General features: G+C 73.6%; 32 protein-coding genes (2 of these 32 only partly in view). 11 read left to right on the forward strand and 21 right to left on the reverse strand.

All coding sequences use genetic code 11. The features are described from left to right. Window positions 1-624, forward strand: the 3' portion of a protein-coding gene (locus C6361_RS04140) for a bifunctional 2-polyprenyl-6-hydroxyphenol methylase/3-demethylubiquinol 3-O-methyltransferase UbiG (RefSeq protein WP_107266808.1). 198 nt of this gene lie to the left of the window's left edge; 624 of the gene's 822 nt are visible here — the last part of the coding sequence; its start codon lies beyond the left edge, outside the window; it ends in the stop codon at window positions 622-624. 153 nt (window positions 625-777) lie between these two features. Here the strand turns inward: C6361_RS04140 and C6361_RS04145 are convergent, their stop codons facing one another. Next, window positions 778-3105 carry a hypothetical protein gene (locus C6361_RS04145; protein WP_107266809.1) on the reverse strand — a complete coding sequence of 776 codons (2328 nt, stop codon included), beginning with the start codon at window positions 3103-3105 and terminating at the stop codon, window positions 778-780. 283 nt (window positions 3106-3388) lie between these two features. Further along, window positions 3389-4534: a class I SAM-dependent methyltransferase gene (locus tag C6361_RS04150; RefSeq protein ID WP_107266810.1), complete on the reverse strand. Its 1146-nt coding sequence runs from the start codon at window positions 4532-4534 to the stop codon at window positions 3389-3391. Between the two features lie 103 nt (window positions 4535-4637). Here C6361_RS04150 and C6361_RS04155 point away from each other — a divergent pair, with 103 nt between their 5' ends. Genes C6361_RS04155 through C6361_RS04170 form a run of 4 tightly spaced genes read left to right on the forward strand, consistent with a single transcriptional unit; the run spans window position 4638 to window position 7836 of the window. Next, on the forward strand, window positions 4638-5066 hold the full coding sequence (locus C6361_RS04155) for a molybdopterin-binding protein (RefSeq protein ID WP_107255872.1): 429 nt from the start codon (window positions 4638-4640) through the stop codon (window positions 5064-5066). Then, window positions 5063-5863, forward strand: a complete 801-nt coding sequence (gene modA / locus C6361_RS04160) for a molybdate ABC transporter substrate-binding protein (RefSeq protein ID WP_107266811.1) — start codon at window positions 5063-5065, stop codon at window positions 5861-5863. The genes C6361_RS04155 and modA overlap by 4 nt, the downstream gene beginning before the upstream one ends. Window positions 5864-5902: 39 nt before the next feature. Then, window positions 5903-6715, forward strand: a complete 813-nt coding sequence (locus tag C6361_RS04165; RefSeq protein WP_369931404.1) for an ABC transporter permease — start codon at window positions 5903-5905, stop codon at window positions 6713-6715. Then, entirely contained in the window at window positions 6712-7836 is a 1125-nt protein-coding gene (locus tag C6361_RS04170) for an ABC transporter ATP-binding protein (protein WP_107266813.1), read from the forward strand. The genes C6361_RS04165 and C6361_RS04170 overlap by 4 nt, the downstream gene beginning before the upstream one ends. A gap of 87 nt (window positions 7837-7923) precedes the next feature. Here C6361_RS04170 and C6361_RS04175 read toward each other — a convergent pair whose 3' ends face one another. The 4 genes from C6361_RS04175 to C6361_RS04190 all read right to left on the reverse strand — a co-directional run bounded on the left by C6361_RS04175 (window position 7924) and on the right by C6361_RS04190 (window position 12177). Next, a complete protein-coding gene (locus C6361_RS04175) occupies window positions 7924-9282 on the reverse strand; it encodes a cellulase family glycosylhydrolase (protein ID WP_107266814.1) in 1359 nt (452 codons plus the stop codon). 220 nt (window positions 9283-9502) lie between these two features. Continuing rightward, window positions 9503-10075 carry a hypothetical protein gene (locus C6361_RS04180; protein ID WP_107255877.1) on the reverse strand — a complete coding sequence of 191 codons (573 nt, stop codon included), beginning with the start codon at window positions 10073-10075 and terminating at the stop codon, window positions 9503-9505. An 18-nt stretch (window positions 10076-10093) separates the two neighbouring features. After that, window positions 10094-11242 (reverse strand): zinc-dependent alcohol dehydrogenase, encoded by a 1149-nt coding sequence (locus tag C6361_RS04185; protein ID WP_107266815.1) that lies wholly within the window; start codon window positions 11240-11242, stop codon window positions 10094-10096. 170 nt (window positions 11243-11412) lie between these two features. Then, complete coding sequence (locus C6361_RS04190; protein WP_107266816.1) at window positions 11413-12177, reverse strand: NAD(P)-dependent oxidoreductase; 765 nt, start codon at window positions 12175-12177, stop codon at window positions 11413-11415. A gap of 386 nt (window positions 12178-12563) precedes the next feature. Between C6361_RS04190 and C6361_RS04195 the strand changes: the two genes are divergently transcribed. Further along, a complete protein-coding gene (locus tag C6361_RS04195) occupies window positions 12564-13457 on the forward strand; it encodes a sulfotransferase domain-containing protein (RefSeq protein ID WP_107266817.1) in 894 nt (297 codons plus the stop codon). Window positions 13458-13529: 72 nt separating this feature from the next. On the opposite strand, the gene C6361_RS04200 is transcribed toward C6361_RS04195, so the two are convergent. After that, window positions 13530-13826 carry a helix-turn-helix domain-containing protein gene (locus tag C6361_RS04200; RefSeq protein ID WP_107266818.1) on the reverse strand — a complete coding sequence of 99 codons (297 nt, stop codon included), beginning with the start codon at window positions 13824-13826 and terminating at the stop codon, window positions 13530-13532. Window positions 13827-13901: 75 nt separating this feature from the next. Between C6361_RS04200 and map the strand changes: the two genes are divergently transcribed. Then, entirely contained in the window at window positions 13902-14720 is an 819-nt protein-coding gene (map, locus tag C6361_RS04205) for a type I methionyl aminopeptidase (protein WP_107263535.1), read from the forward strand. A 75-nt stretch (window positions 14721-14795) separates the two neighbouring features. Continuing rightward, on the forward strand, window positions 14796-15347 hold the full coding sequence (locus C6361_RS04210; protein WP_107266819.1) for a hypothetical protein: 552 nt from the start codon (window positions 14796-14798) through the stop codon (window positions 15345-15347). On the opposite strand, the gene C6361_RS04215 is transcribed toward C6361_RS04210, so the two are convergent. From C6361_RS04215 to C6361_RS04245, 7 genes are all read right to left on the reverse strand, one after another. After that, the gene (locus C6361_RS04215; protein WP_107266820.1) at window positions 15267-16334 is read right to left on the reverse strand and encodes an ornithine carbamoyltransferase; all 1068 of its coding nucleotides are present in this window, start codon (window positions 16332-16334) and stop codon (window positions 15267-15269) included. The genes C6361_RS04210 and C6361_RS04215 overlap by 81 nt on opposite strands. A 33-nt stretch (window positions 16335-16367) precedes the next feature. Continuing rightward, entirely contained in the window at window positions 16368-17411 is a 1044-nt protein-coding gene (locus C6361_RS04220) for a hypothetical protein (RefSeq protein WP_234359556.1), read from the reverse strand. A gap of 2 nt (window positions 17412-17413) precedes the next feature. Next, the gene (locus C6361_RS04225; protein WP_107255884.1) at window positions 17414-18568 is read right to left on the reverse strand and encodes a hypothetical protein; all 1155 of its coding nucleotides are present in this window, start codon (window positions 18566-18568) and stop codon (window positions 17414-17416) included. 42 nt (window positions 18569-18610) lie between these two features. Beyond that, the gene (locus tag C6361_RS04230; RefSeq protein WP_107266822.1) at window positions 18611-20005 is read right to left on the reverse strand and encodes a condensation domain-containing protein; all 1395 of its coding nucleotides are present in this window, start codon (window positions 20003-20005) and stop codon (window positions 18611-18613) included. Next, window positions 20002-21120, reverse strand: a complete 1119-nt coding sequence (locus C6361_RS04235; RefSeq protein ID WP_159079164.1) for a glycosyltransferase family 2 protein — start codon at window positions 21118-21120, stop codon at window positions 20002-20004. The genes C6361_RS04230 and C6361_RS04235 overlap by 4 nt, the downstream gene beginning before the upstream one ends. Before the next feature lie 574 nt (window positions 21121-21694). After that, complete coding sequence (locus C6361_RS38950; protein ID WP_199853233.1) at window positions 21695-22726, reverse strand: ParB/RepB/Spo0J family partition protein; 1032 nt, start codon at window positions 22724-22726, stop codon at window positions 21695-21697. Window positions 22727-22928: 202 nt separating this feature from the next. After that, window positions 22929-29246 (reverse strand): non-ribosomal peptide synthetase, encoded by a 6318-nt coding sequence (locus C6361_RS04245; protein ID WP_107266824.1) that lies wholly within the window; start codon window positions 29244-29246, stop codon window positions 22929-22931. Window positions 29247-29458: 212 nt separating this feature from the next. Between C6361_RS04245 and C6361_RS04250 the strand changes: the two genes are divergently transcribed. Both C6361_RS04250 and C6361_RS04255 read left to right on the forward strand, forming a co-directional pair. Beyond that, window positions 29459-31180, forward strand: a complete 1722-nt coding sequence (locus C6361_RS04250) for an ABC transporter ATP-binding protein (protein ID WP_159079165.1) — start codon at window positions 29459-29461, stop codon at window positions 31178-31180. Next, the gene (locus C6361_RS04255) at window positions 31177-32934 is read left to right on the forward strand and encodes an ABC transporter ATP-binding protein (RefSeq protein WP_107266826.1); all 1758 of its coding nucleotides are present in this window, start codon (window positions 31177-31179) and stop codon (window positions 32932-32934) included. The genes C6361_RS04250 and C6361_RS04255 overlap by 4 nt, the downstream gene beginning before the upstream one ends. Here C6361_RS04255 and C6361_RS04260 read toward each other — a convergent pair. Beyond that, window positions 32925-33848 (reverse strand): TauD/TfdA family dioxygenase, encoded by a 924-nt coding sequence (locus tag C6361_RS04260; protein WP_199853234.1) that lies wholly within the window; start codon window positions 33846-33848, stop codon window positions 32925-32927. The two genes, C6361_RS04255 and C6361_RS04260, sit on opposite strands and share 10 nt — an antisense overlap. 342 nt (window positions 33849-34190) lie before the next feature. Here C6361_RS04260 and C6361_RS04265 point away from each other — a divergent pair, with 342 nt between their 5' ends. Continuing rightward, entirely contained in the window at window positions 34191-34406 is a 216-nt protein-coding gene (locus tag C6361_RS04265; protein ID WP_107255891.1) for an MbtH family protein, read from the forward strand. Window positions 34407-34540: 134 nt separating this feature from the next. Here C6361_RS04265 and C6361_RS04270 read toward each other — a convergent pair whose 3' ends face one another. From C6361_RS04270 to C6361_RS04295, 6 genes are all read right to left on the reverse strand, one after another. Beyond that, a complete protein-coding gene (locus tag C6361_RS04270; RefSeq protein WP_159079166.1) occupies window positions 34541-35587 on the reverse strand; it encodes a pyridoxal-phosphate dependent enzyme in 1047 nt (348 codons plus the stop codon). A gap of 53 nt (window positions 35588-35640) precedes the next feature. Continuing rightward, entirely contained in the window at window positions 35641-36009 is a 369-nt protein-coding gene (gene panD / locus C6361_RS04275; RefSeq protein WP_107255893.1) for an aspartate 1-decarboxylase, read from the reverse strand. Window positions 36010-36398: 389 nt separating this feature from the next. After that, complete coding sequence (locus C6361_RS04280; RefSeq protein WP_107266828.1) at window positions 36399-44354, reverse strand: amino acid adenylation domain-containing protein; 7956 nt, start codon at window positions 44352-44354, stop codon at window positions 36399-36401. After that, a complete protein-coding gene (locus C6361_RS04285; protein WP_107266829.1) occupies window positions 44351-48988 on the reverse strand; it encodes a non-ribosomal peptide synthetase in 4638 nt (1545 codons plus the stop codon). The genes C6361_RS04280 and C6361_RS04285 overlap by 4 nt, the downstream gene beginning before the upstream one ends. Window positions 48989-48991: 3 nt before the next feature. Continuing rightward, complete coding sequence (locus C6361_RS04290) at window positions 48992-56995, reverse strand: non-ribosomal peptide synthetase/type I polyketide synthase (RefSeq protein WP_159079167.1); 8004 nt, start codon at window positions 56993-56995, stop codon at window positions 48992-48994. A 19-nt stretch (window positions 56996-57014) separates the two neighbouring features. Next, window positions 57015-57671: the 3' end of a non-ribosomal peptide synthetase gene (locus tag C6361_RS04295; RefSeq protein ID WP_159079168.1), read on the reverse strand. 4677 nt of this gene lie beyond the right edge of the window; the window shows 657 of its 5334 coding nt (coding positions 4678-5334); the start codon falls outside the window, past its right edge; it ends in the stop codon at window positions 57015-57017.

Here is a 57671-nt window from a genome sequence, read left to right on the forward strand (position 1 = left end):
CGGCAACTCCAGGCCGCCGGCTGCACGGTGCTCGGAGTCGAGCCCGACGCCCGGATGGCCGAGTTCGCCCGGCGTACCGGGGTCGAGGTCGAGGTGGCCACCTTCGAGACCTGGGAGCCCGCCGGGCGGCGGTTCGACGCGGTCGTCGCCGGCACGGCCTGGCACTGGGTGGACCCGGTCGCGGGCGCGACCCGGGCGCGACAGGTGCTGCGTCCCGGCGGCCTGCTGGCGCCGTTCTGGCACACCTTCCAGCTCCCACCCGAGATGGCGACCGCCTTCGCCGAGATCTACCGCCGGGTGGTGCCCGACACACCGTCCCGGGTCCCGGCGCCGGAGTCGACCCTGGACGCCTATCAGCCGCTGTTCGCCACCGCCGCCGACAGGATCCGCCAGGTGGGCGGCTTCGGCGAACCCGAGCAGTGGCGATTCGACTGGACCAGGACCTACACCCGCGACGAGTGGCTGGACCAGTTGCCCACCTCCGGCCTCGCGACCCGGCTGGCGCCGGACAAGCTCGCGGCGCTGCTCGACGGCGCCGGAGCCACGGTCGACGCGCTGGGCGGCAGCTTCACGATGCAGTACCGCACGGTGGTCGTGGCCGCCCGCACCGACGCCCCCGAGTGACGGTACGGGCCGGAAGCAGCGCCCGCGCAATCCTCGGTCGAGGTCGGAAATCACCGCGTCGGGCGGTCGTAGCCGCCGGACCCGCCGGGACGGTGCCGGGGGCGCCCCTGGTCAGCAGGGACGCCCCCGGCGGCTTGCCGTCGACGGGTCAGGTCACGCGTCGTCGTCCTGGACGGTCAGCATGCCGTAGGCGTCGCCCACGGAGACCCCCTGGACCGCCTTCACCGCGACCACGTAACGCCGGCCGTCCCCGGGCTGGGTGTTGCCGGTCACCGCGATCGGGATGGAGATGGTGGTACTGCCGGGCGTCACCGTCACGACGCTGGCCGTGGCGAGCCCGGTCACCGGGTTCACCACGAAGACCCGCACCTGTCCGGTACCGCTGCCGGAGACCTGCGCCGGCACCTGGTAGGTGACCGTCCCCGAGTTGCCCTCCTGGACCGTCCGCTCCCCCAGGTCGACCCGGGGCAGCGAGACCGGCTGCGGTGCGGGGGTGCCGGGTCGCCAGCCCCAGGCGTCGATGAACCAGATCCTGGCCCAGGTCTCACCGGCGCGCGGCACCAGCACCAGGGTGGTGATCTGGCCGAGGTTCAGCCCGGCCGTCCTGGCGTTGGTCAGCGGCATCCGCACCTCCTGCGCCCAGTCGTCGGCGGTCTGGGTGGGCGCCGGCAGCGGGTCCAGCGTGGTGGTGCCGAGGGTGGCCTGCCGGCCCGCCGAGTCGGTGATGGCGACGTCGAACTGGGTACCCGGGGAGCCCGACGGAACCGCCACCCGCAACGCCACCTGCTCGGCGGTGGAGAGCGAGACCGCCGCCGGAGGCCGGAGGCTGACCGGGGTACCCGGCGCCCGCCAGTCCACCTCGATCGCGTACCGGCCCGCCTCGGGGACGATCGGGTCGAAGGTCGCGAAGTGCGGGGAGTTGGAGTTGCCGCACCCGTTGGACGTACCCGCCGGGGTGATCTGCTCGCAGAGCCGGGCGGCGGCACCGCTGACCACGGTGGCCGCCTCGGGCACCAGCAGACGGGTCCGGTTGCCGCCCACGGCGTGACTCAGCACGGTCGCCGGGTCCGTCGAGGGTGCCCGGAAGCCGGAGCCGTCCAGCAGCGGGCGTACCTGGTCGTTACCGGCCACGAAGGTGGCCGCGGCGGCGGCGACGTAGGTGGCGCCGACGTTCTGCTGCTGTTGCGGCGTCAGTCGCATCGGCGAGGCGGTGCGACAGACCGGGTCGTGCGGGCTGGGGTAGTCGTCCCAGGACTTCGCGACGGAGAGTCCGGGCGTCCACTCGGTGTTGAAGTAGTTGTGGTTGGCACCGAGGGCCAGGACGACGCTGTGCAGGGCGAAGCCGCGGCCCACCCCACGGGTGGCGTCCGCGTAGAGCTGTCCCTCCAGGTCGGTCAGGTCACCGTCGCAGCTCGGCAGGATCGTCATCGACGGTACGTCCGGAGCCGGGTTGTGGCTGTAGATCGACGGGCCGATCAGCGCCAGCCCGCGGATCTGCCAGCGGACCGTCCCGGTGTAGCCGTCCTGGCCGGCGGGGGGCCGGGTGAGGCTGTCGACGGCGGCCCGACTGACCCCCTCGCCACCTCGGGAGTGGCCGACCAGCAGCACGTTGGACATGTTCGGCACCGGGGCCGACCGCACCACCTCCGGTGCGGTGGGGCGACCCGTGCCGGCCCAGTCCGCCCAGCGGCCCAGGTGCAGCCGGACCAGCGAGGAGCGGGCCTGCGCACCCGCGTCCTGCGGCGGCAGGCCGGCACCGTCCTGCGCGTTGATGGAGTTCGCCGAGATGGAGACGGTGACGTACCCCTGCGAGGCCAGCACCTGCTGGATCCGCTCGTACCCCCGGTGGCTGGGCAGCGGGTTCCACCCGGTCGGGCAGGGCCAGACCGTGGTCGGCTCGGCGGTGCCCTGGTAGCAGGTGGGGTGCCGGCCGTGCAGGATCAGCACCAGCGGGCGCTGGCCGGACGTGCCCTGCGGGGCCACGACGTAGCCGCGCATCTCCACCGGTACGGCGAAGCCCGGCAACTGCACGTCCGGCAGCGCGTACTCGCCGCTGATCGTGGAGTAGGGGCCGGGTACGCCGGGGTCGACCGGGTTCGGCGGCAGTTGGGCTGCCGCGAGCTCCGGTACCGCGCCGCTGCCGCGCGCGTCACCCGGGTCGACCGCCACGTCGAGGCGCCGCCCGCCGGCCCGTACCTGTAGATCCGTGAGGTTGCGGGCGGTGACGTCGTCGATGGAGAGGTGGAAACCGCGCTGGTCGGTGGCGGCCGCCGGGCGGCCGAGCAGCCGGTCACCGGCGTAGAACCCGACCGCCGCGTCGCCGGTCCGGACCGGCTGGGCCGGATACCAGCTGAGTTCGAATCCGGACGCGGTCGGTCTCAACTTCCAGGCGTCCGGCAGTGGCGTCCGGGCGACGACCGCCGCCCGGCCGGACGGGTCTGCCGGACCCGCCCATGCGGCGCTGCCGCCGCCGAGAGTCACCGTAAGCGATATGGCGACAGCCGCCACCGCTCTGCCGACGTGCATAGACGTCCTCCCCCGTGTGTATTCCGTTGTGGACGTGGGCGCAGCGCCACTCGGGAGCGCTCCCACGTCGGTGCGCAGCCCATCCTAGAGCGCCCGAGCCATCGCGATCAATGCGTCCCGTACGTCTGACTACTGTGGACGACACAACGGGGCGGGATACCGACAAAGTGCGGTATGAGCTGGTGCGATCTACATAGGACGGATTGCCCCGGGCGCCTGGCGAGCGGTTGTCGCGGGGTCAGTCCGGCCGGCGGGTGGCGATGGCCAGGAACCGGTGCGCCGCGTCGTCGTAGCCGTCGAGGTGCCACCCCGCACGGAGCGCCGACCGCTGGAGCGGGACTTCGGCCAGCGGCTCCTCGGGGCCGAGAACGCGGCCGTGCCGGGCGGCCAGCGCGGCACGGCCGGACGGGTGGAAGATCACGAGGCGTCCGCCGGGGCGGGTGACCCGGGCCAGTTCGCGGAGCCCGGCCACCGGGTCGGGCAGGTGGGTCAGCAGGCCGGCGGCGAAGACGACGTCGGCGGTCGCGTCCCGGAGCGGGAGGTGTCGGGCGTCGCCGATGAGTAGGGCGGCGGCCGAGTCCCGGCCGTGCGCGACGGCGGCGGCCAACATCTGCGGGGTCAGGTCGAGGCCGATGACGATGCCGCCGGGCCCGACCGCCTGCCGCAGCGCCGGCAACGCACGGCCGGTACCGCAGCCGACGTCCACGGCCACTCCCCCGGCCGGCAGTCGCGCCTCCCGGACGGCGGCGGCGTAGGCGGGCAGGTCGTCGCCGAACCTGGCGTCCCAACTGGCGGCACGGACCCCGAAGAAGGCACGGGACTCGCCGACGTACCAGCGCTCCCTCGGCGCGAGCCGCTCGGCGAGCTGCCGGATCACCGGCCAGTCCGGATCGCGCAGGTCGACGACGATGTCTGCGGCCTGCGCCGCGTTGGCGCTGTCGGCGCCGTCCGCGGTGTTGGCGCTGTCGGCGGCATGGGCGGCATGGGCGCCGTCGGCGGCGTGGGCGGGTTCGTTTTGCCTGGTTGATCCGCCGGGTCGGGTGCGCAGTCGGATGACCACGTCCCAGCCGCCGTTGGGCGGGTGGGCCCGCCAGCCGGGCCCGTCGGCCAGCGCGACCGCCGGCCGGCCTCGGCCCGCCCGCCAGGTTTCCGCGTCGGCCGGCGGTGTGCTGTCGGTGAGCCGGAGGCAGGGGCGGCCGGCGGCGGCGAGGTGGTCGGAAAGGCGGTCGGCGACCACGCCCGCGAGCGGACCGCCGTCGACCAGCACGGTGACCGCACCGGCGGGGAGGGCGGCGGCGAGGTGGTCGAGGACCTCCGTCCACCGCCGGACCTGCTCGCCGGTCAGCCCTCGCGATCCCGGTACGTGCAGCACGTCGCCAGCCATCCCCACATCATGCGGATGCCGGACACATTCGGCTAGTCGCTGTGGCAGATGCGGCACGTTCGGACAGTTTTACCCGGCAGATGCCGGACAGTAGCCTGACCGGGTGACGAGGTTCCGGATCGGCGAGACGGCAGAACTGCTCGGAGTCAGCGTCGACACGGTGCGGCGCTGGATCGACGCCGGACGCCTGCCCGCGCTCCGCGACGAGTACGGGCACCGGCTGATCGACGGGGAGACGCTGGCCGGGTTCGTGCGGGCACAGGCGGCCGAACCGGAGGAGCGCACCGAGGAGTCGTCCGCGCGCAACCGGCTGCGCGGCATCGTCACCGCCGTGGTCAAGGACACGGTGATGGCCCAGGTGGACATCCAGGCGGGGCCGTTCCGGCTGGTGTCGCTGATGAGCCGCGAAGCCGTCGACGACCTCGGCCTGGAGGTCGGGTCGGTCGCGGTGGCGGTGATCAAGTCGACCACGGTGGTGGTGGAGAAGACGACGGCGACCGTCGGCGGACGCGGAAGGAGCGGTCAGCAGTGAGAGCAGCACGATCGCGTACCGGCCTGGCCACGCTCACCGCGCTGGCGGTGCTGGGACTCTCCGGCTGCGGCGACGGCGACGGCACCGCGGAAGCGCCGCCGTCGGGCAGCGGCACCCGGCTCAGCGGAACCCTCACCGTCTTCGCGGCGGCGTCGTTGACCGAGTCGTTCACCCGACTGGGCCGGGACTTCGAGGCGGCCCACCCGGGTCTGCGGGTGAGCTTCAGCTTCGCCGGCAGCTCCGCGCTCGCCAACCAGATCAACCAGGGGGCACCGGCGGACGTGTTCGCCTCCGCCGCACCGGCAAACATGAAGACCGTGACCGACGCCGGTAACGGTGCCGGCACCCCGACCACCTTCGCCCGGAACCAGCTCGTGATCGCCGTACCGAAGGGCAACCCCGGCGGGGTGACCGGGCTGGCCGACCTGACCCGGCCGGGTGTCAAGGTGGCGCTCTGCGCCGAGCAGGTGCCGTGCGGAGCGGCGGCGAAGAAGGCGCTGACCTCGGCCGGGGTGGGAGTCACGCCGGTGACCCTGGAGCAGGACGTGAAGGCGGCGCTGTCGAAGCTGCGGCTCGGCGAGGTCGACGCGGCGCTGGTCTACCGGACCGACGCCAGGGCCGCCGCCGAGCAGGTCGACGGGATCGAGTTCCCCGAGTCGGCCGAGGCGGTCAACGACTACCCGATCGTGGTGTGCAGGGAGGCACCGAACAAGGCGGCCGGGCAGGCGTTCGTCGACCACGTGCTCTCCGACGCCGGCCGGGGCGTACTCACCGCCGCCGGATTCCAGGCGCCGTAGCCGGTGTCCCTCCTCGGTGACGCTCCCTCGACGACCCCGGTGGGCGGGGGCGGGGTGGCACGGCGGCGGCGTACCGGTCGGGTACCGGCGGCACTCCTGCTCCCGGCCGCGCTCGGCCTGCTCTTCCTGGTACTGCCCCTGATCGGCCTGCTGGTACGCGCACCGTGGAGTACCCTCCCGCACCGGCTCACCGAGCCGGGGGTGGTCACCGCGCTCCGGCTGTCCTTGCAGACCGCCACCCTCGCCACCCTGCTCTGCCTGCTCCTCGGCGTACCGCTGGCCTGGCTGCTCGCCCGGGTCGAGTTCCCCGGCCGCCGGGTCGTACGCGCGCTGGTCACCGTCCCGCTGGTGCTGCCGCCGGTGGTCGGCGGCGTCGCCCTGCTGCTGGTCTTCGGTCGCCGGGGACTGCTCGGCGGCTGGCTCGACAGCAGCTTCGGGATCACCCTGCCGTTCAGCACCGCCGGAGTGGTCCTCGCCGAGGCGTTCGTCGCGATGCCGTTCCTGATCATCGCCGTCGAGGGGGCGCTGCGCGGTGCCGACACCCGCTACGAGGAGGCGGCGGCCACCCTCGGCGCCGGCCGGTGGACCACCTTCACCCACGTCACGCTGCCGCTGGTGGCCCCGGGCATCGCCGCCGGGGCGGTACTGTGCTGGGCGCGGGCGCTCGGCGAGTTCGGCGCCACCATCACCTTCGCCGGCAACTTCCCCGGCCGGACCCAGACCATGCCGCTCGCCGTCTACCTGGCGCTGGAGACCGATCTGGAGGCGGCGATCGTGTTGAGCCTGCTGCTGCTCGCCGTCTCGGTGGCCATCCTGGCCAGCCTCCGGGACCGCTGGATCACCAGCCCATGACCGCCGTCTCGGTCGCCCGGGCCGGTGTCGAGGCCGGCACGCCACTGCTCGACGCGCACCTGGTCGTCGACCGGGGCGCCTTCCGGCTCGACGTCGCGCTGCGGATCAGCCCCGGCGAGGTCGTCGCACTCCTGGGTCCGAACGGCGCCGGCAAGACCACCGCGCTGCGGGCGCTCGCCGGGCTGCTGCCGCTGACCGACGGGCACATCACCCTCGGCGGCCGGGACCTCGACCGGCCCAACCGGGACGGCTGGACGCCGCCCGAGCGGCGACCGATCGGCGTGGTCTTCCAGGACTACCTGCTCTTTCCGCACCTCACCGCCCTCGACAACGTCGCCTTCGGGCCGCGCCGGCACGGGGTCGACCGCCGGCAGGCCCGACGACGCGCCGCCGAGTGGCTGGACCGGATGGGCCTGGCCGGGCAGGCCCGGCGCAAACCACGGCAGCTCTCCGGCGGCCAGGCCCAGCGGGTCGCCCTGGCCCGTGCCCTCGCCGTCGACCCGGCACTCCTGCTCCTGGACGAGCCACTCGCCGCGCTCGACGCCCGGACCCGACTCGACACCCGTACCGAACTGCAACGCCACCTCGGCGAGCACCCCGGCGCCACGCTGCTGGTCACGCACGACCCGCTCGACGCCCTCGTCCTCGCCGACCGGCTGGTGATCGTGGAGGAGGGCCGGGTCGTCCAGGAGGGCGACGCCGCCACCATCACCGGACAGCCCCGCACCGACTACGTCGCCCGACTGGTCGGGCTCAACCTCTATCGCGGCGTCGCCGACGGGGAGGCCGTACGGATCAGCGACGGCTTCGCCCTGACCACCACCGACCACCCGCGCGGGGAGGTCTTCGTCGCGTTCCCGCCCTCCGCCGTCGCCCTCTATCCCGGCCGTCCCGAGGGCAGCCCCCGCAACATCTGGCCGGCCACCATCTCGGCGATCCAACGCCACGGCGACAACCTGCGGATCCAACTGGCCGGGCCGATCCAGGTCGCCGCCGACATCACCCCGGCGGCCGCCACGCAACTGCGGCTCACCCCGGGGCAGCCGCTCTGGGCCGCGGTCAAGGCCACCGAGACCCGGGTCTACCCGGCGGCGGGCGGGCGGCAGCAGCCGTACCGGTAGCCGGGGCGGCGGCGGGACGTTCGCGGCTTCCGACCTACGGGCCGGTACGGCGGGGCCGGGAGAGCCTCGCCGTACCGGCCGGGGGGTTCAGTTCGCGGCGCAGGACAGCGTGGGTGCGCTGTTGGTGCCGGTCCACGAGCCGAGGAAGCCGAAGGTGGTGCTCGCCCCGGCGGCGAGGTTGCCGTTGTAGCTCACGTTCCGGGCGGTCACGCTCGACCCGCTGCTGGTCACGGTCGCGTTCCACGCCTGCGAGACGCGCTGGCCGTTGCCGAAGGTCCAGGTCACCGTCCAGCCGGTGACCGCCCGGGAACCCGCGGTCACCCGTACCTCGGCCTGGAAGCCGCCGGACCACTGACCGGTCACGGCGTACGTGGCGGTGCAGGCGCCGCTCCCACCCGGTGGGGTGGTCGTGGGGGTCACCGGCGGAGTGGTGGTGGGCGTGACCGGCGGAGTGGTCGGACCCGGTGTCACGCTGTCGTAGACGGCGGCCTGCCGGGCGGTCGCCCGGATGCCGTTGGCGCCGTTGAAGATCCGCTGGCCCCAGGTGGTGAGCTGGGTCGGGTCGAAGTTGGTGGCCATGTCGAGGATCGGGTCGGTGTTGCCGCTCCACGACCAGCCGAGATAGCCCAGGCCGCGGGCGTTCGCCTCGGCGAGGATCGTCTCGTGGTCCACCTCGCCGGAGTTGAACCGCCAGCCGAACTCGCCGATCACCAGCGGCCAGCCGTTGGCCTGGAAGCGGTTGAGATAGTCGGTGATGCTCGCGGCGGTGTTGAACACCGCGTACATGTGGATCGAGAGTACGGTGTTGCGCTGGGTGTCGGCGTCCAGGATCGTCTGGGCGTTGTCCCGCATGACGTACTGCCAGTCCTGGCCCCAGTTCGGCCCGTCGACCATCAGCAGGTGCTGGAAGCCGTTGCTGCGCATCCTGGCGATGGCCGAGGCGGTGGCGGCGGTCCACTGCCCGGCGTTGGTGTTGCCGATCGGTTCGTTGCCGATGTTGATGACGACGTAGTTCTCCTGGCCGACCAGTGCGCTCTTCTGGCTGATCCAGTAGTCGACCGCCTCGTCGAGCGAGGCGGCCGCCGCCTCCTCGCCGTAGCCGGTGGTGTCGTGCACCTCCAGTACGCAGATCAGCCGGTTCTGCTTGCAGAGCGAGATCACCTCGGCGACGTCGGTGGACGGACCCCACCGCTTGCCACTGCCGAGTACGACGCGCACGGTGTTGGCACCGAGCGCCTTGATGTCGGCGAACGATCGGGTCTGGCCGGTGAACCAGACGTGCGGGTGGTTGACGCCGCGCATGACGAACGTCTGGCCGTTCGCCTCGACGATGTTCCGGCCGCTGACGTGCAGGCCGACGGCGGCATCCGCCGGCCCGACGGAGAGCAGGACTGATCCGGCTACCGCGAGCAGGACGGCGCCGAAGGCAGCGAGTCGTCTTCTCATGACCTACCTCGAACTGAGGCCCCGGGTACCGGGGCAGGGCGGGGTGGCCACGGGCCTGAGCCCCCGACGATCGCTGCCCTGCTCTCGGGGGTGGGTGGGCACAGTCCGCTGGCTCGTTACTGGATGATCCGGCTCGTGGACGCACGGTACGCCGCGCCGCCCCCCGGCGCAATCCATGGCTCTCGATGCAGGTCCGGTGCCGGCGCGCCCCGGCGCCCGGTCAGCGTCGACGCGTGGTGACCAGCCTGACGGCCCGGTAGCCGACGTATCCGACGACGAGCCACGGTGCGACGTTGATGATCACGTCGATCGGTTGGTGCGAGAGGTCCGCCCGCTTGCGGCCGAAGCGCGAGGCCACCCCGTGCCGCTTGAACTCGCTGAGCACCCCGCTCTCGGTGATCGGATTGTCCGGCCGTCCCCGCAGCAGCGCCTGCACCCTGTTCTCCGCCACGTCGACCCGGTCGGCGGCGAGCAGCAGCAGCCAGTGCGCCGCCCGCCCCTCGCTGTACCGCCGGTAGGCGTGCCGGCGGATCACCCCGGAGATCCCCTTCGGCGGGCAGGAGGTGCCGAAGACGGGCGTCAGGAACCGGTGCTCCACCGACCGCTCCCGGGGCCACCTCTCCGGCTGCCGCTCCGGGAACGTCCAGTGCGCGCCGCTGAGGTTCGGGTCGAACTTCTCCTTCGGTACCGAGGGCCGGTCGCGCGGATCGAGGTCGACGCCCCAGCCCGGGATCCGGCTACGGAGTTCGTCGCTGGACTCGGTCAGCTTCGGCTTCTCCGGCGTGTACGCCATTGCTCGTCTCCGGTCTGTCTAGGCGCCGTCGGGCACGATGATGGGCTTGATGCAGCCGTCGAGCTTCGCCGAGAACATGTGGTAGCCCTCGGCGATGTGCTCCAGCGGGACCCGGTGCGTCACGATGTCGCTCGGTTTCAGATAGCCGTTGCGCACGTGTTCGAACAGGCGGGGCCACTGCCGCTTGACGTGGCACTGGTTCATCCGCAGGGTCAGCCCCTTGTTCAGGGCGTCGCCGAACTTGACGGCGCTGAACATCGGGCCGTACGCGCCGAGCACCGAGACCGTGCCGCCCTTGCGTACCGAGTCGATCGCCCAGTTGAGCGCCACCGGTGATCCGCCCTGCAACTTCAGCTTGGTGGCGGTCACCTGCTGGACGAAGCTGCCGTCGGCCTCGGCACCGACCGCGTCGATCGCCACGTCGGCACCGAGGAACTCGGTGATCTTCTTGAGGTGCACGACGATGTCGCCGTACTCGGTGAAGTTGTAGGTCTCGGCGTGGGCGAACTCGGCCGCCTTGGCCAGCCGGTAGTCGAGGTGGTCGATCACGATCACCCTGCCGGCGCCCATCAGCCAGGCGGACTTCGCGGCGAACAGCCCCACCGGGCCGGCCCCGAACACCACCACCACGTCGCCCTCGGCGATCTCGCCGAGCTGGGCACCGAAGTAACCGGTCGCGAGCGCGTCGGTGAACATCACCGCGTCCTCGTCGTCCAGCCAGTCCGGGATGAGGCTCGGGCCGACGTCGGCGAAGGGCACCCGGACGTACTCCGCCTGCCCGCCGTCGTAGCCGCCGCAGGTGTGCGAGTAGCCGTAGATGCCGCCGACCGCGGTCGCGTTCGGGTTGACGTTGTGGCAGTTGGCGTAGAGGCCCCGGGCGCAGTAGAAGCAGGAGCCGCAGTAGATGTTGAAGGGGACCATGACCCGGTCGCCCGGCTTGAGGTTCCGCACCGACGGCCCGACCTCGTCGACGACGCCGATGAACTCGTGCCCGAACGTCATCCCGACCCGGGTGTCGGGCATCATCCCGTGGTAGAGGTGCAGGTCGGATCCGCAGATCGCCGCCCGGGTGACCCGGACGATCGCGTCGTTGGGGTGTTCGATCGAGGGCTGTTCCTTCTCTTCGACCCGGATCCGGTACGGGCCCCGATAGACCATCGCCTTCATACCACTCTCCTGGATCTCACCGCTGCCCAACGCCGTCGACGGCCGCGTCCACCCGAGGCCGTACGCCCGAACTACCCCCCGGCCCCCGCGACAAACTCGACAACCACACCCGGCACGCTGGTAACGCGAGCCGGGTCCGGGCTCGGCGGTACGGAGGTGGGGTCGTCCGGTCAGGCCGCGCCGAGCGGTCCGGTCGGCATCGTGCCGCCCACCAGGCGGTGCTCCGGCGCGGCAGGGTCGGGTTCGCCGACCTCCGCCGCCCACTCCTCGGCGTCGTCGCGCGGGACGTAGCCGATCGCCCGGCCCCCGGCGCTCGACCACCAGCGGCGGGTGTTCGCCGAGACGCCCCACACGAGCCGCCAGCCGGTGGCGGTGAGCGACGCCTCCACCAGCCGCGCCACGTCGTCCGGGGAGAGCCACACCGACAGGTCACGCGGGTCGGCGGGCCGCTCGGCGCAGGAGCCGATGCGCAGGCAGACGACGTGCAGGCCGTGCCGGTCGTGGTACAGCCTGCCCAGCGCCTCCATCGCCGCCTTGCTCCAGCCGTAGTAGGAGTCGGGGCGGGGCGGTACGTCGTCGGGCAGGCCGTCCGGGCCGGCGTCGGAACGCTCGTACAGCCCGACCGCGTGGTTGCTCGACGCCAGCACCACCCGGGGTACCCCGTTGTGGTGCGCGGCTTGCAGGATCCGCTCGGTTCCGCGCACGTTGACGGCGAGCACCTCCTCGAACGGGCCCTCCCCGGAGATCCCGCCGAGGTGTACGACCGCGTCGACGCCCCGGCATGCCCGGTCGACCGCGGCGGCGTCGGTGACGTCGAGCGCCTCGACACCCTCCCCGGCGCGTACGTCGGTGAGCCGCAGCTCGTGCTGGCCCAGCCGCTGCCGCAGCATCCGCCCGATCGATCCCGAGGCGCCGGTCATCAGTATCACCGCCATGCCGTCATGTGCCCGTCCGGCGGCCGCGCATGCCTGTGAACCGGGGACGATCCACAGCGGATGCTCCGGGTGGGCGGCCGAGGGACGCCGGTGGGCCGATGAACGTGCTGTGAACCCGATGTAATCTCTTGGGCGAAGATGCGGCATCCGACGGTGGCGGAGTGTGGCTCACCTGCTGCGCCTCGGGCGTACTGCCCGGCTCGACGGCCGGGGAGTCGCCCGCCGTGGCGTACCCCGGGCCAGCTGCCGGTCGGCCGGCGCGACCGCCGGAGGCGCATCTGCGGTGCCCAGCAGCTTGGATCGTGCCCCGACCCGGACCACCTGAATACACGCCCCGACAGTCCTGGCGGTCCCCCGGCCGCGCAGGTGTGGAGAGGATTTAGGCGATGATGAGTCGTGCCGTTACGTTCACCAAGCGTCACACACCCAATTCCGTACGCGTGGTGGCGCGACGGGTCATGTGTGACGCGCACAACGCCAGACTGCGAGTCGCGGTCCCGGTGGAGTCCCGCAGTGAGTACGAAAACCTGTACCACTGCACCATTCGCAAATCAGCCAGCCAGTGGGTCAAGGCGGTGTTCAACGACCCCGCCGTGTATCGATATTCTGGCCTGCTCCCCTACGATCCGCGCCCCTACAAGTGGCGCTATCCGCAGGCGTTCCCACCCGGCCGCGTGATCTCCTCCCTGTTCGTGTCCCACAAGGGCTTCATGAACATTCCGAAGCCGGATCGATACCGCGCCTTCTTCGTGATGCGGGATCCGCGCGACATCGTCGTCTCCAGCTACTTCTCCTACCGGAACTCGCACACCGCCATGGGCGACATCCTCCAGGTCAGGCGGGTTCTGCAGGAGAAGTCTCCGAAGGAGGGGCTGCTGCACATGATCGGCCACCTCGCCGAGAAGGGCACCTTCAGATCGCTCCGTGCCTGGGCGACCGCCCCGGACGCGGAGACCATCCAGTTGTTCCGGTACGAGGACCTGACCGGAGAGCGGCAGATGGACGAGATGGGCCGGCTGATGCGGCACTGCGGGATCGCCATTCCACCGCCCGAACTGGAGGCGCTGCTGTCCCGTTACAGCTTCTCCAAGATGCGCAGTGCCCCGGAGGGCGCGGGAACGATCTCGCACTACCGGAAGGGACGCTCCGGCGACTGGCGCAATCACTTCGACGACGACGTCCAGGAGGCTTTTGTCGCGGCGACGGGTGACCTCGTCGAGCTTCTCGGATATTCCGCGCACGTTCCGGCTCCCCGCACCTCACGGGAGCAGGATTCCTGATCGTCCGCCGCCGGGCCGGTAATGCGGACCCGAATCCGGCGGGCCCGCCCAGGTACTCCTGAACCAGATTTCCTACCCGAGTGCCTGGGCGGCGGCCGGTCTCCAGGACGCCTGGCGGACCGGCATGTCGGCCAGCCAGACGTCGGCCAGGTCGCCGAGCGGGACGTCGAGGGCCTGACTGAGGCAGACCACGGTGCCGAAGGCCGGTGCGGGAAGGCGACCGGACTCGATCTTGCGCAGCGTCTCCGGAGAGATGCCGGCCGCCAGGGCCACCTCGACGAGGCTGCGGTCGGCCCGCGCGGCCCGGAGCGCGGCTCCGAGGCGCTGGCCGGCGGCGATCTGTTCGGCGGTGAGCGGCTGGCGAACCATGCCCGCAGGATACCCCCGGAGCAACCCCGACCCGGCGTGGTATAAAAATACCGGCACGTGGAGAGGGAGGCTGTGGTGATCGAGTTCAAGTCCGCCGAGGAGATCGGCCGGATGGCGGTGGCCGGCCAGTTCGTCGGCGAGTTGCTCGCCGAACTGAGCGATGTCGCCGCGGTCGGCGTCAACCTGCTGGACCTCGAACACCACGCCCGGCGCCGGATCTCCGAACGCGGCGCCGAGTCCTGCTACTGGGACTACGCCCCGTCGTTCGGTCGCGGTCCGTTCCGCAACGTGCTGTGCCTGTCGGTCAACGACGCGGTGCTGCACGGCCTGCCGCACGACTACGTTCTGCGCGACGGTGACCTGCTCAGCATCGACATGGCGGCCGGCATCGACGGCTGGGTCGCCGACTCCGCGCTCTCCGTCATCGTCGGCACCCCCGACCCGGCCGACCTGAAGCTGATCGAGGCCACCGAGGTCGCGCTGGAGGCCGGCATCACCGCCGCCCAGCCCGGCGGCCGGCTCGGCGACATCTCCGCCGCGATCGGCGAGGTCGCCGACTCGTACGGGTACAGCGTCAACGGCGAGTTCGGCGGCCACGGCATCGGCCGCACCATGCACGAGGCCCCGCACGTCTCGAACAGGGGCCGGCCCCGGCGCGGCCTGAAACTCGAACCCGGCCTCACCATCGCCATCGAGCCCTGGTTCTGCCGCTCCACCGACAAGATCAGGTTCGACGAGGACGGCTGGACGATCCGCTCCGCCGACGGCTCCCGCACCGCGCACTCCGAACACACGGTCGCCATCACGGCTGCCGGCCCCCGGGTCCTGACCCGCCGCCCCACGCCGAGCGCCGCCTCGACCGAGCTGGCCGAAAAGCCCGGCACAGCCTCCTGACCCCCGGGCACTCCGGTGACCGGGGCGTGGCGGTCGGCCACAGTGGACTTTCGCCGGGGTACTAGGCTGGTCGGCATGTCCCGCCCGACGCCCGAGGGGCGCTCGACCGGCAAGCTGGTGCGGGCCTCCGACGAGGTCATCGCCCGCATCGAGCAACAGGTCCTGCCGAAGGTCAGCCCGACCCGACGGGTGACGCTGGCGGGGACGTACGCCTTCATCCTCACCTGGCCGCCGGTCTTCGTCGCGCTCGCGGTCACGACCATCGTCGCGCCGTCGCTGACCGACGGAGCCGGTGTCGGGCGGACCGCCCTCTGGGCGCTACAGTTCGCCGTCCTGATCGCGATCTCGGCGATGCTCGGCACACTGCGGCGGGGTGCCGCCGAGCGTGATGCGGCCGACCCGGACGACTCGACCCGGAGGATCGCGCTGCGCCTCGCGCTGCACGCGCTGCTCACCGCCGCCTGCGCCGGCCTGGTGCTGGCCCCGCAGGGACTCTCAGTCGGCCAGATCGCCTGGCTGACGGCCGTGCTCGTCGTCGTGCTGCACCTACTGCCCCTGGTCGGGGCCAGGCTGCTGCGCCGATCCGGTCGGGGTCGCCAAGCCGGCCTGTCCGAGCCGACGCCCTGACCCTCCGTCGCTCGCGGCACGATCCTCGACGGCTCCCAACAGGGACTCCAGCACCGCCATCGCGCTGTAGAGCTTCATCCGCGCCTGGGACCAGGCGATCGACCGGGGGCCGTCCAGGACCGCCCCGGCCACCTCGTCGCCGCGATGCGCCGGCAGGTCGTGCAGGAACAGCGCTCCGGGCGACCGCTCCAGAAACGCCTGGTCGACGTAGAACGGGCGGAACGTCTCCCGCCACGCCGGATCCGCCTTGCTGGTGCCGGTCGTCTGCCACCGGGTCGTGTAGACGAAGTCCACGCCGCGCCGCGCCTCGGCCGGGTCGTGGCACTCCGTGAGCCGCCCACCGCCCGCCGCGGCGCACTCGGCGGCCCGGTCGAGTACGGCGGCCGGCAGGGCGTACCCGGGCGGGGTCAGGAACGTCAGGTCGACACCGGGGAACGCCGCCGCACCCAGGGCCAGCGCGGTGGCGGTGTTGTTCGCCTCCCCGACGTAGAGCAGCCGCACCCCGGCGACACCGCCCCGGTGCAGCACGATGGTGGCCAGGTCGCAGACGGCCTGGGTCGGATGCTCCTCGGCCGCCATCGCGTTGACCACCGGGATGCCGCTGCTCGCCGCGAGCAGCCGCATGTCGGCCAGGGGTCCCGCGGTCCGCACGACCAGGCCGTCGAGCATCAGGCCGAACATCCGGCCGGTGTCCGCGAGCGACTCCCCGGTGCCGAGTTGCAGGTCGTCCGGGCCGTAGCTGACCACCTGGGCGCCGAGCCGCCCGGCCGCGACGGTGAAGGCCGTGCGGGTCCGGGTGGAGGTCTTCGTGAAGAGCACGCCGACGCTACGCCCGCGCAGCGGCCCGGTGGCCACCACATCCGGGTCGCGGTACGGCTCGACCGAGCGGGTGACCAGCCGGTCGAGGGCGGCGAACGGCAGATCGGCCAGGGACAGCAGGCTCGGCGCGGACCGGTGCGGCGGCGGACCGACGAACGGCGCGGACATCGACACGGGCAGCCTCCAACGTCGACGCGACTCTCAGAACAGCTCCAGCCGCACACCCGCGTCGGTTCTGGCCGCCACGGTGGCGACCGCGTCGACCAGCCCGACGTCCAGGACGGCCATGCCGAACGGATTGCTGACCACGTATCCGGTGCCGGGGCGCCGGGCGGGTCGGTGGCCGAGCAGGACCTGGCCGAGGCTGCCGTCCAGGGGACGGCCGGTCGACGCCGTGCCGGCGGAACCGCCCTCGTCCGTCCACAGTAGCTTATCGTCCTGCATCAGCCGGCCCATGATCCGGCGCGGGTTCTCCCGGATGAGGTCGGCGTCGTCCACGTAGATCGCCTCGGCGCCGAGGATCGCCTCCTCGGTGAGGTCGTCGAGTGAGACGTGTGCGACGAAGCCGCCCGAGGGCAACCACGACGGCGGGATGTACGGCGTGTCGCTGGTGGTCACCGTGACCAGGACGGGTGCCACGCCGACCGCCCGGCGCGCGTCCGGCGCCACCTCGACCGCGAGCCGCGGATAGGCGGCACGGGCCCGGTCGGCGAACGCCTCGGCCCGGTCGGGTACGACGTCGAAGACGTACACCCGGCGCAGCGTGGGGAAGCCGGCGACCATCAGTTCGAGGTGGGTGCTGGCGAGTACGCCGGCACCGAGGAAGGTGACCGCGTCCGGCTCGACGGGGCCGAGTTCGCGCAGACTGAGCAGCGTGTAGGCGGCCGTACGCACCGCGCTGAGCCGGGCCGCCTCGGCGACCAGCACCGGTCGTGCCGTCTCCGGGTCGAAGACGAAACTGAGCCCACCGGCCCGTTCACGGCCGTGTTTCGGATTGCTCACGGCGGCGTTGATGAGCTTCATCCCGTACGCCGTCCCGCCGCCCGCCGCCGGGACCGCGCCGAGCATGGCGATCGCCCGGCTGTAGGCGCCCTCCCCGTTCGTCCAGCTCAGGTAGCCCTCGGCCGGCATCGTGGTGCGGCCCAGCGTGTGTGCCCGGACCAGGTCGGCGACGACCTCCACGGGATCGATCTCGCGCAGGCACGCGCTCACCGCAGCCCGGTCGAGAAAGCGCAGCGTCTCCATGGTCACGAAGCCTCCCATCCGGTGCCGGCCCGGCCCGCCACCGCCCGCAGTGCCGTGCCGACGATCGCCTCGGGGACCGCCACCAGCGGGTGCCCGTCGGGCGCGGAGACCGGTCGCCCGTCCGCCCCGAGCAGCACCATCGGAATCTCGTGCTGTGCACAGCGGATGTAGCCGCGCTTGTTGTCCATCGCCAGCACCGCCCGTACGGCGGCCAGGTCGAGGGCGTGGAAGCGGCGCGCCGGGTCGGGAAGCTCCAGCAGCGACACCAGGAAACGGTGCCGATCCAGCTCACGGTCGGGCAGGCCGTACGCCGTCGCGCTGATCGTGGCGGCGACCAGCATCCCCCAGGCGACCGCCTCGCCGTGCCCCATCCCGCCCCGGGAGGTGAACTCCAACGCGTGCCCGACCGTGTGCCCGTACTCGAAGATCAGCGCCTGCCGCCGCTCCCGAGGATCGGTCTCCAGATAGGAGGCCTTGGCGGTGATCCCGATGTCCAGCAGGTCCAGCAGCCCGTCGGTCGGCCGGTCGACCAACGCCTTCACCGCCCCGACGAACTGGTCCTCCAGGCGGGGCATCGCGATCAGCACGTTCTTGGCCATCTCGGCCAGCCCGGTGAGCATCTGCGGGTGCGGCACCGAGCGCAGCCAGCCGAGGTCGCAGGCGATGAGCGAGGGCGGGAAGTAGGTGCCGCAGAGGTTCTTGCCACCGCTGAGGTTCACCCCCTGCTTCAGGGAGAGCACCGAGTCGAACGCCGCCACGGGGGTGGTGGGCAGGTGCACCAGGCGGGTACCCCGGTAGAGCAGCGCGGCGGTGAGGCCGGCGACGTTGCCGACCAGGCCGCCGCCCATCGCGACGACGAGCGAGCCGCGCCGGACCCGCCGTTCCACCGCGAACTCCAGGATCTCCTGCACGGCGGCGAGGGTCTTGCGCGGCTCGACGGCGTCCAGCACGAACCGCTCCAGCCGGGCCCGGCCGGCCAGCCGTCGCATGACCGGCTCGGCGTGCGGCAGGGCGTGCCGGTCGACGACGAACAGCACCGAGCCGCTGCCGCCGCACTCCGCCTCGACCGACTGCGCGACGGCGGCGGCGCAGTCGATGCCGTACCGGTACGGCACGCGGGCACCGTCCAGCGTCAGCGTCCGTTCCGACAACGTCATGTCTTCTGTCTCCTCCGGTGCCGTCCGGGCCGGGTGGCCGCGCTAGAGCAGGCCGGTCGGGCCGACCGGGCGGGTGGGCGCCACGGCGAGCGTCGCCACGGCGCTCTGGTACTGGCCGACCAGCTCGGCGACCATCTCCTGGCGGAAGAAGCTGGGGTTGTAGAGCAGCACCCCGCCCCGGCGGTCGGCGTCGATCACGACGCCGGGAGCGCCCCGGCGAATCCACAGTGGAATTCGTTCGGGTGGTGCGGTCGGCGACCACTCGGGCCGGACGCTCTCCGCGCCGCCGTCCGGGGGTGCGGCGGTCGCCCGCTCCCCCTCCTCCGGGACCGTCCCCCGCGCCGGTACGGCCGACTGGAACCACGCGTCGAAGAGATGGATGAACGGCCAGGGCCGCTGCTGCCGGAAGGTCGGGTTGACCGCGTCGGCGATCTCGGTGAACGAGGCGGCGTGCCGCAGCGCGTCCACGTTGGCCCGGTGCGCCGTGGCCACGTGTTCCAGGAACGAGCGGCCCGGATCGGCCGAGAGCGGCAGGTAGATGTTGGTGGTGAACTGGCCGATCACGCCGGTGCTGTCGGGCGTGTCCCGGCCGAGGGTGGTGCTGCCGAGGACCAGGCGCCGCTGACCGGTCCGACCGGCGAGCACCAGATGGTACGCCGCGAGCAGCACCGTGAACGGCGTGGTGCGGGCGGTGGTGGCGACGGTCCGTACCGCGTCGGCCACCTCCGGCGGGAGGCTGAACCGGTACTGTCCCTCGCCCTGTAGGTCGGTGCTCCGGTGCTCGACCGGGAACGGCAGCGGCCCGGGCAGCGGGGTCAGCGCCGCCCGCCAGTACGCGGCCCGTCCGTTCGTCCGGTCGCGCAGCCGGCGCTGCCGTTCGGCCACCTCCTGGAAGCCGATCACGGGTGGCGGCTGCGGCGGTCGCAGGCCGCTCCTCGTCCGGTACGCCGCGTCCAGGTCGTCCAGGAACACGCTTATCGACCAGCCGTCCGCGATCACGTGGAACATGCAGACGAGCAGGATGTTCCGGTCGGCCGCGAGGCGGACCAGGGTGACCTGCCAGAGCGGTCCGGCGAGGAGGTCGAAGTCCCGGTACCGCTCGGAGAAGGCGAGTTCGGCGAGGTCGCGCTCCTGCTCGTCTCCGGCCAGGCCGCGCAGGTCGACGACCCGCAGCGGCGGCTCGACGGCCGGGTCGACCCGGATCCACGGGTCGCAGCCGGTGCTGAGGAAGCGGGTACGCAGCGAGTCGTGTCGCGCCGCCACGTCGGCCAGTGCGGCGGCGAGCACCTCGCTGTCCAGGTCGACGTCGAGTTCGACGGTCTGTACGACGTTGAACTTCGCCTGCCCGGGGTCGTCCGGCGCGAAGTACTTGGTGAACTCCCACACCGTCTCCTGGCTCGGTGCCAGGGCCAGCGGGGTGGGAGCGCCGGAACTCATCGCGGTTGCCCGTCCGCCGGGCCGTCGGGGCTCGACGGATCGGCGTTGGTCGCCGCCCGGCGGGTCGGCTCGTCGACCCACTCGAACTCGCCGAACAGGTAGTCCGGCCGGCCGAGCTGGATGGCGGCGACGGCCTTGCCGGCATCGTTCGACCAGTCCAGCAGCGCGCAGGCCACCGCGTCGCGGACCGGGTGGGGTCCGTCGCCCGGCCGGTACCGGCGGTAGGCGTCCCGGGCCAGCAACGCGGCGGCGACGAGTGGGGCGGCCAGCAGGCTGCGCCCCCGGGTGACCCGGGCGGCGGCGACACCGGCCGCCGCGGCCACGCCGACGGCGCTGACGGCGTTCGTCTTGGCGCGGCGCCGGCCCGGGTGCACCTGGGAGAGCCACTGTCCCGACCGGCCGTACGTGTAGAGCCGCTGGCACACCGCGCGGAGCGACTCGCTGTTGCCCGGGTGGTGGATCACCTCTGCCTTGGGGTCGCACTCGATGACGTAGCCGGCCGCGCTCAGTCGCAGCCCGAGGTCGACGTCCTCGCCGGCGACCACGGTCAGGGTGTCCTCGGCGAAGCCGCCGACCTGCTGGAAGGCCGACTTGCGCAGCGCCAGGTTGGAGGTGGTGGCCCAGGTGACCCGGGTGTACCTGATCGGCCGGTCGAAGGCGGTGTTCAGGTACGGCGAGCGGCGTGCCACGCGGAAGACCGCGGTGTCGCTGTCCCGGACCCGGGTCGGGCCGGCCACGCCCGCGACGTGCCGTGGCGCGCTGTGCAGCCGCGACACGTGCCGCTGCAACACGTCGGGCGCGAGTTGGCAGTCGGAGTCGGTGAAGAGCACGAGGTCGTGGCGGGCCAGCGCGACCCCGAGGTTGCGTTTCGCGCCGACGTGCCGGGGACCGGTCACGTACCGGGCGCCGGCGCGCTCGCAGTTGGCCCGGTGCCGGGCGGCGTCCTCGGCGCAGGAGTCGTCGACGACGACCACCTCCACCGGCGCCGGGCAGCGGGCCGCCGCCACGGCGAGGCTCTCCAGGAGGTCGGCGAGTTCGGCCACCCGCCCGCGTACCGGGACCACGACCGAAATGCCTGGTGGATCGGCCGCCGGTGGTGGCAACTCGCCGCTCACAATGACGCACCCTTTCGCGATTGCACCCCGAATGCATACTGATACGTATTGTCAGCGAAAGTTTCGGTTACGCCCTGCAATCCAACGGCAGAATCCGGCATGCGTTATCTCCATGCAGACGGTGAAAGGTGCAAGCAAAGTTGGCGGCGACCACTGGCGCATACGCTTGCGAAAGGACTTGCAACGGCAGTTGCGCGACTTGCCGAACCCTAACCCGCAATCACGGACCGGTCCAGCGCGCTTCTCGACCCGCCCGATCCGGGACGTCGCAAAACGCGTTCGGGCCGGTGACCGGCCCGCAAATCGGCCACGACACGACCATGCCGGACCAGGGTGACCGGGCATCCGTGGCGACCGGGCGAGATGTGCGCCGGGGCGTGGTCCACGCCCCGGCGGGTACGACGTCCGCGCGGCCGGAGGTGGCCCGATCGGCGAGCCGGACTCGACGTCGGCGGCGCCAGACACCTCAGCCCGCCCGGCATGTCGACGCCGAGCGGGCTGCTTCGAGGGGTTGCGGGGTACGTCGTGCCGGGCGGCTGCCCGGAGGGCTGCGGGGTGTGCCGGCGACGGCCGGTCAGGCCATCCGGCGGACCCGCTGCTCGAGCTGGTCGGCCAGGCCGCTCCACTCGGCGGCGCACTGACGGCCCAGGTCAGCCAGCACGTAGATGCTGTGCGGGGGCACGTCGGCGGCGACCTCCTCCCAGCCCTCGGTGCCACCGGCGCGCAGGTTGAGCCAGCGCAGGATGTTCCGGCCGGACTCGGTGAAGCGCAGCGACGGGTCGTTCATCAGCCCCTGGAGGATGGCGGCCCGGCTGGACTCCGGCGCGGACTGCGGGTGCATGTTCGTCGGCTCGCGGGAGGGCTCCCGGGCGGGGACCGGCTGGGGGCGCCGGGTCGCGTCGATCAGGTGGTTGTTGCGGCGCTCGCGAGGGGGTACCGGATCGTCGCCACGGCGCACCCGGGCGCGCACGTCCCGGGCCGTCGCCAGGGAGATGCCGGCCTCCCGGGCGATCTCCCGGAGCGACGCCTCGGGCCGCGCGGCGATGATTTCGCTGGCCAGGACGCGCCCGGAGGCGCTGCTCACCGGCCTGGTGCGGCCGTCCCGGCCGACCCGGGCGGAGACCGTGGCGGCGCCGGCCCGGTGCCGGACGCTGGCGACGGTGCCGGGTGCGAGGCCGGTGGCCTTGCCGACCGCGCGGTCCGACCACTCGGGGTGCGAGCAGATGATCCGGGCGGCCGCCGCCTGCCGTTCGGCCAGCGAGAGCGGCAGCCCGTGCGCGGTGTTGGCGCGGACGGCGGCGACGAACTCCTCCCGCTCGCTGCCGTCGAAGAACTCGACCTCGATGTACTCCTCGCCGCGCAGCATCGCCGCGTGCAGGCGGTGCATCCCGTCGATGACCCGCATCGTCCGGCGGCTGACCAGGATCGGCGGCAGTGTCGCGTCGATCTCCGCCAGCATCCGGCTGTGCTCCATGTTGAGGCCGGACAGCCGGGGCGAGTCCGCCGACCTCAGTTCCTCGATGCGGACCAGATCGGTACGCAGGGCATCTGGCACCGCCCCGATACGCTGGGCAAGATCGACGATCTTCCTGCCGTTCTGCTCCACCGTTACTCCCCCCGAAGGACCGTGGCTGGAAACGACGGCACGGCGTCGCGGCAAACGCCACTATAAAGCGGCTTTGCCGTTACGAAGTATTGACTAGAGCCTAACCCCCGTGCTGATCCGACGATAACACGCGCGTTTCGGAGACGACAGGTTAGGAAAGCACCAAGTCGATTATCGGCTTTATCACCAACGCCGCGCCGCGTCAACCATCGGCCCCTGTTTCGAGACCGCCGCGTTCCATAAACTCCGCGATACCGGCGACCGTTGGCTGGTCATAGACCTCGTGTACCGGCACGTCCACGCCGAACACCGACCGCAACTCGAACGCCAGCACCGTTACCGTCAGAGAGTCCGCGCCGAGCTCGAAGAAGTCGTCGTGCACACCGACGGACTCGCGCCGCAGGACCGTGGCACAGATGTCGGCGACGGCGCGCTCGGTCGGGGTACGCGGGGCGGTGGCGGCGGAGGACGGCCGCGCGGCCGACGGCCAGGGCAGGGCGGCATGGTCCACCTTGCCGTTGGCGTTGCTCGGCAGCGACGTCACCGCCACCACCGCCGGCACGAACGCCGCCGGAAGATGCCTTCGTACGTGTCCGGTCAGCTCCGCCGCGTCGGCTTCGCCGGTTTCGACGAAGGCCACCAGCCTCGGCGTACCGTCCACCGCCGCCCCGGTGGCCACCACGACCCGCTCGACGGCGGGATGCGCCGCCAGTACCGCCTCGATCTCGCCCGGTTCGATCCGTACCCCGTGGACCTGCACCTGCCGGTCCGACCGCCCACGATGCTCCACCAGGCCGTCCAACCGCTCCCGGGCGAGGTCGCCGGTCGCGTATAGCCGGCGCCCCGACCCGCTCGGGTCCGGCCGGAAGGCGGCGGCGGTGCCCGCCGGATCGCCGAGGTAGCCCCGGCCGACCCCGAAGCCGCCGACGTAGAGCTGACCGACCGTGCCGGTGGGGACCGGCTCCAGCGCGTCGTCGAGGATGTGCAGCCCGGCATGCGGGTAGGCGCTGCCGATGGGGCAGTTGTCACCCTCCGGCGCGGCGCCGAGGTGCCAACTGGCGACGTCGTCACTGCACTCGGTCTGCCCGTACGCGTTCACCAGCGGGACCGCCGGGTAGCGCTCGAACCAGCGCCGGGCGACGTGGGCCGGTAGCGCCTCGCCGGTGGAGATCATGAAACGCAGGTCGGGCAGCGGCACCGGCTCGGCGCTCGGCCGCAGCGCCGCGTCGAGATACGAGGCGACCACCTCCGCGACGGTGATCCGCTCGCGCGCCAGCACCGGCACCAGCGCGGTCGGGTCCTCGACCACCTCGTCGGGCAGCACCACCACCTCGGCGCCGACCAGGAGTGGGGCCAGCAGCTGCCAGACCGCGACCACGAAGGTGGACCGGGCGGTCTGCGCCACCCGGTCGCCGCCGGCGAGCCCGAACTCGTCGATCTTGGCGAGCAGGTGGTTGAGCACGCCGCCCGCCTCCAGCAGTACGCCCTTGGGCAGGCCGGTGGAGCCGGAGGTGTGCAGGACGCAGGCCAGGTCACCCGGGTGCCCGAGCGGTGGGTCCGGTACCGCTGCCGGCAGCGCCCCGGCGATCGGGGCCGCTGCACCGCTGTCGATCGGCACCGCCGCGACGCCGTCGGTGACCTCCGCGAGTACCGCCGCGCAGTCCGGTCCGGTCAGGACCAGGGCCGGGGCGCTGCCGTCGAGCACCGCGCGCAGACGCGGGACCGGATCGCCCGGATGCAGCGGCAGGTACGCCGCACCGGCCCGCAGCACCGCGACGACACCGACCAGCAGTTCCACGCCGCGCGGCGCGAGCACGCCGACGACGCTCTCCCGGCCCACGCCCCGGTCGCGCAGCAGGGCCGCCAGGGCGGCGGTGCGCTCGTCCAGCTCGGCATAGCTGAGCACCCGGTCGCCGCAGGAGACCGCCCGGGCCTGCGGCGTGCGCGCGGCCTGCCGCCCGAAGCGGAGGGCGAAGGATTCGCCGCCGGCCCGGTCCGCCGGCTCGCCGCCGGGTCGGGCCTGCGGAGAGCGCAACCGGTCCTGCCGCCCGGCCGGGTCGGCGGCGAGTGCCGCGAGGCAGTCGCGGTAGTAGCCGACCAGGCGGTCCACCTCGGCGTCGCCCAGGCCGGTGCAGCTCAGCTCCAACCGGATCGCGCCGCTGTACGGGTCGACGCCGAAGTCGGCCAGCAGCGACAGGCCGGTCTGGTCGCGCAGATCCGTCTCGATCACCTCGACGCCGGCCTGCTCCATCTGCCGGTACACGTGGAAGGAGGTGAAGTTGAACGCGGTGTCCAGCAGATAGGCCACGCCCAGGTCGCGGGTGATCCGGGTCAGCGGGTACCGGCGGTGGGGCAGTTGCGCGGTCTCCAGGGCGAAGACCGCGCGCACCAGCTCGGCCCAGCTACCCGCGCCGACCCGGACCCGCAGCGGCAAGGTGTTGAGGAACTGGCCGAGGACGCGCTCGCCGTCGGCCACCTCCATCCGGCCGTTGGCGACCAACCCGGTGACGACGTCGGCCTCGCCGGTGGCGAGCGTCGTGGCCCGGACGTGCGCGGCGAGCAGCACGCTCTTGAGCGGCACCGCCAGGGACCGGGCCACCCCGGCGAGCCCCTCCGCGACCTTCGGGTCCACCGGCACGTCGACCAGCCGGTGCCGGTCGCCGCGCCCGCCGCGCCCGGGCGAGAGCAGCGTGCCGGTGGTGCCGGCGAGCCGGTCGAGCCAGAAGTCGCGGTCGGCCACCCGGGCCACGCTGTCGCGTTCCGCCGCGACGAAGTCGACGAAGGCGGCTCGACACGGCCGCTCCGCCACCGGCGCGCCGCCGACCGCGGCGAGATAGCGGCCGAACAGGTCGGTCAGCAGCGTCGCCACGCTCCAGCCGTCGAGTACGGCCTCGTGCATCGTCAGCGTGAACTGGAACGTCTCGTCGGTGCGGCGATGCACCGCGAAGCGCACCAGCGGGGCCTGGGCCCAGTCGAAGCGCCGGGCCTGCTCGGCGGCGACGAAATCGGCGAGTGCCCGCTCCCGCTCGTCCGCCGGCAGGTCCCGCAGGTCGTACACCTGCAGCGGCACCCGCGCGGTCTCCTGCACCAACTGGAGCGGCTCGCGGAATCCGGTGAGGGCGAAGGAGGTACGCAGGATCGGGTGCTCCCGCGCGATCTGGTCGAGTACCTCGCGCAGCAGGTCGGGGTGGAGCGGCGCCCGCAGGTGCGCGGTACGGGTGTTGTGGAAGACCGGTGCGCCCGGGCGGTACTCGCTGTCGAAGACCATCCCGGCCTGGGTCGCCGCGAGCGGGTACGCCGCCACGACGCCGTCCGGCAGCGCCGCCCGGTCCGCGTCGTCGAGCAGTTCGAACGGGCCGACCGGTCGGGCCGGGGCGGTCGGATCGGCCCGCTCGGGTGCGGCGGCGATCGCGGCGGCCAGCCGGCGCACGGTCCGGTGCTCGAACAACTGCTGCACCGAGAAGGCGACGTCGCGCTCGGCGGCGACCGCCCGCATCTGGATGCTCCGGATCGAGTCGCCGCCGAGGGCGAAGAAGTCGTCGTCGATGCCGACCCGGTCCACGCCGAGCGCGGCCACCCAGACCGCGCAGAGCACCTCCTCGGTCGGGAACCGGGGCGCCTGGTACGCGGCGGTCAGCTCCGGCCGGCTGCTGTCCGGGGCCGGCAGTGCCGCCCGGTCGACCTTGCCGCCGCGCGTGGTGGGAATCGCGTCGATCGGCACCAGCACCGCCGGCACCATGTACGGCGGCAGCCGCTCCCCGAGGAACTCGCGCAGCGCGTCGAGCGACGGCGCCCCGGTGCCGGCGACGTAGTAGCCGACCAGGCGGGGCCCGGCGACGCCGTCGCGTACCGTCGCCACCGCGTCCCGGACATCGGGGTGCTGGCGCAGCGCCTCCGCCACCTCCGCCGGCTCCACCCGAAAGCCGTTGATCTTCACCTGGTCGTCGATCCGGCCCAGGAAGTCGAGCCGCCCGTCGGCGCGGTACCGGCCGAGGTCGCCGGTGCGGTAGAGGCGTCCACCGTCGCCGAACGGGTCCGGGACGAACCGCTCGGCGGTCAGGTCGGGGCGGCCGAGATAGCCACGGGCGAGCCCCGGCCCGCCGAGGTACAGCTCACCCGGCACGCCCGGGGGTACCGGCCGACCCCGCTCGTCGAGCACGTAGACGTGGTATCCGGGCAGGGGCCGGCCGATCGGCGGCGCCGCACCCGACACGTCGGCGGTGAGCCGCAGGTAGGTGGCGTTCACCGTCGCCTCGGTCGGGCCGTAGCAGTTGTAGACGGCGGTGGCCGGCGCGGCGGCGAGGGTCGCGGCGAGCGGACCGGGCAGCGCCTCACCGGCCACGATCAGCAGGGCCGGCGGTGTCCCGTCGGCGCCGGCCGGCGCCAGCAGCCCGGCGTCGACCAGCGTGGCCAACTGGGTGGGGGTGGCGTTCACTGCCGCGATGCCCTGGCCCCGGAGGTACCGGACCAGCCCGTGGTTGTCCCGCCGCAGCGACGGCGGCAGCAGGTGGAGTTCGTGCCCGTCCAGGAGCAGGACGAGCTGTTGCAGCGAGGCGTCGAAGGTGACCGGGGCGTTCAACACCACCCGGGCGGGCCGGTCGAGGTGTCCACCGTAGACGGCGGCCCGCATGGCGTCGTGGAAGGCGGCGAGCGCGCGGTGGCTGACCAGGACGCCCTTCGGCCGCCCGGTCGAGCCGGAGGTGTAGATGGCGTAGGCGGGATTGTCCGGGCCGGCCACCGGCGCCGGGTCCGCCGTCGGCTCGTCCGGGTCGGCCGGCGGCAGGTCGGTGTCCAGCCGCAGTATTTCGGCCGAGGGCAGGCTTAGCCGGGTGGCGACCTCGGCGACCGTGACGACCAGCTTCAGTCCCGCGTCGCGGAGCTGGAACGCGACCCGCTCCGCCGGCCCGTCCGGGTCCAGCGGTACGTAGCCGCCGCCGGCCTTCAGCACGGCCAGCACGGCGACCGGCAGCTCCGGGCCGGGCGGCAGGCAGACCCCGACGAGGGTCTCGGCGGCGACACCACGGGCCGTCAGGTGCCGGGCCAACCGGTTGGCCCGGGTGTTCAGCTCGCCGAAGGTGAGGGTGGTGTCGCCGTACACCACCGCCGGCCGGTCGGGCGTGCTCGCCGCCCGGTGCTGGAAGCGGTGGTGGAAGCAGATCGGCTCGACGGTCGACGGCGGTGCGGCCCGCCAGGTGCCGGCCAGCAGGGCGCGCTGCTGCGCGGGGGGCAGCAGCGACAGCTCCGCGACCGGGGTGTCAGGGCGACTAAGCGCCTCCCGGAGCAGCTGCCCGAGGTGGGCCGCGAGCCGGGACGCGGTGGCGTCGTCGAGCGCCTCCGCGTCGTAGCGCAGCACGGTCGCGAGCCCGTCCGGGGTACGCACGACGGAGAGCTTCAGGTCGAAACGGTCGGCGGGGCCCTCGGCAGCCACCACCCGGAAGGTCACCGGGCCGGCCTGCACGGCGCCGGGCAGGTCGAGGTACTCGAAGGCCAGCGGGACGTACGGGGTGGCCGCCTCGGCCGGCAGGTCCCAGCCGAAGTACTGGTGCAGCCGGCCGTTCTCGGCGTCCGCCGCACCGAGCCGTTCGACGGCGGTGCGCAGCGACCACTGTGGATCGACGGTGGCGAGGTGCGGCGTGAACCGGGTGAGCGGCCCCACCACGTCGGCGAGTTCCTCGTCGTCGCGGCCGTCGGCGGCCACCGCGACCAGGACCCGCCGCTCGGCGGTGAGCCGGGCCAGCAGCACCCGCCACACCGCCAGCAGCACCGCGTCGGCCGGTGCCTCGAAGCCGTCGATGGCGGCCGAGGTCTCCGCCTCGACGGGGACGGGACAGTCCCGGGGCGTGCACCGGTCGGATCGCGGGTCGGGGGCCCGTTCCGCCAGCGGCAGGTCGCGAGCGAGCGCCTCCCGGAGACCGTCCTCTTCGGACAGGGTCTGCCAGTGGTCCCGGCCGGCGGCCGACTCGGGCGACTCCAGCAGTTCGTTGAGCCACTCCGCCAGGTCGGCGTACTGCACCGGCTCGGTCGTCGGGGCCGGCCCTCCGACGGCCGCGTGGTACTCCGCCGCGATCGCCGCCGTCAGCGGGCCGATCGAGCCGGTGTCGAGGCACATCGCCGACGCGGTCACCTCCAGGCGGTGCCGGTCGGGACCGAGCCGGGTGAGCCGGAAGCGCGGCGGGGTCCGCACACCGCCCACGGCGTCGGCGTCGGGTCCGGGTTCGGGAACGGCGCCGTCCACGTCGAGTCGTCCCGGCCGGGCCGGCCCGATCGCCTGCACCGGCAGGCTCATCGACGGCAGGGTGGGAAAGCCGGTGCGCAGGATCTCGTACCGCGCCACCACCGCGTCGACGGCCGTGCCGAGGGCCGCCACGTCCAGTGGCCCGTCCACCGCGACCACGCCGCGCACCAGGTAGGGTCCGGGCTCACCGGCCGCGACGGTCGAGATCCGCTGCTGCAACGGCGAGAGCCGGTACGCCTCACCGGCTCCGGCGCCACCGGCCTCCGCGTTCTCAGTGACAGTCACGGGCGACCCCCATCGGACGGTACGTCGGTTGAGACACCACACACTCCTGGCCGCCTGTGGCGCACGGTTCCCGCGTGGCCGACCCGATCGCGCCAGTGCGGCGATCCGGGCCAGGACGGCGAAGGCGACCAGGTCGTATCGGCCGATCGCAATGTGGACGGTAACCGAACTGTCCACTCTCGGGAAGCGCCGTCGCGGGCTACCCTCCGACCGTGCGCCGACCCGACGACAATGCCGTGGAGCGGCCGGACCTGCGTTCCGCAGCCGTGCTGTTCCGCTGGATCGCCAAGCGGCAGTGGCGGTTGCTGGTGTACGGCTGCACGCTCGCCGTCGTCGCGATGGGCACCCGGAGCCTCATCCCGGCCGGGGTGGGACGGGCCGTCGACGCGCTGGTGGCCGGCGGAACGGACGGTGTCTTCGCCCGGTGGGTCGGCGCGGTCGGCGCGGTGGGGGTGCTGAGCACGGTGGCGAGCGTCTGGGCGCACCGGGTCTCCGTGTCGATCCGGCTGGCAGCCGGCTTCCGGGTGCAGCGGCTCACGGTCGGGCACGTGGCCGGGCTGGGCGACACCGTCCGGCGCCGACTCGTCGCCGGTGAGGTGGTGGCGCTCTCCGGGATCGAGTCGGCGAACGTGGGGTTCGCGTTGGTCGCGGCGGCGAACCTGGCCGGGGCGGTCGCCTCGGTGGTCGTCATCGCGGTACTCCTGCTGGCGGCGTCACCCGCGCTGGGCGCCGTGGTCGTGCTCGGGGTGCCGGTCACGCTCGCGGCGGTCGGCGCGTTCGCCGCACCGCTGCAACGCCGTCAGCGCCGGGTCGGCGACGCGCTCGCCGGGGCCGCGTCGGTCGCCGCCGACGTCGCGGCCGGGCTGCGGGTCCTGCGCGGCATCGGCGGCGAGCAGAACGTCCTGGCCCGCTACCACCGCGCCTCGCAGCAGGTGCGCCACACCGCGGTCGTCACGGCCCGGACCCAGGCCACGATGTACGCCGCACAGGTGCTGCTGCCCGGTCTGGTGCTGGTCACCGTCACCTGGCTCGGGGCGCGGGCCGCCGCGGCGGGCCGGATCAGCGCGGGCGAACTGGCCGCCTTCTACGGCTACGCCGCCTTCCTCTTCCTGCCGCTGAGCGCGGCGTCGGACGCGGTCGTCGCGCTGACCCGGGGGCTGGTCTCGGCACGCCGGGTGCACGCGCTGCTGACGATCGGGCGGGACCGGCCCGAACCGGCCCGGCCGCTCTCCCCGCCGGACGGGGACGTCGGGCTGGTCGACCACGACTACGGAGTGACCGTACGACCGGGCACGCTCACCGCGATCGTCTGCCTCGACCCGGGCGACGCCGTGGCGGTACCGGCCCGGCTGGCCGGCTACGCGGCCGGGGACGTCCGCCTCGGCGGCGTACCCCTGGATCGGCTGCCCCTGGCGGAGCTGCGGCGGCGGGTGCTCCTCGTCGACGCGGACGCGGTGCTCTTCGCCGGCACGCTGGCGGAGACCCTCGACCCGCCCCGCGCCGGCCGTGGCGTGCCGCCGGAGCTGGCCCTGGCCACGGCGGCGGCCGATGACCTGCTCAGCGGTGACCCGGCGGGCTGGTCCCGGCCGGTGACCGAGCAGGGCCGCTCCCTGTCGGCCGGGCAACGGCAGCGGCTGGCCCTGGCCCGGGCGCTGGTCGCCGACCCGGACGTGCTGCTGCTGGACGAACCGACGAGCGCGCTGGACGCCCACACCGAGGCGCGGGTGGCGGAGTCGTTGCCGGGGACCCGGGCCGGACGGACCACGGTGCTGCTGACCGCGAGCCCGCTGCTGCTGGCCCGGGCGGAGCACGTCGTGCTGGTCGAGGGCGGGCGGGCGGTGGCCGAGGGCAACCATCCGAGCCTGCTCGCCGATGACGAGCGCTACCGCGAACACGTCGGCCGGGGCGCCGCCGAGACGGCGGTACGACCGTGAGCGCCCCCGCCCTGCCGGTCGCGTCCGGCCGCGCGGTCTGGGCGTACGCCCGCGAACTGCTTGCCGCGCACCGTGGCCGGCTCGGCCTGATCCTCGGGCTGCACGTCGTGGCGGCGGCCGCCGCGCTGGTCGGCCCGCGCCTGCTCGGCTCCATCGTGGACGCCGTGCAGCGCGGCACCCCGGTCGCCCGGGTCGACACGCTCGCCGCCGGCTACGCCGGTGTGCTGCTGGTCCAGGCGGCGTTCGTGCTGGCGGCCCGCCGCCGCGCCGCCCTCCTCGCCGAGGAGCTGCTGGCCCGGATCCGGGAGCGGTTCATGGACCGGGTGCTGCGGCTGCCGCTGCCACTGGTCGAGCGGGCCCCGGCCGGCGACCTGCTGACCCGGGTCACCTCCGACGTCGAGTCGCTGTCGTACGCGCTGCGCTCCGCCGTACCCGAGGTGGTGGTCGCGGCGGCCGTGGCGACGCTGACCGTCGGTGCGATGCTGCTCACCGACGTGACGCTCGCGCTCTGCCTGGCGGCCGGGCTGCCGCTGCTGATCCTCGGCACCCGGCGGTACCTGCGCCGCGCTCCCGCCGGCTACCGGGCCGAAACCGCGGCGTGGGCGAGGGTGAACGCGGTGGTGCACGAGACCGTGGCCGGGGCGCGGACGGTCGAGGCGCTGCGGCTCGGCCCGAGGCGGATCTCCGACACCGACCGGGCGATCGCCGAGGTGCGTGCCGCCGAACGCCACACGCTGCGGCTGCGGACCGAATGGCTGCCCGGTGTCGAGCTGTCGTACCTGCTGACGGTGCTGGCGGCGCTGATCCTCGGCGCGGTGCAGTACCAGCGCGGCGCGGTGAGCCTCGGTGACGTCGTCGCGGTGACCGTCTACGCGTGGCTGCTGGTCGAACCGCTCGACGCGCTGGTCGGCTGGCTCGACGAACTCCAGCTCGCCTCGGCCGCGCTCGCCCGGGTCGTCGGGGTGCAGAACGCGGCGGAGCAGGGTGCGGCGTGCCGCCCGACGGAGACCTCGATCCGCCCCGACGGCAACGGGGTACGGGTGCACGCGGTGGGCTTCGGCTACGACGCCACGCCGGTACTGCACGAGGTGAGCCTGACGGTCGCCCCCGGCGAACGGCTCGCGCTCGTCGGGCCCAGCGGGGCCGGCAAGAGCACCCTGGTACGCCTCGTCAGCGGCATCGACCTGCCCGACGGCGGGACCGTCGAGATCGGCGGGGTGCCGACACACGCGCTGCCGCCCGAGGTCCTGCGCGGGTACGTCGCGATGCTGACCCAGGAGAACCACGTCTTCGCCGGGTCGCTGCGCGACAACGTACGGCTACCGCTGCCGCCGGACGTCGACGCCGACGTGGTACGGGCGCTCCGGACCGTCGACGCGCTCGGCTGGGCCGAGGCGCTGCCGCAGGGGCTGGAGACCCGGGTCGGTGCGGGCGGGCATGCCCTCTCCGCAGCGCAGTCCCAGCAGCTCGCGCTGGCCCGGCTGGTCCTGGTCGATCCGGCGGTGCTGATCCTCGACGAGGCGACCGCGGCGCTGAGCCCGCGCTCGGCCCGGCGCCTCGAACGGTCGCTGGCCGCCCTGCTCGCCGGGCGGACCGTCATCGCGGTCGCACACAAGCTGCACACCGCGCACGACGCCGACCGGGTGGCGGTGCTCGACGGGGGCCGGCTGATCGAGGTGGGCCGGCACGAGGAGCTGGTGGCCACCGACGGCGTGTACGCCAGGCTCTGGCGGGCCTGGCACGGTCAGGCGTAGGTGGCCTCGACCGGGTCGGCCATCGCCACCACGACCTTCCGGCGCCCGGTGAACGGGGCCCGGCCGTGCGCGGCCAGCATGTTGTCCAGCAGCAGCACGTCCCCCTCCTGCCAGGGGAAGGAGACGGTCGCCCGGTCGTACGCGGCGTGCAGGATCGCCAGCGTCTCCGGCTCGATCGGCTCGCCGTCGCCGTAGAAGCTGTTCGTCGGCACGCCGTACGGCCCGAAGTCGGCCAGCAGGGCGTCCCGGAGGGTCGGCTCCAAAGTGGAGACGTGGAAGAAGGTGGCGTGGTTGAACCACACCGTCTCCCCGGTCGTGGGGTGCCGGGCGAATGCCGGCGCGACCCGGGTGGTGCGCAGCCGGTCGCCGTCCTTCCACTCGGCGGTGAGACCGTTCTCCTGGCAGTAGCGCTCCACCTCGGCCCGGTCGTCGGTGTGGAACGAGGTCTGCCACGGCAGGCCCAACCCGTCGCCGTAGTTGCGCACGTACCGCACGCCACGGCGGGCGAACTCCTCCCGCACCGGCACCGGCAGCAGGTCGAGGACCTCGCGGGTGCCGGCGATCGGCGTCGCGCCGCCGGTGGCGGGCGCCGTGACGCAGCAGAAGCCGATCCGCATCGGCCAGCGGACCGAGTACGACATCTCGTTGTGCAGGAAGATCGACTGGTCGGCCGGGTGGTCGGTGGAGGTGTAGACGTTGCCACTGACCTGGTGCCGTGGTGACGACCGCTCGTGTTCGGCGACGAGGTCGGGATAGAGCGCCGCCATGAACGCGTCGAACCGGGCCGGGTCGGTGATGCCGGAGCCGCGCAGCAGTACGGCGCCGGAGGCCAGCAGGTGTTCCTCGATCACGTCCCGGTGCGCCACGGCCCACTGGTCGAGCTGCACGCCGGGCACCGCCGGACGGATCAGCACCGGGAGGTTCCGGTCGGGGTGGAGCCGGCCGCTGTCGACCAGCGCGGACCCGGCTACTGCGGTACGTCGCCGGCTCCTCGGACCCCGCGACGCCTTTTCGGGTGCCTCTGACGCCATTTCTCGCACCTTTTCGTCCGTTGCTCGCCGCTGTATTTCCGGCCGTCTTTGCTCCGCGTCGTCCGCAGGGGCCGCAACCGGCGTGGAGAAACGTACCAGCGCGGCGCCGGGCGGCAAACGAGGCACGTTCCCGGCCCGTGACGGAATCGTTGTCGGCCGCCGGAGTGGTGCCCTAGCATCGACCGGCGAACCGGGCCTGGCCGGCGCACGGAAAGGGGAAAAGGGATGGCCTTCGACGACGATCAGGACGACCGGCGGTACACGGTCGTGGTGAATGACGAGGAGCAGTACTCCATCTGGCTGGCCGACCGGGAGATCCCGGCCGGGTGGCGGGAGGTGGGCCGCACGGGCAGCAAGTCGGAGTGCCTGGAGCACATCAGCGAGGTGTGGACCGACATGCGCCCGCTGAGCCTGCGCCGGTCGATGGAGGCGACGGCCTGACCGGCGCCGGTGGTGTGCCGGGGCGGGCCACCCGCCACCGGCGCACCCGGGTCCTCACCCGGGTTCAGCGCCGTTTGTTCGCCCCGGGGTTCAGCGCGGCTCCTCGCCCGGGTCGAGCGCCGCTCCTTGCCCGGTCAGCGCCGCCAGCCGCCGAGCGGGGCGGCCAGCGCCGACCCGTCGAAGCCGACCCCGTCCGCCCGGGCCGCCTCCTGGACCGCCCGGGTCTCGTCCAGCACGCCGTGCCGGGCCAGCCACCCGTCGTCGTACACGGTGACGCCGTAGTTGTCCCCGCCGTCCGGGATGACCGCCACCGGCCGGCGGGGCCCGCCCGTGGCCGCCGGCAGCCCCCCGACGTAGGCGGCGAGGACCGCCCCGCCCGATCCCCCGATCGCGAGGCCGGTGTCGTCGAGGAACATCCGGCAGTACGCGAAGGCTTCCACGTCACGCACCCGGAGCGCCTCGTCGTAGTGCCCCGGGCGCAGGAACGACGACTTGCGGCTGGAGCCGATGCCGGTGAGCAGGTGCGAGCGGCCGACGTCCCGGGTCACCAGCGAACCCTGGACGTCGACCGCGTAGATCCGCACGCCCGGCCGGGCCTGCCGCACTCCCTCGCTGATCCCGACGAGCGTGCCGCCGGTGCTCACCGCGACCAGTACCGCGTCGAGGTCGCCGCCGGTCTGGCGGAGCAGCTCGCGGGCCGTGATGTCCCGGTGCACCCCCGGGTTGGCCGGGTTGGAGTACTGGTCGGGCCAGCGCAGTGCCGGGTCCTCCGCACACAGCTCGCGTACCCGGGCCAGGCGGGTGAGCAGGTAGCCGCCGTGGGTGTCCCGCTCGTCCACCGGCGCCACCACCGCGCCCTCGGCGCGCAGCCGGTCGCGTACGGTGGCCGGCACCTTCGGGTCGACCACGACCGTGAGGTGGCAGTGCAGCAGCGAGAGCACCCGGGCCAGGGCGAGGCCGAGGTTTCCCGAGGTCGACTCCACGACCTGGGTGCCCGGCGCCAGCGGGCGTTCGGCGTCCAGCGCCGCGACCAGCCCGACCGCCGTGCGGTACTTGATCGAGCCGGTGGGGTTGAAGAGCTCCAGCTTCAGCCAGAGCGGATGCTCGCCGCCCCGCCGACGCACCAGCACCGGCCACAGGGGCGTGTCGGTGTGTGCGGCCAGCCGCAGCGGGGAGCCCACCCGTCCGCTCGTGTCGCGCTGGCCCGTGACGGTCGGGCTTCCGGCGTCGGGCATCAGCGGTCGAGGAGGTGGCCGAGATCCGCTATCCGGTTGTTCCCGTCGACGAACACGACCTTCGGCTTCACGGACTCCGTCTCGGTGTCGGCGACGCCGTACCCGATGATGATCAGGATGTCGCCGGGGTGGGCCAGCCGGGCGCCGGCCCCGTTCACGCTGATGATCCCGGAGCCGCGCTCCCCCTCGATCAGGTAGGTCACCAGGCGGGCGCCGTTGGTCACGTTGACCACGTGCACCTGCTCACCGGCGATGAGATCGGCGGCGTCGAGCAGGTCGAGGTCGACGGTAAGCGAGCCGATGTAGTTCAGGTCGGCCTGGGTGACCGTGGCCCGGTGGATTTTCGATTTCACCATCGTACGAAACACTGGCGGACCCTTTCCTGGCGAAGATTTCGGAATCTCCGGGCGAGGTACGACGGAAACTGTGTGGCACACCGCGCCGCGCATCGACAGAGATATCGGGCGGCTATTTATCACCACTAATGGGGAATGCTAGTGCCAACCCGTCGATCGGCAAAGAGGATCGGCGCAGTCCCACGACCGTCCTTTTCGGACCACACCGGCACGCGCACACGCCCCACCGCAGCCACCCGCAACCGGAGGCGCGGGACGCCCGACCGCCGGAACGCCCGACCGCCGGGACGCCCGAGCGGCGGGCGCGACCGGGGCGCGACCGGCGTGCGGGGTGCCGGCGGGGCCGGCGCGCTGACCAGCCGATCGGATGATCGACCGCCCAGGATGAACACTCGAACGCCTCACCCGGCGCCCGGATCAGGTGCCGGCAGTGCCCGACGCCGCGCCTGCCGCAGCCGGGTAGCGCTCACCGCCCGCAGCTCCCGCCGCTCGCCGGCCCGATGCTGCTCCGCCGCGCCCGCCACGGCGGCGCGCAGCGTCGCCAGCCGGGTCCCCGGATCGGCGGTCACCGCCCGGAGGACGGCGGTGACCTCGGCGAGAATCGCCCGCACCGTGCCGCCGCGGAACAGATCGGTGTCGTACTCGGCGGAGAGCCGCAGCTCGTCGCCGGAGCCGGTGACCCGGAGGTTGAGGTCGAGCTGGGTCGTGTCGCGGTGCACCGGCAGCTCGGTCACCCGCAGATCGGGCAGGCTGAACAGGTCGTCCGGCACGTCGTGGTGCACCAGCTTGAGTTGGAAGACCGGCGCCCGGGAGAGGTCCCGCTCCCCGCCGACCGCCTCGACCAGCCGGTCGAACGGTACCTCCCGGGCCTGGTCGCGGAGGAAGTCGTCGCGTACCCGGCCGAGCAGTTCCCGGAAGGTGGGGTCACCGGACAGGTCGGTACGCACCGGAATCTGGTTGACGAAGAAGCCGACCAGGCCGTCCAGCCCCGGGTCGTCCCGGCCGGCGAGGTCGGTGCCGATCAGGACGTCCTCCGCCCCGGTGCGGGCGTGCAACACGACCGCGAACGAGGCCAGCAGGCACATGAAGACGGTGGCCCGGCTCGCCGTGGCCAGGTCGCGGACGCCGGCACCCAGCGGCCGGGCCAGCGTGGTCGACTCGGTACCACCCGCGTACCCCGGGTGGGCCGGTCGGGGCCGGTCGATCAGCCGGTCGGCGGTGTCCGGGGCGTCGGCGAGGCGCTCCCGCCAATAGTCGAGCCGGGCCGCGAGGCGGTCACCGGAGTACGCCACCCGCTGCCGGCGGGCGTGCTCCCGGTACGGCACCGGTGGCGGGCCGAGCGGGTCGGGCCGTCCCGAGCGGGCCGCCGTGTAGAGCGCCGCCAGCTCCCGCAACAGCACCGGCATCGACCAGGCGTCGCAGGCCACGTGGTGCAGGACGAGGAGCGCGACGTGCTCGTCCGGTGCGGTGCGCAGCAGCGTGGCACGCACGACCGGCCCCCGGTCCAGGTCGAAGGGGCGGTGGATCTCCTCGTGTACCGCCGCCCGCAGGTCAGCCTCGGCACCGACGGGGACCACGGCGACGGTCAGCGGGTCGTCCGGCGCCGGCCGCACGACCTGCGCCGGTACGCCGTCGAGCACGGCGAACGTGGTGCGCAGCGGCTCGTGCCGGCGGATCACCTCCCGGACGGCGTGCCGGAGGGCGGCCACGTCCAGCGGCCCACGGATCCGTACGGCGAAGTGCACGTTGTAGGCGGCGCTGCCCGGATCGGCCTGGTGCAGGAACCAGAGCCGCTGCTGGGCGAAGGAGAGCGGCGCCGGGCCGGTGTCCTCCGGTTGCTGCGGTACCGGCGCCGCCGGTGTCGCCGAGTCGGCGATCCACCGGCGGAGCTGGGCGACTGTCGGCGCCTGGAAGACCGCCGCCACCGGTACGTCGACGCCGAGCCGGTGCCGGCTGCGCGCCACGATCCGGACGGCGCGCAGCGAGTCCCCGCCGAGGTCGAAGAAGTTGTCGTCGACGCCGATCCGGTCGCGCCCGAGCACCTCGGCCCAGACGGCGGCGAGGGTGGACTCGACCGCGTCGCGCGGCGGGGTGTACGGGCCGCCCGGGTTCGCGTCGGCCGCTATCTCGGGCAGCGCCAGCCGGTCGACCTTGCCGCTGCTGGTCAGCGGCAACTCGGTGAGTACGGCGACCCGGGCGGGTCGGAGCTGGGCCGGCAGGTCGGCGGCGACGGTGTGCCGCACCTCGGTCGGGTCGAGGGTACGGCCGCGCTCCGGGAGCAGATATGCCGCGAGGTACGGCTCGTCGGTGCCGGTGTCCCGGGCGACGACGACGGCCTGGCGCACCTCGGGGTGGCGTTCGAGGACCGCCTCCACCTCGGCCGGCTCCACCCGCACACCACGAACCTTCACCTGATGATCCACCCGACCCAGAAACTGCACCTGCCCATCCGGCAACACACACGCCAGATCCCCGGTCCGATACATCCGAGCCCCCACCGGCCCGAACGGATCAGGCCGAAAACGCTCCGCCGTCAACACCGGCTCACCCAGATAACCCCGCGACACCCCCACCCCACCCACCCACAACTCCCCCGGCACACCCACCGGCACCAACCCACCCACCCCATCCAGCACATACACCCGCACACCCCGAATCGGCCGACCGATCGGCACCGACGCCGCCACCGGCGAGACCGGGCTCGCGTACGGGTCGTGCCAGGTCGCGTCCCAGATCTCCGAGGTGCCGTAGAGGTTGAAGAGCCGGGCGTGCGGCATCGCGGTCTGGAAGCGGTGCCACAACGACCACGGCAACGCCTCACCACTGCTCACCCACATCCGCAGCTCCGGCAACCGGGCTCCGAGATCCGGTACCGCGTCCAGGGCCGCGCGCAACAGTGACGGCACCAACCAGAGACGCGTCACCCGCTCCCGCCCCAACACCTCCACCAGGCGCAGCGGATCCCGGGGGACCTCGTCCGAGACCACCACCGACCGCACCCCCGCCAACAACCCACCCACCAACTCCCACACCGAATCCACAAAACCCACACTCGTCTTCTGACACACCACCTCCCCCACCCCAAAACCAAACCCCTCCCACATCCACACCAACCGATTCCACAACTGCCCGTGCTCCACCACCACACCCTTCGGCCGCCCCGTCGACCCCGACGTGAACACCACGAACGCCCCCTGCCCCACCACCGGACCCACCGCCGCCACCACCGAACCCCCAACCGCCGAACCCCGCACCGCCGAACCCGACACCAGCGCAGCCACGCCCCCGGACACGTCGATCACCGGACCCGCGAACCCCGGCACGCCCGACCCCTCCACAGCAGACACCAGCACCGAGACACCGGCGGTCTCCGCCATCTCCGCCAACCGCCCAGCCGGCAACGACGGATCCAACGGCACATACACCCCACCCGCCCACCACACCGCGAGCACCACCACCGGCAAATCCACCCCACGCGACACACACACCCCGACGGCCGACTCCCGCACCACCCCCGCCGAACGCAACACCGCCGCCAACCGACCCACCAACTCCGCCACCTCGGCAAACGTCACCGACACACCGGAGTCGTCCGACAACGCCACGGCAGGACCAGAGGACTCCACCACCGCCGTCAACCGCTCGAAGACCGAACCCTCGGCAACCACGTCGGCAGCCCGGTCACCGGCCACCTCTGAGAGCAACCACTCCCGCGACGCCGCCGGGAGCAGGTCGACCCGGTCGGGACGGCTCGACGGGTCGGCGGCCATCGCGGCGAGCACGGCGGCGTAGTAGCCGCCGATGGCACCGACCTGCTCGTCGGCGAGTACAGCGGCGTCGTAGGAGAGTTCCAGCTCGATTCGACCGGAGCGGGGATTGACGCTGAACTCCGTCCAGAGCGGAAAGTTCGTGTCGTCGAAGGTGTCCACGTCGAGGAGTTCGAGGGCGCCGAGGTCACCGAGCGCGTCGTACACGTGGAAGTTGACGAAGTTGACCGCGGTCTCGAACCATTCCTGACCGACGGCCGGACGCAGCCGGGTGGCCGGGTAGCGCCGGTGCGGCAGCAGCGCGCGTTCGGTGTCGAAGACCTGGCGCACGACGGCGGTCCAGTCGCCGCCGGAGAGGTCGGCGACGAGCGGAACCACGTTGAGGAAGAGCCCGAGCACCCGATCCGCGTCCGGTTCCTCCAGCCGGCCGTTGGTGACCATGCCGGTGACGGCCCGGTCGTGGCCGGCCAGCACGGCGACCACCTTGAGATGGGCGGCCACCAGGACGCTCTTCAGCGGGACGCCGGTGCCGCGCGCGAGCCGCCGCAGGCCGGTCTCGACCGGCTCGTCCACCGGCACCGCCCGCACACGTCGCTGGCGACGACCCCCGTCCGGGCCGGCGAGCGCGTCCGCCGGCCGGGGCCAGCGCGGTAGCGGGGTGGCGACCGCGTCGGCGAGCCGCTCCCGCCAGAACCGCCGGGTCTCCTCGTCGTCCAGGCAGGCCCGCTCGGCGGCGACGAAGTCGCGGAAGGTGCTGCGCGGCGCGGACGGCTCGGCTGCCGTCGCCCCGGTCAGCTCCGCGTCGTAGGCCCGGAACAGCTCGGTCAGCAGCGTGGAGACGCTCCAGCCGTCGAGGATGGTGTTGGAGCAGCTCAGCGAGAACCAGAACTCGTCGTCGCCGAGCCGGTGCACCTGGGCGCGGAGCAGCGCCGGCACCGTCCAGTCGAACGGCCGTACCTTCTCCGCGTCGGTCCAGGCGGCGATCCGCTCCCGCTGCGCCGCCGGGTCCAGGCCGCGCAGGTCCGCCACCCGCACCGGTACCCGCCCCTGGCGCCAGACGAGTTGGAGCGGCTCGGCGTAGCCGGCGAGGTCGATCGAGGTACGCAGCACCGGGTGCCGGGCGACGAGCCGGGCCACCGCCGTGTCGAGGGCGGCGGCGTCGAACGGTCCGCGCAGGTGGAAGCCGAAGACGTCGTGGTAGATGGAGAAGTCCGACCGGTACTCGTTGTCGAAGATCATGCCGTGCTGCAGAACCGAGAGCGGGTACGCGTCGACGACGTCCTCCGGCAGCCGTCCGCGGTCCGCCTCGGCCAGCAGCGCGAACGGCTCCCCGGCAGCGGTCACCGGCCCCCGTTCCGCCCCCGGCCGGCCGGCGCGGGCCAGCGCCCGGATCGTCGGCTCCGCGAACACCTGCCGCAGCGACAGGTCCAGCCCGGCCTCCTCACGGGCCCGGGACAGCATCTGGATGCTGCGGATCGAGTCACCGCCGAGCGCGAAGAAGCTGTCCCCGGCGCCGACCCGGTCGAGCCGGAGCAGATCGGACCAGATGCGGGCCAGCGCCTCCTCGACCGGGCCGGCGGGCGCGACGAACTCGCCGATCTCCGGGCGGGTGTCGTCCGGCTCCGGCAGTGCCGCCCGGTCGACCTTGCCGCTCCGGGTCAGCGGCAGGCTCTCCAGGAAGACGAAGGTCGCCGGCACCATGTGTTCGGGCAGCCGGTCGAGCAGGTGGCCGCGGAGGTCGGCGACGGACGGCGGGAGGCCGGCGGCGACGACGTACCCGACCAGCCGGGCCGGTGCGGCCGGCTCGGTCCGGGCGACGACGGCCGCCCGGGCGATCGACGGATGGGTGTGCAGGGCCGCCTCGATCTCGCCCGGCTCCACCCGCAACCCACGGATCTTCACCTGCCGGTCCATCCGGTCCAGGTACTCGATCGCGCCGTCGGGACGGTAGCGGGCCCGGTCGCCGGTGCGGTACAGCCGGCCGCCCGGTTCGGTGCCGAAGGGGTCGGGCACGAACCGCTCCGCCGTCAGCGCCGGCCGGTTCAGGTAGCCCCGGGCCAGCCCGGTACCGGCCAGGTACAGCTCACCCGGAACGCCGACCGGTACCGGGTTGAGCCACGGGTCGAGCACGTACGTCCGGGTGTTGGCGATGGGCCGGCCGATCGGCACCGTACCGGCGGAGTCCTCGGGACGGCACGCCCAGGCGGTGACGTCGATGGACGCCTCGGTCGGGCCGTAGAGGTTGTGCAGCCGGCTGTCGGGCAGCACCTCGTAGAACCGGGCCACCAGGTCCGGCGCGAGTGCCTCGCCGCTGCACACCACGTGCCGCAGGCCGGTGCAGCGGGCGGCGCCGGGATGGTCGAGGAAGGCCCGCAGCATCGACGGTACGAAGTGGACGACGGTGACCCGTTCGGCGACGATGAGTTCGGCCAGGTAGCCCGGGTCGCGGTGCCCGCCGGGTCGGGCGACGACGATCCCGGCACCGGCCATCAGCGGCCAGAAGAACTCCCAGACCGAGACGTCGAAGCTGGCCGGTGTCTTCTGGAGGATCCGGTCCGCGCCGGTGAGCGGGTATTCAGCCGCCATCCACTCCAGCCGGTTGACCATGCCCCGGTGGGTGCTGGCGACCCCCTTCGGCTGCCCGGTCGTGCCGGAGGTGTAGATGACGTACCCGAGGTGGTCGCCGGTGACCTCGCCGGCCGGCGGCGCGTCCGCCTCGGGGGCGGTCGCGGCCCAGCCGTACGGCAGCACCAGCGCCGCCGCCGTGGCGGCCAGCGGATGGTCCGGCCGGGCGACCACGGCGGCCGCACCGGCGTCGTCGAGCAGATAGTCCAGCCGCTGCCGGGGCAGGTCCGGGTCCAGCGGCAGGTAGGCGCCGCCGGCCCGGTGCACCGCGAGCAGGGTCAGCACCAGGTCGACCGAGCGTTCCAGGCAGACCCCGACCGGCACGTCCGGGCCGACGCCGCGCTCGCGCAACCGGTGCGCCAGCGCGTTCGCGCGGCGGTCCAGTTCCCGGTAGCGCAGCCGCAGCTCCGCGCCGACCACGGCGATCCGGTCCGGCTCGGCGGCGGCGAGTGCGGCGATCCGCTGGTGCACGGCGGTGACCGTCGACGGCGGCGTGCCGGTGCGGTTCCACTCCCGGACCATCCGCCGTCGCGTGTCGGCGTCGAGGACCGGCAGCTCCCAGAGCCGGCGCTCAGGTGCCGCGACGGCGCCGGCCAGCAGGGTCCGGTAGTGCCCGGCGATCCGCTGCGCGGTGGCGTCGTCGAAAAGGTCGGTGGCGTACTCCAGCCACCCCTCGACCCGGTCGCCCAGCTCGGTCATCACCAGCGTCAGGTCGAACTTGGCGGTGTCGTTGTGCACGTCGACCACGCCCATCGTGAGCCCCGGCACGGTCACCGGCGGCAGCGGCGCGTTCTGGAGCACGAACATCACCTGGAACAGCGGCGTGTGGCCGGGGTCCCGGTCCGGTCGCAGCTCCTCGACGAGCCGCTCGAACGGGACCTCCTGATGCTCGTAGGCGCCGAGGGTGACCTCCCGGACCCGGTGCAGGATCTCCCGGAAGGTGGGGTTGCCGTCCAGTTCGGTGCGCAGGACCAGGGTGTTGACGAAGAAGCCGATCAGGCCCTCGAACTCGGGCCGGGTGCGGTTGGCGATCGGCGTGCCGACCGGGACGTCGGCCCGGCCGGTGTAGCGCACCAGCAGGGCGGTGAAGGCGGCCAGCAGCGCCATGAAGAGGGTGACGTCGTGCGCCCGGCACAGCCGCCGCACCTGCGCGACCAGCTCGGGGTCGAGGGAGAAGAGGTGTCGCCGCCCCCGGTCACCGCGCACCGGTGGGCGGGACCGGTCGGCGGGCAGCTCGACCGGGGCCGTCACGCCGGTCAGCCGCTCCCGCCAGTACGCGAGTCCGGCCTCCAGCGCGCCGCTGCCGAGCCGGTCCCGCTGCCATTGCGCGTAGTCGGCGTACTGGATGGGTGGTTCGGGCAGCGCGACGGTCTCCCCGGCGACCGCGCTGGCGTAGCCGGTCGCCACCTCCTGGACCAGCACCCCCATCGACCAGCCGTCCGCCGCGATGTGGTGCATGGTGAGGACGAAGAGGTGGTCGTCGGCGTCGATCCGGAGCAGGGCGGCCCGCAGCAGGGGCCCGTTGCGCAGGTCGAAGGGCACCCGCGCCTCCGCCACGGCCTCGGCGAGGGCGGCCTCGTAACGCTCGGCGGCGGGCCGGCCGGTCAGGTCGCGTACCGGCAGCGGCACCGGTGCGGCGGCCAGCACCACCTGTTCGGCCCGGCCGTCCCGGGACGGGTAGACGGTGCGCAGGATCTCGTGCCGCCGGGCCACCCCGCTGACCGCCTCGGCGAGGGCGTCACGGTCGAGACGGCCGGAGAGCCGTACGACGACGTAGACGTTGTAGACGGCACTGCCGGCGTCGTACTGGTCGAGGAACCACATGCGCTGCTGCGCCGAGGAGAGCGGCGCCACCGTACCCTCGGGACGGCGGCGGACCGCGTCCGACCGCTCCCGCCGCAACTGCTCCAGCAGGGCCCGCCGCCGTGGCGAGAGCCCGTCGATCCGGCTCGACAGTTCCGTCACGCCAGTCCCCGTTCTTCCAGCATCCGTTCCACCTCGGCGTCGCTGAGCCCCTCCACCTCGGTGACGAGCCCCGCCAGGTCGGCTCCACCGCCCACCGACGCGACACTGCGACGGTCGATCTCGGCGGCCAGCGCGGCCACCGAGTCGTGCTCGAACATGCTGCGCAGCGGCAGTTCGACGGCGAACCGGTCCCGGACCCGCGACTGCACCTGGGTGGCCAGCAGGGAATGCCCGCCGAGTTCGAAGAAGCGGGCGTCGGCGCCGACCCGCTCGACGTCCAGCACGGCCGTCCAGATCTCCGCCACGGCGCGCTCGGTCTCGGTGGAGGGCGGGACGTACGGCCGTTCGCTGGCCCGGCCCGGCGCCGGAAGTGCCTTGCGGTCGACCTTCCCGCTGGTGTTGAGCGGCAGGGCCGCCAGCACCACGAACGCGTCGGGTACGAGGTGACCGGGGAGGCGCTGCCGGAGGTGGTCGCGTACCCCCTCGACGAGCCGGTCGTCGGCGGCGCCGGACATCGGGGTGTTGCCGAACCGGTCCCAGGACGCCGGCAGCGCTGCCCGGGTGGCGCGGACCGGCTCCTGGCCGGTCGCGGCGTTCGCCGGACGGCACACCACGTCGAACGCGGTCGGCGAGGTACCGGACCAGGAGACCACCGCCCGCCGCTCGTACTTGTCGGCCAGCTCCACCAGGTCCGCCGGGTCGACGCCGTCCCACTCGGCGGCCCGCGCGGCGACCAGGTCGCGCAGCTGCCGCACCGGGGTGTCCGGGTCGGTGTCGGCGTCGGCCAGCAGGTCCAGCAGCGCGGCCGGCTCGGCGAGTCGCGCGTTGCGCACCCCGGACAGCAGCACGGTGGCACCGTCGCCGACGGCGAGGGCGTCGCGGAATCCGGCCGGCGACCCGACCACCCGGACCGGTCCGTCCGGTGCCGGTGCGGCGGCCCGCAGCGTCACGTCGTAGCGGAACCGGGTGAACTCGTTGTCGCCGCGACCGCCCTTCAGCTCGATCTCGACGGCGCCGATCCCGGGCAGTTCCGGCAGCACGGCGGTGAAGAACTCCGGGTCGACCGCCAGCTCCTTCTCCGCCCGCACGGCCCAGTCCACCTCCCGGGTGAGCGCGCCGACGGTCGACTGTGGATCGGCGTTGGCCAGCGCGACGGAGGCGTGGAAGGCGCGCAGCAGCGGGAGGCTGCGCACCCCGCCGACGAAGACCGCACCGCCGGGGCGGACCGCGCGGGCCGCGCCCGCCAGTACCCGCCGCAGGTAGTCGACGCCGGGAAAGTACTGCACGACCTCGTTGACCACGACCACGTCGTAGTCGCCCGGGGCGATGCCGGCGAAGTCGTCGGCGGCCTGGTGCCGCAGGACGAGTTCCGGCATCCCCGGCTGACCGGCCGTCGCCGCGCGCAGCCGGCGCACCGCCTCCGCCGACAGGTCGGTGCCGTGGTAGGCGTCGCAGTGCGGCGCGAGTCGGCGCAGCAGCAGGCCGGTGCCGCAGCCCAGCTCCAGGATCCGCCGTGGCCGGAGCGCCCGGATCCGTCCGACGGTGTCCGCGACACACTCGGCGATCTCCGCGTCCGGCAGCGGCCGACGGGTGTAACTGCTGGTCCAGACCCGCCGGCTCAGCCCGGTGTCGTCGGTGTCCTGGCCGTACACCTCGTCGAAGACGCCGCGCCAACCGGCGACCCGCTCGCCGTCACCGGTGCCGTCCGGCGCCGCGTCACCGGCCGGCACCAGGTAGGCGACGAGCCGCTTCTCACCGCCCGCCTCGGCACGGGCCACCACCACGCTCTCGTGGACCCGCGGGTGTGCGTTCAGGGCCGCCTCCACCTCGCCCGGTTCGATCCGGTGGCCGCGTACCTTGACCACGTGGTCGGTGCGGCCGAGGAAGTCGATGACGCCGTCCGGCCGCTGCCGTACCAGGTCCCGGGTGCGGTAGAGCCGGGCGCCGGGCAGCGCGGAGAACGGGTCGGGCACGAACACCTCGGCGGTGCGTACCGGGTCGTCGAGGTAGCCGCGCCCCACCCCGATCCCGCCGATGTGCAGTTCGCCGGGGAGGCCGACCGGCTGCGGCGCGCCGTACCGGTCGAGGACGTAGGCGCGCATGTTCCGGATCGGGGTGCCGATGGCGACCACGGCCGGGCCGGCGAGCTGATCCGGACCGGTGATCGCCAGGTGGCACTGGTCGTCGGAGCACTCGGTCGAGCCGTACGTGTTGAGCACCGGGACGTGCGGATAGAGCCCGAACCACTCCCGGCACAGGTCGGCCTGCAACGCGTCGCCGGTCGGCACCATCCAGCGGAGCCGGTCCAGGGCCGGACGGGCGGCGCCGAGCGCGGCGGCCTCGGTGACCATGCCACGCAGCACCGCCGGCACGACCTGGAGCACGGTGACACCGGTCCGGGCCACCTCGGCCAGCAGCCGGGCCGGCTCCTGAGCCACCTCGTCGGTGAAGACCTCGACCGCCGCGCCGCGCACCAGCGGGGCGAGGAACTGCCAGACCGAGACGTCGAACGACTGGGGGCCGTTCTGCGCCACCACGTCACCGGCGGTCACCCCGCAGTCGTCCAGCTTGGCGGTGACGTGGTTGAGCATGCCGGCGTGCTCCACCATCGCGCCCTTCGGCACGCCGGTGGAGCCGGACGTGTAGAGCACGTAGGCGAGGTCGCCGGGGCCGCCGCGCGGTGCCGGGTCGGCCTCGTCGCCGGCTTCACCGTCCACTTCGGTCAGTTCGGTCAGGGGTACGATCCGTGGCGGCGCGTCGTCGTCGGATCCGCCGGGCGGTGCGGTGTCGAGCGCCGTGCGGAGGTCGTCCGGCCGGATGCCGGCGACCACGGTCCGGGAGCGGCTGCGCCGGACCAGGTCGGCCAGGCGCTCGGCGGGCGCGTCCGGCTCGATCGGCAGGTAGGCGGCGCCGGTCTTGAGGATGCCGAGCAGCAGCGCGAGGTAGTCGACGCCGCGTCGGGCCAGCACCGCGACGATGTCACCCCGGCCGGTGCCCCGGCGCAGCAGCGCGTGGGCGATCCGGTTGGCCCGGGCGTTCAGTCCGGCGTACGTCGACTCGTCGGCGCCGCAGCGCACCGCGACCGCGTCCGGGGTACGGGCCGCCTGCCGCTCGACGAGGTGGTGCACGCAGCCCGGCCACTCCTCCGGTACGGCGGTGTCGTTCCACTCCAGCACGGTCCGGCGGTAGTCGTCCCCGGTCAGCAGCGGTATCCGTGCGACGTCCGCACCGGGGTCGTCGACGACCGCCCGCAGCAGCGTCAGGTAGTGCGCCGACATCCGCGCGACGCGGTCCCGGTCGAACAGCTCGGTGCTGTACTCCAGGAGCCCGAGCAGCCCGTCCGACGCGGGAAACAGCTCCAGCGTGAGGTCGTACTTGGCGGTGCCGTTGTGCAGCGGCGCCGGCCGGACGGTGAGGCCGGGCAGCTCGACCTCGGGGCGCGGAACGTTCTGCAGGACGAACATCACCTGGAACAGCGGCGTCTGCCGCAGGTCCCGCTCGGGTTGCAGCTCCTCGACGAGCCGCTCGAACGGCAGGTCCTGGTGCCCGAAGGCGTCCAGCGCGGTCTGGCGTACCCGGTCCAGCACCTCCCGGAAGCTGGTCGCGCCGCCGGTTCGCAGCCGCAGCACGAGGGTGTTGACGAAGAAGCCGATCAGGTTCTCCGTCTCCGGGCGGTTCCGGTTGGCGACGGGGACGCCGACGCAGATGTCGCTCTCGCCGCTGTGCCGGGCGAGCAGCACCTCGAAGACGGCGAGCAGCACCATGAACCGGCTCGTCCCGGTCTGCTCGGCCAGGCTGTCCACGGCGTCGAGGAGGGGTGCCGGGACGGTGAAGCGGTGCACGTCGCCGTCGCCACGGGCGTCGGCCGCGCGGGGCCGGTCGGTCGGCAGCTCCAGCAGCGGTGGCGCCCCGTCGAGCTGGCGCCGCCAGTAGTCGAGGTCTCCGGCGTGCCGGTCGGTGTTCGCGCGCTGCCACCGGGCGAAGTCGAGGTACTGGATCGGCAGCTCCGGCAGCTCTGCCGCCGCCCCGGTGCGGTACGCCCGGTACAGCTCCACGATCTCCCGGGTGAGCACCCCGAGCGACCAGCCGTCCAGCGCGACCTGGTGCATCGCGAGTACGAAGAGGTGGTCCTCGGGGTCGATCGCCAGCAGCAGCGGGCGCAGCAGCGGCGGGCGCGCGATGTCGAACGGGCGCCGCACGTGCTCGCGGGCGATCCGCAGCGCGGCCGCCTCGCGGTCGGCCGGGCCGGTCCCCGGCACCGGGCGGACCGGTATCTCGACCGGGGGCGGGTCGGCGACGGTCTGGGTCGGTACGCCGTCGACCGGGTGGAAGCCGGTACGCAGCACGTCGTGCCGGGCGACGACGTCGCGCAGTGCGCGGGTCAGCGTGTCGACGTCCAGCCGGCCGTGCATGCGAAGCGCCACGTGGTCGTTGAGGGCCGGGCTCTCCGGGGCGTACTGGTGCATGAACCAGATGCGTTGCTGGGCGAACGACATCGGCCCGCTGCGCCGCTCCGGGTGCCGGGGGATGCCGTCGGCGGTGGCGGCCCGCTCGGCCAGGGCGCGCATCAGCAGCGCACGCTTGGCCGGCGACAGGGCGTCGGCCCGCAGGCGGTGGTCCTGTGACTCGCTCATCGTTCAGCTCGTCCCCTCTTGACTCGTCCGCGCCGAGGCGGACCCGTTCAGCTCGCGTTCGGCCTCCTCGTCGGTCATCCGCTCCAGCTGCGCCAGCAGCTCCGCCACGCCGTCGTCGCGGGCGGCCCCGGCCAGCAGGGCGGACTCCACCGCCTCCGCCATCCCGGCGAGGGTGGCGGCGGTGAACAGGTCCCGTACGGGGACCTCGACACCGAGGACGGTCCGGATCCGTGCCACCACCTGCATCAGGTTCAGGGAGGTGGCGCCGAGGTCGAAGAAGTTCGCGTCGACGCTGACCCGCCGCCGGCCCAGCACGTCGAGCCAGATGTCGTGCAGCGCCTCCTCGACCGGCGTACGCGGCGGCACGAGGTCGCCGCCGGGTTCCGGCACCTCGAACCGGTGCAGCCGGGCGCGGTCCACCTTGCCGCTGGTGGTGAGCGGCAGCGCGGGCACCGGTACGACGGCCGCCGGCACCAGGTAGCCGGGGAGGCGGGCGCGGAGGAAGTCGACGATCCCGGCCGGGTCGGCGCCGGGGTGCGGCTCGACGAAGGCGACCAGGGTGTGCCCGCCCGGGGCGGTGCGCCGGGCGATGACGGCGCCGGCCCGTACCGCCGGGTGGGCGTGCAGCGCGCTCTCGGCCTCGGCCGGCTCCACCCGTACGCCGTCGATCTTCACCTGGTGGTCGGTGCGGCCGACGTACTCCAGCTGGCCGTCGACCCGCCAGCGGGCCAGGTCGCCGGTGCGGTACAGCCGGGCGCCGGGCGGGCCGAACGGGTCCGGGACGAAGCGTTCGGCGGTCCGGTCCGGGGCGTTCAGGTAGCCACGGGCCAGCCCGTCGCCCCCGACGTACAGCTCGCCCACCACCCCGACCGGGACCCGCTGCCCGGCCCGGTCCAGCACCTGCACCCGGGTGTTGGCCAGCGGGCGGCCGATCGGCACCGGCCCGGTCTCGACGCCGGTCTGGTAGCCGGTGGCGTCCCCCATCACCTCGGTCGTCCCGTAGAGGTTGAGCAGCGTCGCGTCCGGCAGCAGCCGCCGGAAGTGGGCCACCAGGTCGGCGGTGAGCGTCTCGCCGCTGACGGTCCAGCGCCGCAGCGCCGGCAGCCGCTCACCGGTCGCCTCCAGGATGTGCAGCACGACCCGGAGCAGGGACGGCACCAGGACGATCCGGCTGACCCGGTGCGCGGCGAGCGCCCTTACCAGCCGGGCTGGGTCGCCGGTGACCTCCGCCGGCAGTACCACCAGGGGCACCCCGCCGAGCAGCGGCCCGAACAGCTCCGCCACCGAGTCCACGAAGGTCATGGCGGTCTTCTGGCAGCACACCTCGCCCGGCTCGTACGGCTGGGTGTGCCAGGACCAGTGCAGCCGGTTGACCACCGCGCGGTGGGTGCCCAGCACCCCCTTGGGGCGGCCGGTGGAGCCGGAGGTGTAGATGACGAACGCGGCGTCCTCCGGGCCGACCGGGCTGCCGGCCGCCTCGGCCGGGTCCCGGTCGGTCTCGGCCTCCGTCTCGGACTCGTTCCCGGACTCCGTCTCGGACCCGGACTCGGTCTCGGAGTCGGCCGTCGAGACGTCCAGCACCGGGACCGGCAGGTCCGGTGGGGCCGACGCCGGGTGGGTGACGACCAGCCGGCTGCCGCTGTCGGCGAGCACCGCGCCGAGCCGCTCCGGGCCCTGCGCCGGATCGAGCGGCAGGTAGGCCGCGCCGGCCCGGAGGGTGGCCAGGACCGCGACGACCGCGTCCACGCCGCGCGGCAGGCAGACGCCGACCACCTGACCGGTCCGCACGCCGCGCCGGACCAGATGTGCGGCCAGCGCCGAGGTCCGGCGGTCGAGTTCCCGGTACGTCAGCACGCGCTCGCCGTCGACGAGACAGACCGCCTCGGGGGTCCGGGCCACCTGGGCGGCGAAGAGTTCGGGCAGGGTGCGGTCGCGCGGGTACGGCGTGTCGGTGGCGTTCCACCGGGCCAGCGTCCGGGCCCACTCCGTCCCGGACTCCAGCGGCAGCCGGCCCACCGGCGTCCCCGGGTCCTCGGCCACCGCCCGCAGCAGCGTCACCAGGTGGCCGGCCCATCTCGCCACGGTCGCCTCGTCGAGCACGTCGGTGCTGTAGTCGAAGTCCAGGCGCCAGCCGTCGCCGGACTCCACCCCGTTCACCCCGAGGTCGAACTGGGCGTGCGCGACCGGCAGCTCCACCTCCTCGACCCGCAGGCCGGCGAGGTCCGGTGGGCGTACCGTCCGGTCGAGGTTGAAGACCGTGCGGAACAGTGGCGTACGGGCCGGGTCGACCCGCACACCCAGCCGCTCGGCGAGCAGCCCGGAGGGGTGGTCCTGACGCTCGTACGCGTCGAGCAGGTGGTCGCTGACCTGGCGCAGCAGCGCCGTGAACGGCTGGTCGGCGTCGACCGTGGCCCGGATCGGCAGTACGTCCACGCAGTGCCCGACGGTCGTCTCCGCGCCCGCCGCACCGCGCCCGTTGACCGGTACCCCGACCACCACGTCGGGCTGGCCGGTCAGCCGGTGCAGCAGCACCTGGTACGCGCTGAGCAGCACCATGAGCAGCGTCGACCCGCCCGGCGCCCCGACCGCGCGCAACCGGTTGACCAGGCCGGTGTCCAGGGTGGTGGTGTACCGGGCACCGCGCATCGTCCGAGCTGCCGGGCGGGGCCGGTCGGTCGGCAGGTCCAGCTCCGGCGGCGGGCCGGCCATCCGGTCCAGCCAGTACCGCTCGGTCGCGGCGGCGTCCGGCCCGGTCAGGCGCTCGGCCAGTTCGGTCACGTACGCCCGGAACGGCCGTGCCGGCGGCGGCTGCCACGCCTGACCGCGCCGCCGCGCCGTGTAGGCGGCACCGATCTCCTGGAGCAGCAGGCCGACCGACCAGCCGTCGGCGACGATGTGGTGCACGGTCAGCGCGAGCAGGTGCTCGTCCGGCCCGGAGGGTGCGACGGCGAACCGGATCAGCGGCCCGGCGGCCAGGTCGAAGGGGCGGCGCTCCCGCTCGGCCAGCCAGGCGGGCACGTCCGCACCGCGCTCGGCCGGCACCGGCACCAGCGGCACGTCCACCTCGACCGCCGGCAGCACCCGCTGCCAGCGGGCCTGGTCGTCGTCGAAGACGGTACGCAGCGCCTCGTGCCGGGCCACCACCGCCCGGACCGCGCCGCGCAGCGCGTCGAGGTCCAGGTCGCCGTGGAGTCGCAGGACGCTGGTCTGGTGGTACGCCACCGAGGCCTGCGGATCGAACTGCGCGACCGTCCACAGTTGACGCTGCGCGGCGGTCAGCGGACAGGTCGGATCGTCCGCGCGCATGCCGCCCGGCGGGTGCGAGCGCTCGTCCGCGCCGACGGCGGCCGGGGCGGATACCCGGTCCTCCCTGGCCGGTCTCCCGGACGGTGCCGCCGGGGTGTGCAGCACCGGCCCCTCCCCGGCGGGCAGCAGCCCGGCCGCGCGCATCGCGGTGACGCCCTCGCGGACCGCGTGCACGATCCGGTCGACGTCCTCGTCGGTGTGCACGGCGGAGAGGAAGGCGTTGTGCCCCTCCCGGGCGTGCACACCGCGCAGGACCAGGTGGTAGTAGAGCAGGTGGATGTCCTGTGTGGAAAAGAATCGGAAGAGCGATCCGAAGTGCGCCACCCGGATCGGCACCGCCTCCTCGGCGAAGAAGTCGTTGAGCCGTTCGACCATCTCGGCGGTGCGCCGGTTGAGCGCGTCGTGCAGCTCCGGCCCCCGCCGGGTCAGCTCGGCGAGCACGGCGGAGGCGGCGGCCATCGCGAGCGGGTGCTTGCAGAAGGTGCCGGCGAAGAACGTCGTCTCGGCCGACGGGAAGGAGTCGTCGCCGTACGACCAGGTGCCGCCGTCGACCGCGTCGAGGAACCGCGCGTCACCCGCGACGGCGCCGATCGGCAGGCCGCCGCCGAGCACCTTGCCGTAGGTGGCGAGGTCGGCGCGTACCCCGAACCACTCCTGCGCGCCGCCCGGGCGGGTCCGCAGCCCGGTGACGATCTCGTCGAAGACCAGCGCCGCTCCCGATCCGGTGGTCAGTTCCCGCAGTTCCCGCAGGAACCATCCCGGTTGGATGTCCGGCCGGCGGCTCTGCACCGGCTCCACGAGTACGGCGGCGAGGTCGTCACCCTGGGCACGTAGCGTCCGCAAGGCCGCCTCGTCGGCGTACGGCAGGATGATCAGGTCGTCGACCATGCGTTGCGGGATGCCGGGGGCGACCGGCGCGGGCGGCAGGTCGGGCCGCAGCCGCCGCATGCTGCCCAGTGTGCCGTCGTAGATCCCGTGGTAGGAGCCGGCGAACATCGCCACCCTGGTCCGGCCGGTCGCGGCGCGGGCCAGCCGCAGCGCCATCATCACGGCCTCGCTGCCGGAGTTGCAGAACGCCACCCGGGCCGCCCCGGTCAGCCCGGCCAGCAGCCTGGCGACCTCGCCGGCCCGATCGGACTGCACCCCGATGTGCACACCGCGATCGAGCTGCTCGCGGATCGCCTCGGTGACGAACGGCGGCGAGTGGCCGAACAGGTTCGAGCCGTACCCCATCATCACGTCGACGTACTCGTTGCCGTCGACGTCCCAGAGCCGGGTGCCGGCGGACCGTTCCGCCGCGATGGGATAGACCATCTCCTTGATCGCCATGCGGAAGTCCGACATGACCCGGTTGTCGTTGTCGGCCAGCACCGGGCGGTGGGTCGCGGCGAGCCGTCGCGAGCCGGCGGTCCGCCGGGTGTATTCGGTGATCAGGTTGGCGAGGGCGCGCGGGCTGCCGGAGGTCGCGCCGGTCCGCCGCACGACGATGGGCCGGAACGGTACGAAGGGCTCGGCGCCCGGCACCGCCTCCGGTTCCGCCTCCCCCGCCCCGGCGGTCGCCGCTGGCGTCGCCCCCGCCGCCCGCGCCGGAGCCGCCTCGGATGCCGGCGGCGGTGCGTGCCGGGCCGGGTCGTACTCCGCCGCGACATGCCCGGCGACCGCCTCCAGCGTGGTCAGCTCGGAGAGCAACTGGCGGACGGTGAGCCGTACCCCGAAGGTCGACTCGATCACCTGGGCCGCCTCGATCAGGACCAGCGAGTCGAGTCCGATCTCCAGCAGCGACGCGCCCGGGTCGACCCGCTCGGGACTCACCCGCAGCAGCCGCGCCGTCAGGTCCCGCAACCGGGCCAGTACGTCGTGCGCTGCGACGCCTTCCGGCACGGCGGCCGGTACCGGATCCGGCACGGCCGGTACCGCCGCCGACTCCGGCTCTCGGGCGGTCGGCGCCAACTCCGGCGCGGTCGACTCCGGCCCTCGCGCGGTCGAGTCCGGCTCTCGGGTGCCGGGTACGGCCGGCGGGGCGGTCGGCGGGGCGGTCGGCCGGGCGGCCTCCGGTTCGGGCAGCCAGTACCGCTTCGGCGCGAACGGGTATTTCGGCACCGTCACCCGGCGGGGCTGCCGGTGGCCGTCGAACGCCCGCCAGTCGACCGGCACCCCGGCGACGTAGGCGCCGCCGAGCGCCGCGAGCATGGTCTGCGTCGGGTCGCGCTCGGCGTCCAGCGACGACAGCCAGGTCAACCCGGGATCGGGCGCGATCCGCCGGCCCAGCGGGGCGAGGGTGGGATGGGGGCCGATCTCCAGGAAGACCTCGACACCGTGCTCGACCAGCGCGCCGACCCCGGCGGCGAAGAGCACCGGCTGCCGGGCCTGCGCAGCCCAGTACCCGGGCTCCAGCTCGTCGGCGCCGCCGACGAACCGTCCGGTGCGGCCGGAGACCATCGGGATGCGCGGTTCGGTGAACCGGGCGGTCGCGGCGCTTTCCCGCAGGGCGGGGAGGATCGGGTCCATCAGCGGCGAGTGGAACGGCACCGCGCCGGGCAGCGGCCGGACCGGCAGGCCGGCGGCGGCGCAGCGTTCGGCGAACTCCTCGACCGCGACGCGGTCGCCGGAGACGACGGTGTGCCGTGGACCGTTGACCGCCGCCACCGCTATGCCGCCGGCACCGGGGCCGAGCAGCGGGGTGACGTCGCGCTCCTCGGCGAGGACCGCCACCATCAGCCCGCCCGTCACGGCCTCGGCGGTGAGCCGTCCGCGTTCGGCCACCAGCCGCGCAGCGTCGGGCAGGCTCACGGCGCCGGCAACGCAGGCGGCGGCGTACTCGCCGAGGCTGTGCCCGAGCACCGCCTCCGGGCGCAGCCCCCAGCGCAGCCAGGTGCGGGCCAGCGCGTATTCCAGCGCGAAGAGGATCGGCTGGGCGATCCGGGTGTCGGCGAGCTGGGCCGAGGCGGGGTGCGCCGGGTCGAGATACCGGTGCGCCGGCTCGTCGAGATGCGGGCGGAGCGCCTCGTCCACCTCGTCGAAGGCGGCCCGGAAGGCCGGTTCGGTGTCGCGCAGGCCGGCACCGGCACCGGGGTGCAGCCGCCCCTGCCCGGTGAAGAGGAAGGCGGTCGCCGGACGACGCGGGGCGTGTCCGACCGCGACGCCGGGCCGGCGTCCGGTGCCGCCGAGATGGCGGGTGAGCGCCCCGGCGAGCGCGCCGGCCGAGTCCCCGACGACGGCCAGCCGGTGTGGAAGGGCGGCACGCCCGTCGTTCGCGGTGTAGCAGTAGTCCGCGACGGGCAGGTCCGGGTGCGCGGCGAGGTGGGCCCGGTGCCGGTCGGCGAGGGTACGCAGCGCCTCGGCGCTCTTCGCCGACAGCGTCAGCAGGTGCGCCGGACGCGGGGGCGTTCCGGGGACCGGTGCGGGCGCGGCGACCGGCGCCTCCTCCAGCACCACGTGTGCGTTGGTGCCGCCGATGCCGAGCGAGCTGACGCCGGCCCGGCGGGGGAACTCCCGGGCCGGCCACTCCCGCAGTTCGGTGTTGACGTAGAACGGGCTGCCGGCGAAGTCGATGCGCGGGTTGGGCGTGCTGAAGTTCAGGCTGGGCGGGATCTCCCGGTGCCAGAGCGCCAGGGCCGTCTTGATGAGCCCGGCCACCCCGGCGGCCGCGTCCAGGTGACCGATGTTCGTCTTCACCGAGCCGAGCGCGCAGAAGCCGCGCTGGTCGGTGGTACGCCGGAACGCCTGGGTGAGCGCGGCCACCTCGATCGGGTCGCCGAGTTCGGTGCCGGTACCGTGCGCCTCGACGTACCCGACCGTGTCGGCGGGGACGTCGGCGAAGGCCAGCGCGCCGGCCACCACGGCGGCCTGGGCGTCGACGCTCGGCGCCGTGTAGCTGACCTTCGTGGCGGCGTCGTTGTTCACCGAGGTGCCCTTGATGACCGCGTACACCCGGTCGCCGTCGCGGATCGCGTCCGGCAGCGGCCGCAGGACGACAGCACCGAGCCCGTTGCCGAAGACGGTGCCGTGGGCGTCCCGGTCGAACGTCCGGGTGTGCCCGTCCGGCGAGAAGATCGCGTTCGGGTTGAAGACGTACCCGGTCCGCTGCCGGGTCTGCACGGCGACACCGCCCGCGATGGCCACCTCGGACTGCCCGCTCAGGATGCTCTGGCAGGCCAGGTGCACCGCGACCAGCGAGGTGGAGCAGGCGGTCTGCACCGCGACGCTCTCACCGGTCAGGTTGAGCTTGTAGGAGACCCGGGTGGGCAGGTAGTCCTTGTCGGTGCCGATCACCCCCTGGTAGGCGCGCACCGCCGAGGTGGCGCCGCGCAGCACCGAGAGGCCGTACGTGCTGGCGGTGGAGCCGGCGTACAGGGCCACCGTCAGGTCGCCCCGGGTCAGGTCGTGGCCGGTGTCCTCCATCGCCTCCCAGACGCACTGGAGGAAGAGCCGGTGCTGCGGGTCCATGAGTTCGGCCTCGGACGCCGAGACGCCGAAGAACTCCGCGTCGAAGAGGTCGGCGCCGTCGAGGACACCGGCGGCCGGTACGAACCCTTCGGCGCTCTGGTCCACCGGCAAGTACGACGGCGGCTCCAGCTCCTCCGCGCCGAAGAAGCTCACCGACTCGACCCCGGCGCGGAGGTTGGACCAGAACTGGTCGAGATCCGCCGCCCCGGGGCAGCGGATGGCCATGCCGACGATGGCGATGTCGGTGTCGTTCACGAGACCCCCTGCGGTCGGCTCACTGCGGTTCGGTTCCGGCGGCGCGGGCGGTGCGGGCGCGGCCCCCGGCCAGGGCCCGACGGCGCCGCGCCGCGTCCTCGGCGCCACGGCGCAGCCGGTCGGCTCCCTCGGCCGCCCCGCCGTCCAGGTGGGCGACGAGGGCCTGGATCGTCGGGTTCTGGAAGAGCCGGACCACCGGCATGTCGACGTCGAACGCCGCGACGATCCGTTCGTGCACCTCGACCAGGGTCAGCGAGGTGCCGCCGAGGTCGAAGAAGTTGTCCTGCACGCCGACCCGGTCCACGCCGAGCACCTCCGCCCAGATCTCGCTGAGCCGGCGCTCGACCACGGAGCGCGGGGCGACGAAGGCGCCGTCGAGGTGCGGCCGCTCGCCGGTGGGCGGCGGGAGCGCGGGCCGGTCGACCTTGCCGCTGGCGTTGCGGGGCAGCTCGGCGAGGTGCACGAAGGTGGACGGCACGAACGCGTCGGGCAGCCGTTCGTGCAGGTACGCCCGCAGCGCGGTGACGGTCGGCCGGCGCTCCCCCGCCGGCACCACGTACGCCACCAGCCGGTCCCGCCCGGCCGCGTCGGGATGGCTGACCACCACGCTGGTCCGTACCTCGGGATGGCGTTCGAGGGCCGCCTCCACCTCGGCCGGCTCCACCCGCACACCACG

Source organism: Plantactinospora sp. BC1 (genome assembly GCF_003030345.1).
Taxonomy (GTDB): Bacteria; Actinomycetota; Actinomycetes; order Mycobacteriales; family Micromonosporaceae; genus Plantactinospora.

What these genes read in the sequence shown, in the direction of transcription:
- C6361_RS04200 (WP_107266818.1), bottom strand. Translation starts at nt 13,826, where the DNA reads ATGGTTCGCCAGCCGCTCACCGCCGAACAGATCGCCGCCGGCCAGCGC.
- C6361_RS04220 (WP_234359556.1), bottom strand. Translation starts at nt 17,411, where the DNA reads ATGGAGACGCTGCGCTTTCTCGACCGGGCTGCGGTGAGCGCGTGCCTG.
- C6361_RS04225 (WP_107255884.1), bottom strand. Translation starts at nt 18,568, where the DNA reads ATGACGTTGTCGGAACGGACGCTGACGCTGGACGGTGCCCGCGTGCCG.
- C6361_RS04170 (WP_107266813.1), top strand. Translation starts at nt 6,712, where the DNA reads ATGACCGCCGTCTCGGTCGCCCGGGCCGGTGTCGAGGCCGGCACGCCA.
- C6361_RS04215 (WP_107266820.1), bottom strand. Translation starts at nt 16,334, where the DNA reads ATGTCCGCGCCGTTCGTCGGTCCGCCGCCGCACCGGTCCGCGCCGAGC.
- C6361_RS04285 (WP_107266829.1), bottom strand. Translation starts at nt 48,988, where the DNA reads ATGAGCGAGTCACAGGACCACCGCCTGCGGGCCGACGCCCTGTCGCCG.
- C6361_RS04230 (WP_107266822.1), bottom strand. Translation starts at nt 20,005, where the DNA reads ATGAGTTCCGGCGCTCCCACCCCGCTGGCCCTGGCACCGAGCCAGGAG.
- C6361_RS04175 (WP_107266814.1), bottom strand. Translation starts at nt 9,282, where the DNA reads ATGAGAAGACGACTCGCTGCCTTCGGCGCCGTCCTGCTCGCGGTAGCC.
- C6361_RS04150 (WP_107266810.1), bottom strand. Translation starts at nt 4,534, where the DNA reads ATGGCTGGCGACGTGCTGCACGTACCGGGATCGCGAGGGCTGACCGGC.
- C6361_RS04185 (WP_107266815.1), bottom strand. Translation starts at nt 11,242, where the DNA reads ATGAAGGCGATGGTCTATCGGGGCCCGTACCGGATCCGGGTCGAAGAG.
- C6361_RS04195 (WP_107266817.1), top strand. Translation starts at nt 12,564, where the DNA reads ATGATGAGTCGTGCCGTTACGTTCACCAAGCGTCACACACCCAATTCC.
- C6361_RS04190 (WP_107266816.1), bottom strand. Translation starts at nt 12,177, where the DNA reads ATGGCGGTGATACTGATGACCGGCGCCTCGGGATCGATCGGGCGGATG.
- C6361_RS04265 (WP_107255891.1), top strand. Translation starts at nt 34,191, where the DNA reads ATGGCCTTCGACGACGATCAGGACGACCGGCGGTACACGGTCGTGGTG.
- C6361_RS04180 (WP_107255877.1), bottom strand. Translation starts at nt 10,075, where the DNA reads ATGGCGTACACGCCGGAGAAGCCGAAGCTGACCGAGTCCAGCGACGAA.
- C6361_RS04210 (WP_107266819.1), top strand. Translation starts at nt 14,796, where the DNA reads ATGTCCCGCCCGACGCCCGAGGGGCGCTCGACCGGCAAGCTGGTGCGG.